Below are 56,011 nucleotides of genomic sequence, written 5' to 3'. Positions count from 1 at the left end.
TGCTCACAGCCGACATGGGTACCGGTCAGCCGTAGTTCGTGGCGGAGCACGTCCACCAGTGTGCGGCGCGGTTCGGTGATCACCTCGTGCCGCTCACCGTTCACGTCCAGCACCATCAGCTGGAGTTCCCGCTCCGCCAGCGGTGCGGCGTCCGGGGGAGCGGCGGCGTCCGGGGAGGCGGCGGGTGGCTGGGGGCGGGTCGTCATCGGGCGCTCTCCTCGTAGTGCCGGCGGTGCAGCGCACGGTGCACCGTCTCGGGGGTGATCGGGGTGTCGTCCAGTTCCACGCCGGTGGGCCGCAGGGCGTCATTGACGGCGTTGAGCACGGCCGCGGGGGCGCCGATCGTGCCGCCCTCGCCGGTGCCCTTGGCGCCGGTCTCGGTGAAGGCGCACGGCGTCTGAAGATGGTGGATCGCCACCTCGGGGATCTCGTGCGCGGTGGGCACCTTGTAGTCCATGAAGCTGGTCACCGACGGCTCGCCCTGGGCGTCGTAGGTGACCTGCTCGAACAGCGCTCCGGCGATGCCCTGGGCGATCCCGCCCCGGCACTGGCCCGCCACCACCTGCGGATTGATGGCAACGCCGCAGTCCTCGACGCAGACGTAGCGCAGGATCTCCACCCGGCCGGTGTCCTCGTGGAGTTCGACGACGGTGCCGTGGGTGGCGTTGGAGAACGTCCCGTCGTTGAAGACGTCGAAGGTGGCGGTCGCGGTGAGCCCCGGTTCGATGTCCTTGGGCAGCAGATCCACGCGCAGGTAGGCGAGTTCCGCCAGCTCGGGGTAGCCGATCGCGGTGCCGGGGGCGCCGCGGCGCAGCACCTCACCGTGACCGAGGACGGTCTCCGCCACGGGGACGTCCCAGCGGGCCGCCGCGATGGCGCGCAGCTTTTCGCCGAGCCGCCCGGCGGCCAGCCGGACGGCGCTGCCGCCGACCACCATGGACCGGCTGGCGAAGGTGCCCCAGCCGTAGGCGATCCGGTCGGTGTCGCCCTGGTGGATCCGCACCTTGTCCAGGTCCAGGCCGAGGCGTTCGGCGACGATCTGCGCCATGGTCGTCTCGTGGCTCTGCCCGTGGCTCATCGTCCCGGTGGTGACGGTCACCGCCCCGCTGGGATCCATCCGCACCTCGGAGAGGTCGAAGCCGGGGACGACCGCCATCTTCCGTTGGGCGAACGCGGCCGAGCCGTAGCCGGTGCGCTCGCTGAAGCAGGAGTAGCCGATGCCCAGGTGCCGGCCCTCCGCCCGGGCCGTGCGCTGCCGCTCGTACCAGCCCTCGGCGCGCAGCGTCCGCTCGCACAGGTCCAGCGACTCCCGGTAGGAACCGGGGTCGTAGGTGATGCCGTTGACACCGGTGTAGGGGAATGCGGTGATCAGGTTGCGGCGGCGGATCTCCACCGGGTCGAGGCCCAACTCCCGGGCTGCCCGCTCGAACAGCCGCTCCATGACCATCACGTACTGCGGCCGGCTGACCCCGCGGTACGGCGCGGTCGGTGCCTTGTTGGTGGCGACGGCCCGGCCGCGCACCCGGTAGGCGGGCACTTTGTAGACCCCCGGCATCTCCGCCGCGGCCATCAGCGGTTCGATGCCGGCGGTGAACGGATAGCAGGAGTACGCGCCCGTGTCGCACACCACGTCCGCGTCCAGCGCCAGGATCCGGCCGGTCGCGTCGAAGGCGGCCCGTACGTCGTAGTGCTGCTCGCGGGCCAGGAAGGACGCCGAGAGCGCGTCCTTGCGGTCCTCGATCCACTTCACCGGGCGGCGCAGCCGGAGCGCGGCCGCCGCCGTGGCGATCTCCTCCCGCCCCACCACGCACTTCAACCCGAAGCCACCGCCCATGTCGGGCACCACCACCCGCACCGCCCGCTCGTCCAGCCGCAGGCACCGCGACGCCACCGTCCGCACCTGGTGCGGGACTTGACTGCAGGTGTGGAGGACCAACTGCTCCTCCCGGTCGTCCCAGTGCGCCACCGCGCCCCGGGTCTCCAGTGGCAGGGCGTTCTGCCGGCCGGTGCGGGCCTCGACCCGGACGACGCGGTCGGCGGCGGCGAAGACCTCGTCGATGCCGTCGGTGGCGAACAGTTCCACGTCGATCAGCGTGTTCCGGGTGGCCGCGGCGTGCAGTGGCGGCGCGTCGTCGGCCAGCGCCGCCGCCGCACCGGTCACCGGCGGCCGGACGGCGTAGCGGACCCGGGCCGCCTCGATCCCGTCCTCGGCGGCGTAGGCGTCCCGGGCGACCACGATCGCCACCGGCTCGCCGACGTAACGCACCCGGTCCCGGGCCAGCACCGGCATCGCCGTGGGTACGAACTCCTCGGGCGGGCGGGCCAGTTGGGCGGTGATTTCGCCCATCGCGAGGTCGTCAGCGGTGTACGCGGCGACCACGCCCGGCACCGCGCGCACCCCGCTCAGGTCGATCGCGGTGAGCTCGCCGTGGGCGACCGTGCTGCGGACGAACTGTGCGTGCAGCATGCCCGGCAGGGCGATGTCGTCGACGAACCGGCCGCGCCCGGTCAGCAGCCGGGGATCCTCCCGACGCGGCACGGACCGTCCGATCAGCTTCCCCTCGTCCCCCTGTGCACCGTCCTCGACGTGCCTCATCGCCACCCCGCCTCCCTCGGCTCCGTCGTTCGGCTCGCTTCCGCGCACGCCCGCTCGACCAGGGCTCGGATGAGTTGCCGGCGGTAGGCCGCACTGCCGTCCGCATCGTCCGGGGGGTCGGCGGCCGCGGCGGCCGCGGCCGCACAGTCGGCGAACGAGCCGCCGTCGGCCAGCACCGCCTCGGCCTCCGGCACCCGCACCGGCACCGGCGCCACCCCGCCGAGCCCCACCCGGCCACCGCGCACCCGGAACCCCTCGACGTCGAGGTCCACCACCGCCGACACCAGCGCGAAGTCCCCTTTGCGTACGGCGAATTCGGTGAGCGCGGCGTGCGGCGCCGGCCGCGGGAAGACGACCTCGGTCAGCAACTCGTCGGGTGCCAGGACGCTGGTGTACGGGCCGAGGAAGAACTCCCCGGCCGGGACGCGCCGTGAACCGCCGGGTCCGGTGGCGACGACCCGGGCGCCGAGGGTGACCGCGAGCAGACACCATTCGGCGGTCGCGTCGGCGTGCGCGAGGCTGCCGCCGACCGTGCCGCGGGTCCGGATCGGCAGGTGACCGATCCACCCCATGGCCCGGCGCAGCACCGCGAACCCCGCGCCCAGTACCTCGTCGGGTGCGGTCTCAACGGTGTGATGGGTGGTCAGCGCCCCGATGTGCAGGGCGCCGTCGGGGGCGACGCCGAGGTGGTCGAGTTCGCGCAGGGCGCCGATGTCGACGAGGTGGTCGGGCCGGGCCAGCCGGAAGTTCATCATCGCCACCAGGCTCTGGCCGCCGGCGATGACCTTGGCGTCCTCGCCCAGTTCGGCCAGCAGCTCGGTGGTGCCGTGGACGTCGCGGGCCCGGTGGTAGCGGAAGGGGGCGGGTTTCATCCCGCCTCCTTCGTGGAAACCCCCACGTTCGCGTGGGGGAGGAAACGAAGCTCCTGCGGAGCAGGGTAGGGAAAGCCGGATCGCCTCCGGGGCGATCCGGCGTCCACCTCGCGACGGGGGGGAGCCGGCCCACAACGATCAAGAACTCTCAATTGTCAGTCCTCCCAGATAGGTTGGCGGATATGACGGCAGTGGCGCAGACGGCGGGGGGTTCCAGGCATGCCCGGTACACCTTCCGTGTGCGCGTGTCGTCCGGTGCGCGGTCTGCACTGGAAGCCGAGTGGGCACGGTGCAGGTGGGTGTGGAATGAATGCGTGGCCAAATCCAAAGCCGTCCACCTGCACAACAAGGACAACCCCGAGGACAAGCGCACGTGCGGGCCGGTCCAGCTTGCGAAGATGCTGACCGAGGCACGGAGACGAGGACGGAGCAGCTTCCCGCGACCGGGGCCGTGATCGGGATCGACTGGGGTGTGAAGGAGACCGCGACCACCACGTCCGATGCCCACGACCTTGCCCACGCCCAGCATGGCAAGACAGCGGCGCAGAAGCTTGCCCGCTACCAGCGGATGATGGCCCGCAGGAAGCCGAAGAAGGGGCAGGCCGCCTCGAACGGCTACCGGGAAGCGAAGCGGCAGGCCGCGCAGGTTCACAAGAAGGTGGCCCGGCAGCGTCAGGACACCGGCCGCAAGTGGGCCAAGCGCGTTGTCCGCGACCATGACCAGCTCGCGGTGGAGGACTTCAAGCCGAAGTTCCTTGCGAAGTCGACCATGGCCCGCAAGGCGGCCGACGCCGCGATCGGCGCGACGAAGCGGGCCTTGGTCGAGATGGCCCGCAAGCACGGGCGCATCGTGCACCTGGTCCACCCCGCGCACACCACGATGGACTGTGCGCAGTGCGGAGCGAGAACCAAGCACGCACTCCCCCTCTCAGAAAGGACGTATGCCTGCACCGCGTGCGGAGCTGTATCCCCCAGGGACAAGAACTCCGCTCGCGTGATGCTGGTCCGGGCTGGTCTTCAACCCGGCTGGTGCTGATCGTGTAACACCTGCGCGCCCGCCGGGCCGCAGGCAACGTGAGCTAGGAATCCCCCTCCTTCGGGAGCGGGAGGAGTCAAACGCATCGAAGAGGTAGCCGAGGCCACCGATGAGGAAGATCCTGCGCACACCGGGGCGGGGACCCGGGGACACCGGGGTGGGGGCCCGGCGGGCGTGCGAAGGCCCGGCGGGCGCGCGGGGGGCTCAGCGGGCGAACGGGTAGGAGAAGGCGACCTGGTCGGGGTCGTTGAGCGGGGTGCCGCGCCACAGCCAGTCGTAGGACAGGTCCGACTCCCCGTCGAAGCGGCGCAGCTGCGCGTCCCGGGCCCGCTGCTCCGGACCGTCGGGGAAGTGGTAGAAGGTCTTGTTCTGCAAGGACGCCTCCTGCACCATCCCGGCGTGCTTGGCGCGCCGGTCGACGTACCGGCGCAGCGCGTCCGGCACCCCCGGGACGGTGACCGCCCCCAATTCCTCCGCCAGCACCGCGGCGTCCTCCATCGCCTGCGAGGCCCCCTGCGCCTGGTAGGGGAGCATGGCGTGGCAGGCGTCGCCGAGCAGCGCCACGTGCCCGTCCGTCCAGACCGGATCCCGCCGCCGGTGGTACAGCGCGAAGCAACTGACGTTCTCCTTGGCCTTGGAGAGCATCGCGGGTACCCGGTCGTCCCAGTCGGGGAAGGCGTCGACCAGGTCCTGCGGGGAGGCGGCCACCGCCCACTTCTCGGCGACCTCGTCGGTGCACGGCACGCAGGCCACCACGTTCAGGTACTCGCCACCGCGGATCAGGTAGTGGACGAGGTGCCGCTCCGGCCCGTACCAGATGGTGCTCTGGAAGCGGTCCACCAGCCAGCGGGTGGCCGGGTCGGCGGCGATCAGTTCGCCCGGGATCAGCGCCCGGTAGGCCATCTCGCCGGAGAACAGCAGGGTGTCGGGCGCGCCCATCAGCTCCCGCACCCGCGAGCGGACGCCGTCGGCCCCGATCAGCACGTCGCCGGCGAACCGCCGCCCGTCGTCGGTTCTCACCACCGGCCGCTCGGGCCGGGTGCGGTCCAGTTCGACGACCCGACTCGCGGTGTGGATCGCCACCACCGGGCCGGGACCGGCCGGATCGAGACACGCGTCCATGATCACCCGGTGCAGATCGGCCCGGTGGTAGTGCCAGTACGGGGCGTTGAACCGGTCCTTGCAGGACTGGCCGAGCGGGGTGAGCGCCACCACGCTGCCGTCCTGCCAACGGCGCCGCACCTGGTCGAGCGGTTCGGTGTGGATGGCTTCGAGCTGCCGGCGCAGGCCCAGCCCGAGCAGGATCCGGCTGGCGTTGGGCGCGGTCTGGATGCCGGCGCCGACCTCGCCGAGCTGCGGTGCCTGTTCCAGGACGGTGACCCGCAGACCGCGCTGGCGCAGGGCCAGCGCCGCGGTCAGGCCGCCGAGGCCGCCGCCGGCGATGGTGACTTCGTAGGACTGGCTGGGCGTCACTCTTCCTCCAGGACGTTCCTCGCGCACACGACGGGACGGCGGACGCGGCGGCCGGTCAGCCGCCGGCGGCCCGGACGTCGTCGGCCAGCCGGCCGTCGACCACCACCTCCGTCCCGTCGACCGCCACCGAGCAGCCGCGCATCGCGATGTCGAGGTGCGCGTACGACTCGCGCCCCAGCACCGGGTGCGGGCCCGTCGACCACAGGAAGTTGCCGGCGAACGCCCGGGCGTCCATGCCCATCAGCTGGTCCTTGCCGTACATCGCGGTGGCGAACCAGTCGGCGGTCCGCATCAGCCCCCAGCCCATGTGCGACAGGCTGCGCGCCCAGGTGTCCCCGGAGTCCTCGAAGAACGTGCCGAGCAGGTCGGCCTCGGCGCCGCCGCTGACCTTCTCGATGTGCCCGCCGGCGATCTGGAGCGTCACCGGCTCGCGGACGTACTCCTTGAACGGCAGCAGGATGTCGCCCGGCGCCAGCACGATCTGCCCGTCGGAGAGCTCCGGCCAGCACAGCACCATGGTGCTCGGCCAGTGGTCCCAGCGGCCCGGATCGTCGGCGAAGCCGCACTGGAACTCCGGCTTGGATCCGCTGAGTTGGACCGTCAGATCGGTGCCGGCGGTGGACCGCACCCGCATCTCCGACGACCGCTTGAGCAGTTCGACACCGCGCAGCACCTCGGCCTTGTCCTGCTCCTTGGGGAGGTTGCGGATCAGCACCTCGGGCGCGTCGCAGACGAAGAGGATCCGGGTGCCGGTCCGCAGGATCTCCTGCTGGACCGGGGCGTGGATGAAGCCCTCGCGGGTCAGGTCGACCACCAGGTCCGCGGACTTGAGCAGGTCCTGGGCGGTGGTGTCGTTGAGGACCGAGGTCAGGCCGGGGCCGGCGCCGGTGTGCGTACTGGGCATCGGCGCGGGGGTGCCGCCGGGTACGGTCGCCGCGATGACGTGCGCACCGCACGCCTTCGCCGCGCCGAACGCGGCCGCGACGTAGTCACCGCGGCTGTCCGGCTCGGCCAGCACCACGACGTGTTCGTCGCTGCGCAGTTTGGACAGCCGCAGCTGCCGGGTGAAGGCGTCGAGGAGATCGACGGACGAGAGGTCGAACACGAGGACCCTCCAGAAAACGAGTTCGGGGGCTGGGTGGTCGTTGACGCGTGCGGGAACCGGTCGGGGGAGAGGCGCCTCCTCGCGTCCGGTGGCGTGCTGCCGGCCCGTCGCCAGGGCCTGCGGACATGCTCTGATCTGCGGTGATGCGATGGTGCTCGGCATCCCGGCAGAGATAATCCGAACACGTACTATCTCGGCTTGGCAAGGGGTGCGCGCCGAGTTCGCCCACCCGGATCCTGATCGACCGTCAGGATCACCGCCCCCCGCCTTCGGCCCGCACCCGCGCACGCGAAGCGGGGCGCGGCCCCGGCCGCGCCCCGTCAACTACCCCTGGATCCCTACGGTCGGGGCCCGATCACCTGCCCGGACGCGTCCCGCACCGTGATGGCCATCGCCGGACACACCTCGGCCGCGTCCAGCGCCCGCTCGTCCTCCGCGATCTCCTCCTGCGCCGCCCGGGCGTGCGGGCCGTCCAGGACGAAGAGGTCCGGCGCGATCGCCGGGCAGGAGCCCGAGGCGATGCACAGCCCCGGATCGATCTCCACCTTCCACGCCACCGCGGTCACCACCCCACCGGCAGGACCCGAGGGCCGCGTACCAGCATCTGGGTCTTCCACTCCACGTCGCCGGCCACATGCAGCCCGGGGAACCGGGCGATCAGGGCCGAGATCGCCTCCTGGAGCTCCAGCCGGGCCAGTGGCGCACCCAGGCAGTGGTGGACGCCGTGCCCGAAGCCGAGGTGCTGGATGCCGGTCCGCCGGACGTCCAGCTTCCCCGGCCCGTCGAACCGCAGCGCATCGCGGTTGGCCGCGCCCATCGCGACCAGTACGGGCTCGCCGGCCCGCACCAGCGTGCCCCCGACATGGATGTCTTCGGTGGCGTATCGCGGCTGGCCCGCACCGCTCCCCAGGGGGACGAAGCGCAGTAATTCCTCCACGGCGCCCCCGATCAGCTCGGGCTGCTCCCGCAGGGCGGCCAGCTGGTCGGGGTGGTCGAGCAGGGCCAGTACGAAGTTGGGGATCTGGGTGGCGGTGGTCTCGTGCCCGGCGACCAGGATCCCCACGCACAGGTCGACCAGTTCGAGCTCCGAGAGTCGGTCGTTCACATCGCGGGCGTCGATCAGCGCGGTCATCAGGTCGTCCTGCGGATCCTGCCGGTGCTGATCGATCAACTTGCCCATGTAGGCGCGGAGTTCCTCGCGATTGGTGTCGAACTCCTCGGCGGTCAGGGAACTCGTCGACAGGGCGGCGTCGCTCCAGGCCCGGAACTGCGGCCGGTCCTCGGTCGGCACCCCGAGCAGCCGGCAGATGACCGCCACCGGGATGGGCAGGGCGTACCGGTCAACGAGGTCCGCCGGCGGCCCGGCCGCCTCCAACTCGTCGAGCAGCTCCCGGGTCAGCTCCCTGACCTGCGGCCGGAGCTTCTCTACCTGACGGACCGTGAATGCCTTGGCCACCAGGGTGCGCAACCGGGTGTGGTCCGGCGGATCCATGCTCAGGATGCCGCTGTTGCGGCTCCCCTCGGACTGTCGGGGCTCGTCGTGCCGGGCGCCCTCGGCCCGGCTGAACCGCTGGTCGCCGAGGACGAACCGGGCCTCCGCGTACCGCGTGACGAGCCAGGCCGGCTCGCCGTACGCCAGCTGGACCTTGAGCAGACCGTGGCGGTTGCGCACCCGTTCGTACTCCGCCGAAAGATCAAGGCTCTCAGCGATGTTGAAGGGGTAGGAGAGGGGTGCTGTGTCGGCTGTGGTCACGGTGACCTCCCTTGTGTAAGCACCTGCTTACATAACCGTAGGACGCGCGCTCGAGGCGGTCAACGATGTATTGCGGCCGTCGTCGTGACCGGCCGCGGCGGCGCACGACGACTATCGGACGGACCGACGGAAAAGGAGTGGCGATGGCGGAGGCAATGGGGCGCGCAGTGGGGGAGACCTCGCGGAGCGGCACCACCGGCGAACACCGCCGGGACGCACAGGGCACCCGGCGGCTGCTGCTCGACGCAGCCTCGGAACTCTTCGCCGAACGCGGCTACGAGCGCGCGACGGTACGCGACATCGCGGCTCGGGCCGGTGTCAACCAGGCCCTGCTGTTCCGCTACTTCGGCTCGAAGAAGGCCCTGTTCGGGGAGGTGATGGCGCGCGGCGGCCACGAGCAACTGCGCACCACCCCCGCGGAGCGGCTGTTCGAGGTCGCCCTGCGCGGCATGCTCGCCGAGGGCCGCGGCCCCGGCGCCGACCGGTCGCTGGAGGTCTGCCTCCGCTCCATCGGCGGCAGCGACGAAATCGCCGAGGCGCTACGGGGACTTGGCGACGAGTACGCCGAGGTGCTGGCCACCCTCTCCCGGGCCGACGACGGTGCGCTGCGCGGCGATCTGGCGCTGTCCTGGCTGCTGGGGATTGGCTTGATGCGGGTGGTGGTCGGCAAGGAGCCGTTGGTCAGCGCCGATCCGGACACCGTCTGTCAACTGGTGGGGGAGGCCCTGGGCACCTTGCTGGAGAGCCTGCCGAAGACGGAGTGACGCCGTCCGGGCCGGCGCGGTGCGGTCCGGACCGTGCTGCGTTCCGGTGACCCTCCGGCGGGTCGCCGCACGGGGCCGGATGGCCGACTTATTGTCGCGCTTGCAGGAGAATGTTCCTTTTCTGCCCAGCTGAGTAAAGGTGGAACAATGCTTCGTTCGATTCCCCGCGGGCTCGCGGTGGCCGGCCTCGCCGCGGCCGCCCTGGTGGTCCCCACGGCGGGCGCCGCGATCGCGGCCCCCGGCAACGCCCCGGCCGCGCTGTGCTCCGGACACAGCCAGTGCCACCACAAGGGTCGCCACGCCCACGGTGGCAGCCACGGGGGCCGACAGGTCCACCGCGTCACTCACGAGGGCCGGCACGGGCACGGCCGCTACGACGACGACTACGGGCGCGGCAGCGACAACCGCCGCTACGACGACGATGACTCCGGCCGGGGCGACGAGGGGTACGGCCGCCGCGACGACGACGACCGTCGCAAGGACGACGACCGTCGCAAGGACGACTCGCGCGGTGGCAACGAGGAGGAGCGCCGTGCCGACGGCCTGGGCCGGACCGGCCTGCTCGGCCTCGACTTCCTCGGCATCCTCTAGGCGCTCCGTAGCGTCGCCACCTCGGTGGGCCCGGGTCCGGTACCCGGGCCCACCGGCATGCGGGCCGACGCCCCGGGGCCTTACGGGTGGGCCATCGGTCTCAACCCGCCGTGCACCGGCGCCAGTTCCGTCGCGTACGGAGCGGCCGGAGCCGGAATCGTCCGGCGCGCCGGCAGCACGTCAGGGGCCCGGTGCGGCCGCAGTGCGGTGAGCGCGAGTTCGGTCTCCTCCATCAGTGCGCGGTAGGACACCAGCCGCTGCCACTCCGGATCGGCGACCCCGGGCACCGTCGCGGCCCGTTCCGTCCAGATCTTCACCAGCCCCGCGTACACGGGCGTCTGTCGGATGACTTCGGCGTTGATCCGCGGCGGCGCGGGGACGGCCTCCGCGCCGGGGCGGGCGGGCTGGTCCACCGGCGGGCGGGGGACGAAAGCGGTCCGGCCATGGCCGGCAACGGTGACGGATGACGGAGCACTCATGGCCGTAGAAACGATGCGTCTTGTCGATCGGTCACTGCGCACGCCCCCGGTCGGCCCCTCGCGGTCCCTCTCATAACATCCCAAAGTACTGCGCACGATGCAGGGAATATCACCTCTTACAGTGATCTCTCGTTGAGAACCGGACCAACACCGGCCAAAAACCGTTGTCGCTGACATGGAACCGAGGGAGTTGTGGGAGCGCCACGCGGTACTCGCACAGGCGTTTTGCATCAGCGATGACGAGGTCCGCCGGACGCAAGGACTCCTCGACGAGGCCGAGGCCCGCCGCTCGCGGACCCTGGCCGCCTTCGCGGTGACTGTGGGCAGCGACGAAGTGGTCGCCGATCTGCTCGGCCTCGACGCCCGCGAGGTGCGCCTGGCCCGCCGTACCGTCGGCAAGGACGACGCCCGGGCGGTGGCCAAGAGCCTGCTCGACGAGTCGGCCCGGGAGCGCCGCGCCGCGCGCCGGCCCGACGCACCGCAGAAGCCGGAGAAGCCCGCATCGGCCCGCCCCACCCCGCCGGCCGTCGCTGCCGCGGCAGCCGCCGCGGCCGCGGCCGCGATCGGCAACGGTTGGCCCCGGGCCACCACCGCGGGCAGCGCGACCTCCGTTCCGGCCGCCCCGGCCGCCCCGCCCGACACCGTCCCCCGTGTTCCACCCCGCCCGGCTCCGCCCGCCCCCACCCCCACCCCTGCGCCCGCGCCCGCGCCCGTCACCGAGCCGGCCTGGTCACCAGCGCTGGACGCGGTCCTGGTGCACAGTCACCACAGCGGCGCCGACCTCAGCGCACTCGCCGCCGAACTGGGCCTGGACGTGACGATCCTGGCCGCCCGCGCGCACCAACTCGCCGTCGAGTCCCACACCGCCCGGCCCCCCGCCCCGGACCGGATCGGCCGCCACCGCCGGATGAACGACGTCCAACCCGCGCCCCCCTCGGACACCGGCCACCTCTCCCGCACCGAGGCGCCACCACCCCCGCCCCCGTACGAGCCGCACACCTCCTGGGGGGCACCCGGCCACCCCACCCCCTGGACGGCGGCCCAGGACCCCTACGCCTCCTGGGCGCCACAGGAGACCCACAACCCCTGGGCGTCCCCACCACCACCGGTGGCCCAGGCGCCTGCCTGGGACCCCAGTGCCGTCACCGTCGCCCAGCACGACTGGGACGGCATCCTCAGCCAGTGGGAGGCCGCCACGTCGCCGTACACCAGCCCCGGCTACCAATCCCCCTGACCTCCGGGGCCCGCACCGCCGCGCACGAACGCCCGTTCCCGTCCCCGCGCGGCCATCGCCTAAAGTGGTGCGCGAGCCGTGACTGGCGCTTGGGTGGGGTACCACCGGGGAGCGGCTCGACCTGTTTGGTCAATGCCGTGCGCCTGGGCGATCCCGTACGACGTACGACGCTCAGGAGGCGCCATGTCACAGACCACGTCCCCCACCGCCCGCCTGATGGACGGCAGCGCGCTCGCCCGCCACATGGTCCAAGAGGCCGCCGAACGCGCCGCGGCGCTCACCGCGCGCACCGGACAGGCCCCCTGCCTGGCCACCGTCCTCGTGGGCGAGGACCCCGCCTCGGTGACCTACGTCCGGATGAAGCGCAACCGCTGCGCCAAGGCCGGCATCCAGTCGCGGCACCTCGCGCTCCCGGCCAACACCACCACCGCACAACTCGTCGACACGATCGGTGAGCTGTCGGCCGACCCGGGTGTGCACGGCATCCTGCTCCAGCACCCGGTCGGCCCGCACATCGACGAGCGGGCCGCCTTCGAGGCCATCGCGCCCGAGAAGGACGTCGACGGGGTCACCGCGCACTCCTTCGCCGCGATGAGCCTGGGCATGACGGGCTTCGCCTCCTGCACCCCCGGCGGCATCATGAGCCTCCTGGACCACTACGACGTCGACCTGGCCGGAAAGCATGCCGTGGTCGTCGGGCGCAGTGCGATCCTCGGCAAGCCCGTGGGAATGCTGCTGCTGGGCCGCAACGCCACGGTCACCTACTGCCACTCCCGCACCGCCGACCTCACTGCCCACACCCGGGAGGCGGATGTGCTGATCGCCGCGGTGGGCCGTGCCCGGTTCCTGCACGGCGACCGGCTCAAGCCCGGCGCCGTCGTCATCGACGCCGGCTACAACCCCGGCAACGTCGGTGACGTGGACTTCGCGTCGGCGGCCGCGGTCGCGAGCCTGATCACCCCCGTGCCCGGCGGGGTCGGCCCGATGACCATCGCCACCCTCCTCACCCAGACCGTCGAGGCGGCGACCCGGCAGCTGGGGGCGGCGGGCTGACGCCTGGTCACGCCACCGTGACCGTGACCTTCCAGACCACGACCACGTGCGGGCAGAGTGAGCCGGGCGCGGCGTGACAGGTCCGCCGCGCGGTGAGCGCGGCGGTGCCCCGCCCGGCCGCGGTGAAGCGCCCCGTGGCGCTCCCGGTCGGCGTCGTACCGGCGGCCGACCGGCTGAGCACCGCGGGGTCGCCGGAGGCCGGAACGCTCCAGGCGAAGGCGGTACCGCGGTCGCGCGTACCGGTGAGCCGGACCTCGACCACGTCCCCGCGGTGCACGGTGAGCGCCCGGCCGTCGTCCCGGTTGGTGAGCGCGACGCGGTGGGCCGTCGGGGCCGGGTGCTCCTCGTGGGCGGCCGGCGCCGCGGCGCAGACCGTTCCCGCGCCCAGTACCGCACCGGCGACACACACCGCGGCCAGATACCTCATCGCCTTCATGACTCTCCAAAATCCAGGAAAAGACTGCGGGTTGGGTGCCGGTCCCCCTCGCGGCCCGGTCGACCGCGGCGCGGCGCGGTCATGCTCTCAGCCGGGGCGAGGCCGCGGTATCAGCAGAAAGGGTGAAGAGGGCGGGGCGGCGGGTGGTTCCGTCCCGGCCGTTGGCCAACCGGCGCCCAGGCCCGCGGACTTGAAGGGGCGGGTGACTTGGGTCGGGGCGGTGCCCCGGGTCGGTACGGATGGTGTGGGCCGGGCGACGGGGCGGGTGGTGGCGTCGGCCCTGGTCGGGGCGTCGCGAAGCGCTGGGTGACGTTTGGCCAGAGGGGTGTGTGCGCAGGTCACGGGGCCGATGGGTAGCATTCCCTGCCGCCGCTGCCGTCGGCTCATGTTCATGTCACACGGGGGTTTGCTCTTACATGTTCGGAATCGTCAGGCCCTGTTCCCATCGCCTGTCCCAAGGGCTCAAGACGGAGTGGATGGCCCACTTGTGCGGCCTCTGCCTCGCGTTGCGCGCCGACCACGGGCAGTTCGCCCGCATCGTCACCAACTACGACGGACTGATCGTTTCCGTGCTGACGGACGCCCAGTCCGGCCGGGCCGAGCTCCGGCGCCGCACCGCCGGCCCCTGCCCGCTGCGCGGGATGCGGACCGCCTCGGTCGCCCGGGGCGAGGGGGCACGACTGGCCGCTTCGGTCTCCCTGGTCCTCGCCTCGGCGAAGATCCGCGACCACGTCGCCGACGGGAACGGGATGCTGCGCCGCCGCCCGATGGCCGTCGCGGCACGCCGGGTCGCCGCGGGCTGGGACCGAGCCGGTGCGCGTACCGGCGCCAGGCTCGGCTTCGACACCGCCGTCCTCGTCGATGCGGTCGACCGGCAGGTCGGCATCGAGCAACTGGCCGGTCCCGGTACGCCGTTGACGGTGATCACCGAACCGACCGAGACGGCGACCGCCGCCGCCTTCGCGCACACCGCGGTACTGGCCGGCCGGCCCGGCAACGCCGCGCCGCTGGCCGAGGCCGGCCGGCTCTTCGGCCGGCTCGCCCACCTCCTCGACGCCGTGGAGGACCGGACGGCGGACGCCGCCGAGGGCGCCTGGAACCCGATCACCGCCACCGGCGCCGGCCTGGCCGAGGCCCGCCGGCTGTGTGACGACGCACTGCACGGCATCCGGCTCGCGCTGCGCGACGTGGAGTTCACCGACTCCGCCCTGGTCCACGTGCTGCTGGTGCACGAGTTGCGGCGCTCGGTGGACCGCGCGTTCGGGACGTCCTCCTGCTCCCACCAGGGCCCCGGGGCGGCACCCGGTCCCTACGACCCCCAGGGCGGGAACCCCTACGGGAACCCGTACGGGGGCGGGCCCAACGGGGCGCCCCCGTACGGCCAGCCGCCGGCCGGTGGCCCGTACGCCGGCGGCCAGCAGTACCTGAACGCCCCGCAGGCCCCGTTCGGCGGCGGACCGGTCCCGCCCGGTGGATCCGGCGGCGGTGGTTACGGTGGCGGATCGGGCGGTGGCGACGGTCAGCCGCCGCACTTCTCGCAGGAGCCGAGGAAGCCGCGCGGTTTCTGGGCGGGCTGCGCGCTCGCCATCGGGCTGTGCTGCACCTGCAAGGTCTGCTGCGCATCGGAGTTCGAGGGGCCGTGGTCGGGCAAGAAGCGGGAGGGGTGCTGCCACAGCTGCGATTGCTGTGACTGCTGCGACGTGGGCAACAGTTGCGGCAGTTGCTGTGACGGCTGCGATTGTTGTGATGGCTGCTGCTGCGACTGCTGAGGGGTGTCCCGGACGGAAAAACGGTGGTGGGGCCCGCGGCGCGCGTGTTAGCTTCGGCCCGCCATGCCGCCCCAGGGGCGTACGCCGAGGACCGAAGGGGAGATGAGTTGATGACTGTCACGGAGACCACCGCCACGAGCGGTGCCCGGACCATCCTCGTCCCCGGCCCCCGGGTCTGACCTGAGCGTTCCGCCAGCCGGCGGCCGCCCGACCGCGTTCGCGTCGGGCGGCCCTGCTCAGGCGTACATCGAGGCCCACTGGCCGCTCCTCGATCGTGACGGGTGGGGCGAGCACGACACCCCGCTCGCCGAGCGGCCGGCCACCGCCGACCGGACGCAGCCAGGCATGGACCGGGCCCTCGCCGCACTCGACGAAGCGCCGACCCTCCGCCGCGAACACGGTACGGAAGACTTCTGCGCCGGCTACGTGCTGCGCCCGTACCCGACGCGACGCCCACCCACGGAGCTGCACCCCGCTCCGCACCCGAGAACGGAACCACCATGACCACCATCTGGAGCACCCGCTCCGAGACGTCCGACGACACCGCCGCGATCCGCGCGATCAACCTCGCCGCGTTCCCTACTGCCGACGAGGCCGACCTGGTCGACGCCCTGCGCGCGGACCCCGATGCCTGGATCGACGGCCTCTCCCTGGTCTCCCAGGCACCGGACGGCACCCTCGCCGGGCACGCCCTGCTCACCCGCTGCCACCTCGACGGTCGGCCCGCACTGGCCCTGGCCCCCTGTGCGGTGATGCCGGCGTACCAGCGCCAGGGCGCCGGGACGGCCGCCGTCCGGGCCGCGCTCGACGCCGCCCGGGCGCACGGGGAAAGCCTGGTGGTGGTCCTCGGCCACCCCGACTACTACCCGCGGTTCGGCTTCGTCCCGGCTTCCCGCTTCGGTATCCGGGCTCCGTTCGACGTCCCCGACGAGGCACTGATGGCCCTCACCCTGGACGCGTCCCGACCCGTGCCGAGCGGAGTGATCCGGTACGCGGCGGCGTTCGGCGTCTGACGAGCGTCCGGCGGGGCTACGGGGGGACGGGCCCGCGGGCTTCCGCGCGCTTTCCGCCGGGATTCCGGACGGCGTCGCCCGGCTTCCGGTCGGTCCCGGCTGAGGACCAATGTGCCCGCCCGCTGGCTGCGGGCGGGCGGGCACATCCGGAGACCGGGCGGGGCCGGAGCCCCGCTACGCGTCCCAGGTGACGGGGAGCCGCTGCACCCCGTGCATGGTCAGATCGGTGCGCAGCGGCACCTCCTCCGGAGGTACGGCCAGGCGCAGCGTCGGGAAGCGGGTCAGGAGCGCTGGGAAGGCCACCTGCATTTCGATGCGGGCCAGTTGCTGGCCCAGGCACTGGTGGATGCCGTGGCCGAAGGCCAGATGACCGGTGGCCTTGCGCTGAAGGTCCAGGCTGTCGGGGTCCGGGAAGCGCTCCGGGTCGCGGTTGGCGGCCTGGAGCGAGACGGTGACCGACTCGCCGGCCTTGATCAACTGTCCGTCCAGCTCCACGTCCTCCAGTGCCGTCCGTACCCCTGTGTGGGCGATGGTGAGGTAGCGCATCAGCTCCTCCACCGCCTGGGCGGCGAGGCCCTGATCCGCGCGCAGGGCGTCGGCCTGCCGCGGGTTGGTCAGCAGGGCGAAGGTGCCGAGCCCGAGCATGTTCGAGGTGGTGTCCAGCCCCGCGCTCAGGAGGAAGCTGCCGATGCCCGCCAGTTCCTCATCGGTGAGATCGGTGCTGGTCAGGTCGCTGAGCAGATCGTCGGTGGGGCGGGTGCGCTTGGCGAGCACCAGTTCCCCGACGAACTCCTGGAGCGCGGTCATGGCGGCGTACTGGTCCTCCACCGTCCCGTCCGTGCTGGCCATCGTCGCGACGTGGTGCTGGAAGCGCTCGCGATCGGCGTAGGGCACCCCGAGCAGTTCGCAGATCATCAGCGCGGGGATGGGGTGTGCGTACGCCGTGACCAGGTCTACCGGCGGGCCCTGGCGCTCCATGGCGTCCAGGTGCTCGGCGGTGATCTGCTCGACGCGCGAGGTCAGCTCGCGCATCCGGCGGACCGTGAACTTCCCCATGAGCAGCCGGCGGTAGCGGGTGTGGTGGGGCGGGTCGATGCCGGTGAGGTCGCCGACCGGCGCCGGCGGGATCGTCACGTCCGCCATGCCCGGGAACGGTATGTGCATCAGCTCGTAGCGCGAACTGAAGCGGGGGTCGGCGGCCACCGCGCGGACTACGGCGTGCCCGGTGGCCAGCCAGCCGAGGTGGCCGTCGGGGTACCGCATCCGGCGCAGTGGCTGCTCCGCCCGGAGTCCGGCCAGTTCGGCGGGCGGACTGAAGGGGCATCCCTCGGGGCGGGTGACCGGCAGTCCGGTGAGCGGCTCCGGCTGCTGCCGTCCGGTCGCCGCGGCCGAGGGGGTCGAGGGGGCTGAGGGCTGCGGAGCCGAGGGCTGGGCAGGGGGCGTGGGTGCCGAGGATTCGTGCGACATGGTGCAAGTCCTCCATCGAGTCGGGTAGTTGGGCGCTTGCGCAGAGTGGTCACGGTGTGGCGTGAGGGGCCGCGCGATTCCGGGGCGAAGGGCCGGGAGGCGGGGCGCTGACCTGTCGGCCGTGGCGTACCGGCTCGGGTGCCGGTCGGAAGTGGCGGTCGTGGGCTGCTGGTTGTGCGGTGGAGCGAGCGGGCGGAGCCGCCCGGGTCAGCGCTGGACGTTGCGGCGGAAGGCGGCGCGCGCCCACAGGTAGCCGGCCAGGGCGAGGCCGATGCACCAGGCGACGGCGATCATCGCGCTGTTGCCGATCGGTGTGCCCATCAGCAGGCCCCGCAGGGTCTCGTTGATCGGCGTGAAGGGCTGGTACTCGGCGAACCAGCGGATTCCGGCCGGCATGGACTCCGGCGGGACGAAGGCGCTGCCCAGGAAGGGCAGGAACGTCAGCGGCATCGGAGCGTTGCTCGCCGATTCGACGGTCTTGGCCACCAGGCCCATCGCGGCCGCCACCCAGGTGAGGCTGAAGGCGAGCAGGGCCAGCAGGCCGATCGCGGCGATCCAGTCGAGCGCAGTGGCGTGCGGCCGGAAGCCCACCGCCAGTGCGACCCCGATGACCAGGACGAGGCTGAGCATGGTCTGGATGACACTGCCGACCACGTGCCCCGTGAGCACCGAACCGCGGGAGATCGCCATGGTGCGGAAGCGGTTGATGATCCCTTCGGTCATATCGGTGCACACGGACACCGCGGTGGCGATCGCTCCCGATGTCGCCGCCATCAGGATGATTCCCGGTGCGACGTAATTGACGTACCCACCATGGACGTTGGCCGCGCCCGGGGAATTGATGCCGCTGCCGAGCGCGCCGCCGAAGACGTAGACGAACAGCAACAGCATCAGGATCGGCATGGCGACGACCGAGATCGTCATGGACGGATAGCGCTGTGCGTGCTTGAGGTTGCGCCGCAGCATCGTCATCGAGTCGCGCAGCGCGTACGAGGGGGTGCTCATCGGTCCTGCTCCGTCCGGGCGGTGGGCGAGTGGAGGGACTCCGGGGACCGCTGCCCTTGCTGCGGCCGGCCGGTGAGAGTGAGGAAGACGTCGTCGAGGTCGGGGGTGTGCACGGTGAGGGACTCGGCCTCGACCGACGCGGTGTCCAGGGTGTCGAGGACGGCGCGCACGGCGTGGATCCGGCCGTCGCCGGGGATCTGCAGGGTGAGCGCGTCACGGTCGGCGGTGGCGGCGCCGAAGAGGGCGGCCGCGGATTCCAGGCCGTGCGGGTCGGCGAACTGGAGGCGGATGTGGCCGCCGGGCATCCGACGCTTGAGTTGGTCCGCGGTGCCCTCGGCGACCAGCTTGCCGTGGTCCAGGAGGGCGATGCGGTCGGCGAGTTGGTCGGCCTCCTCCAGATACTGGGTGGTCAGGAAGATGGTGACGCCGTCGTCGACGACCAGGCTGCGGATGATCTCCTGCATCGTCCGCCGACTGCGCGGATCGAGTCCGGTGGTCGGCTCGTCGAGGAAGATGATGCGCGGATTGCCGACCAGGGTCATGGCGAGGTCGAGCTTGCGGCGCATACCGCCCGAGAAGGTGGCGACCGGCTTGCTCGCCGCGTCGGTGAGGTCGAAGCGGTGCAGCAGTTCGGTGATCCGCCGGCGGCCTTCGCGGCGGTCGAGATGGTACAGATCCGCCATCAGGAGGAGGTTCTCCCGGGCGTTGAGGAGGCTGTCCAGCGCCGCGAACTGGCCGGTCACGCCGATCGCGGTGCGTACCGCGTCGGGATCGCGGGAGACGTCGTGGCCGGCTACCCGCACCTGGCCGGCGGAGGCCGGGATGAGGGTGGAGAGGATCTGAACGGTGGTGGTCTTGCCGGCGCCGTTCGGCCCCAGCAGGGCGAAGATCGTGCCCTCGGGGATGGTCAGGTCGATCCCGTCGAGCACCACCTTGTCGCCGTAGGACTTGGTCAGCCCGACGGCCGAGATCGCCGCGGGGCGGGCGGGGGTGGGTGCGGTGGAGTTCGTGGCGGCTGGTGCCGCGGTCATACGTGCCATAACGGCAGGTCCGTTCTTCGGATGGGGATGCGGCTGCGGAGGGACGTGTTGCTGCGGGTGCGCATGCTTCTTCTGCGCCGGCTGACGGAATCGCCCGTTGGCTGTCCGTTGGCTGGCTGACTCGCTGGCTGGGGTGGTGTCACCGAGAACTCGGCGCGCGGGCTTCGTCGATGCCCGTGTCCGCGGCGGCCGCGAGGGCATGCCGGAGGCTGTCGACGTATGGCGTGAGGTCCATGACGCCATGATGGCACACATGTGGCGCCATGGCGAGCGAAGGTGCGCCATAAGTGTGCCGAAGTGGCGTCAATCGGCGCGTCATTCGGTGCGTCGAGCGGCGTGCCAGGTGCGCGTGGGGTGGCGTTCGGTGGGCGGCAGATGTGCTGCGGCGCCTGGGTTGTGTGCTGCAGGGATCTCGATGGCGCCGGTGGCGTCAGTGGTGGTGCCGCGTGGTGCCATGCGTGGGGCCCTGCTTAGCAGGGGGCACACGAACGCCGCCGCCCGAGCGATGGCTCGGACGGCGGCTTGGGTGATTTCCGGGAGGGCGGGTGCGGGGATGGGTGGCGGTGCGGACGGCGCTCGCGGAGTCCTGGGCGAGGCCGGAGGAGGGGCTCAGGACGCGAGCGCGTCCAGCGTGCGGTGCTGCCCGTGGGTGCCGGCCGGTGCCGGGGAGTCGTCGCCCAGTGCGGGGTAGTCGGTGTACCCGGTCTCCCCGCCCACGTACATCAGGTACCTGTCGCGCACCGGATTGAGGGGTGCGCCCAGGCGCAGTCGTTCGACCAGGTCGGGGTTGGCGAGGAAGGGGCGCCCGAGCGCCACCAGGTCGGCGCCCGCCGCCAGCAGTCGTTCGCCCTCGTGTCGGCCGCCGTCGGCGGGGATCTGGTCCCTCGGCAGGACCGGATTGGCGATCAGGGTGCCGGCCCAACTCCGCCGGATCCGCTGGAAGAGAGGCTGGTCCGGGTCGGCGAAGACGAGGTGCAGGTAGGCCAGGCCGGCCTCCGCCAGTGCGTCGAGCAGTGCCGGGTAGAGCTCCTCGGTGTCGCCCTCCTCGATGCCGTTCACGGTGAGTCCGGGCGAGATGCGCAGCCCGGTCCGCTCCGCGCCGACCGCCTCGACGACGGCCCGCACGACCTCGACCACGAAGCGGATGCGGCCGGCCACCGAGCCGCCGTAGGCGTCCGTACGGCGATTGGTGCCCCCCGCCAGGAACTGGTGGAGGAGGTAGCCGTTCGCCGCGTGCACCTCGACTCCGGCGAAGCCCGCGGCGAGGGCGTTGCGGGCGGCGTCGGCGAAGTCGGCGACCGTGGCGCGGATCTCATCGGTGTCAGATTCAAGTCCGGGCGCCAACTGCCGCGCCGCGGCCCCGGGCTGACGCAGTCCAGGGCGTGGACGGGGAGAGGCATGCGGATCGGTGAACTGGCGCGGCGTACCGGTGTGAGTGAGCGCTCGCTGCGCTACTACGAGAAGCAGGGGTTGCTGGCCGCGGAGCGTACCCCCGGCGGCCACCGGGACTACCCGGCGGCCGCGGTGGATCGGGTGATCCGCATTCAGGAGCTCTTCGCCGCCGGACTGTGCAGCGCCAAGATCGCACAACTGCTGCCCTGTATGCGGGACACGGACGGCGGCCCCTCCGAGATCGCCACCCCGTGGCTGGTCGCCGACCTCACCAAGGAGCGCGACCGCATCGACCGTCTGATCAAGGATCTGATGCGCTCCCGGGACGTCCTGGACGATGTGATCGACACCGCGGCGGGGCGGGCGGCGGCCGTCGGACAGTGACGGGCGCCGCCCGTCCCGCAGGGCGCCGCTCCGTAGACCGCTCCGGCTCTCGGGCGCCACTCCCGTCGCTCTCCCTCGGGTAGCTACCCCTCCGGATAGAACACGAACAGCGTGCACCCCGTCCTCGTCTGCGGGATGTGCCAGGACCCGGCGGGTGCGTGGATGAACGAGCCGGCCGGGTAGTCCCGTTCGCCGTCGTTGAAGACGCCCGAGACCACGAACACCTCCTCGGGGCCCGGCTCGTGCACGTCGATGCCGTCCCAGCAGGTGTCCGGGTCCAGCTCCACGACCTGGGCCGTGGCGCCGTTCTCCCCGCTCCACAGCGGACGCAGCCGGATCCCGGGAAACAGCTCGCGCACCGGTGCCTCCGCCACGGAGGCCCATACGTAGCCGGTCATTTCGTTGCCTGTGTTCTCTTTCGTTGCCATGGGGACAGCCTCGCGGAACGGCGCTGACCAGCCGAGTGTCAGAAAAGACATCCTGCGGTACTTTCCTGCCATGTCTGTCGTGCCTGTCGTCCATCGGGTGGTCGCACTCGTCCACCCGCCGCAATCGACCTTCGAACTCGGCTGTGCGGCCGAGGTGTTCGGCATCGAGCGGCGCGGGGTCCCGGTCCGGTACGCCTTCGGGGTGTGCACCGAACGGCCGGGTCCGGTGACCACCCTCGCGGGGTACGACATGCTCGTGCCGGACGGGCTGGCCGCGCTGGACCGCGCGGACACCATCGTCATCCCCGGATGGCTGCCTCCCGGGGAGCCGCCCGCACCCGCCGTCATCCGCGCCCTGCGCCGGGCGCACGACCGCGGAACGCGGCTGGTCAGCATCTGCTCCGGCGCCTTCACGCTGGCGCACGCCGGACTGTTGGACGGACGCCGGGCGACCACCCACTGGGCCGGCGCCGGCCAACTGGCCGAGCAGTTCCCCGCCGTCCAGGTGGACCCGGACGTGCTGTACGTGGACCACGGCGACGTCGCCACCAGCGCGGGCTCCGGGGCCGGTATCGACCTCTGCCTCCACCTGGTCCGCGCCGACCACGGGGCCGGCTACGCCGCCCAGGTCGCCCGGAGCATGGTCATGCCACCGCACCGGGAAGGCGGCCAGCTCCAGTACACAGCGCCACCGCACCCCGTCCAGATGGACGGTTCGTTGGCGCCCCTCCTGGAGTGGATGACCGCACGGCTCGACGAACCGCTCCCGATCGAGGAACTGGCCGCGCACGAGGGCGTATCGGCGCGTACGCTCGCCCGCCGGTTCGCCGACCAGCTCGGTGCGAGTCCCGGGCAGTGGTTGCTCGCCCAGCGCATCGCCGCGTCCCGGGAACTACTGGAGTCCACCGACCTCCCCTTGGATGCCGTCGCCCGCCGGGTCGGCCTCTCCTCCGCCACCAACCTGCGGAGACGCTTCCTGAGTGCACTGGGGACGACACCGGGGGCCTATCGCCGGGCGTTTCGCACCGGGGCGTGACGGCACTGACTGGCCGGCTCCCGGGAGGGGTCCGCCGGGGGACCAGCCCCGAACCCGCGCGGGGGGACCGTCGGAGGGCCGCCCCGGCAGCCAAGCGAGGCCCGTGCCCGAACGGCGGGGCCCGTCCGGCTACGGATCGGGTGCGGACACCCGGCGTCAGTGTGCGCGTCCGGCTTCCGTGTGGGTGAGCACCATCCGGAACCGGGCCGTCCCGGCGAGCATCTTCGCGTACGCCTCATTGGCGTCGTCCAGCGGCATCGTCTCGATCATCGGGCGGATCCCCTGGAGCACGCAGAACTCCATGGTGTCCTGGACGTCCTGCGCGGTGCCGGACGGGTGGCCGCGGACGACCCGGGCGCGCATCAGGAGCTGGGTCGGGTTGATCGCCAGCGGTTCGATGTCCGCGCCGATGACCACCAACTCGCCGCGGTGCGTCAGCCCGTCCACGGTCGCGGAGATGGCGGCGGAGTTGGCGGCGGTGGCCAGGACCACCCGGGCGCCGCCGAGGGACTGGAGCGCGTCCGCGACGGACGTTCCGGCGGTGCTGTCGATGTAGTGGTGCGCACCGAGCTGCTTGGCGAAGTCCGCCTTGTCGGCGCCGCGGGCGATCGCGACCGTCTCGAAACCCATCGCGGTGGCGAACCGCACGCCCAGGTGCCCCAGGCCGCCGAGGCCCAGTACGGCGACCAGATCGCCCGGCCGGGCCGAGCTGCGCCGCAGCCCGTTGTAGGTGGTGACCCCGGCGCAGGCCATCGGCCCCGCGTCGGCCGCAGCCAGGCCGTCGGGGATCCGCGCCAGCGCATCGGCCGGGGCGATCACCGCTTCGCCGAACCCGCCGTCGTACGCCCAGCCCGGCACCTTCAGCTGCTCGCAGACGATGAAGTCGCCCTGCCGGCAGGGGGTGCAGTGGTGGCAGCTGCCACCGAACCAGCCCACCGCGACCCGCTCGCCGACCTTCCAGCCGCTGTCCGTGTGCTCGCCGACCTCGGCGATGCGCCCGGCGACCTCATGGCCGGTGACCAGGGGGAACCGGACGCCGGGCAGCGCGCCGTTGACGAACATGGCGTCGCTGTGACAGATCCCGCAGGCGTCCACGGCGATCCGGACGTGCCCCGGGCCGGGCCGCGGCACCTCACGCTCGACGATCTCGAAGGGTGCGCCGACGGCGCCGACCTGCGCGACTCGGTAGCTGCTCATCTGGATCTCTCCCACCTGCGAGAGCCGGTGCGGCAGCGGTACGAGCCGGCTCCCGCACGCCCTGGACCTTGCCGCTGCCAGCGAGCCCGCGCCCGCGTACCGGCCGTTCCTCGCGTCGGGTTCCCGCCCCGGCTTCCCTACGTGCTTCCCGTGTACGTGTCTGCCGTGTGCGTGCTCCCGCATGCGTGCGGCTCGGCCACCTGCCGGCGCCGTCAGGTGCTGGTGCAACGGCCTCCTCCCACCAGCACACCAGCTCCGGGCCGATCACGCGCGCCGAGCGGGCGACGGCGGTCCGTGGCCCACCCCGCACACCGGGTGCGGGCCGGCCGGACCGCCCGGGACCGGGGAACTCAGGACAGCAGCAACGGCAGGTCCCAGCCGGTGGGAGCGCCGCCCGTCGCATAGGCGTCCAAGGCCAGGGCGACGCCCGCCGCGCCGTCCAGATAGCCGGAGACATCGGAGGCGAACGGCACCCGCGTCATGGTGAAGCGGTAGCCGAACGGCACGTCGGGCCGGAAGGCGTCGAGGAGACGGGACGCCACCTCGTCGCGCCGGATCGCGAGCCGGTCGGTGAGCGCGCGATCCGCGTGCTGGTCGGCGAGCCGGGCCGCGGGCGCCTCGTGGCCGGCCGTGAAGTCCTCGGCAAGTCGGCCCAGTTGGTGCAGTGCGCCGGCCCAGCCGTGGCAGAGCGCGTGGTCGGTGATGCCCCACTGCTCCAGAGGGAGCGTCAGCAGCCGTTCTACCGAAGCCGCGGCCAGTGCGGTCCAGTCCGGTCTGCCCAGCGCGCGTCCCGCCAGTTGGAGGGCGCGGGAGACGCCCGGTGCGCCGTAGCACCAGGAGGGCCAGCCGGCCGGTTCGTCGTACGCCTCGGGGCCGGCCAGCCACTGGGCGAGGCTGAGATGGCCCGGCCAGTACACCCCGTGCGCGTCCCGTACGGCCCACTGCGTCAGCAGGTCGGCCGCGGATTCGATGGCGTCCCGCTGGCCCGGTAGGCGGACGCCCTGCTGCCAGGCAAGGGAGAGCAGCGCCAGCGGCCCGGCCACACCGTGCGACAGACCGAGGTTGAGGTGCCCACCGGGGAGCGCGGCCTCGGCGCCGATCCGCGGGGCGTCGAGGGCCCACCAGCGCGGCACCCGGTGGCCCTCGGGGTGTACGACGTCGCCGAGCGCCAGTCGCGTCAAGTAGCCAAGGACGGCGCCCAGTTCGTCGGTGCAGGTGTCGGCGCGGGCGAGGAGGTAGCGGCCGACGCCGGTCATCCCGCGGACCACCTCGTAGTGCCCGATGGTGGCCAGCGGGCCGTCGGGGACGTCGGGCAGTGCGGTGCGGACCAGGTCGCGTTGGTACGCGTCGAGCTGTCGCAGTGCGGAGACGTAGCCGCCGGTGGCGCGGTGGGCGACGAGGACCGCGCAGGCCAGCGCCCCGGGGCCCTTGAAGATCCCGCTCGGAACGGTGTCGCCGTCGGCCGCTGCCCGGGTCGCGACGGCGAGATAGCGGTGCGCGCGGGCGGTGCGGTCGGTCGCCGGACCGGTGCCGCCGCTGAACGCGAGGGAGAGGCCGGGGCTGCCGCTGCCGAGGGTCAGTTCCGCCCAGATGCCCTCGGGCCGGCCGTCGTCGGCCGTCTCGGCCGGTATCCGGGTCGCGGCCATGGTGGCGGCCGGGTCGGCGAGCCGGTCGAGGAGCTCCGCCGAGACGACGCCGGCGCGGTCCCGCAGGGCGGTGCGTGCGCGGGGCGCGGTCGGGTCGGTCGTGGTCATCGGGCCGCCCCCGCTCCGACGGCGTCACCGTCCGGAGCCGGGTCCCGGCCGGCGGTGCCGTCCGGTCGCCCGCCACCGGGTCCGACCCCGTGCGCCCGGCGGCCGAGCAGCGTCCGGACCGCACCCCGGAGCACCGCGTAGCCGCGGGCCTCCGCCGCCCGGTCGATGCCGAACAGTCGGTTGTGCCGCATGTGCAGCAGGGACAGGACGGCCTCGTCGCGGTCCGCTTCCGGGGCGGCGCGCAGCAGCTCCCCGTAGGCGCGCGGCTCCGGCGACTCGGTCCACAATTCCGCCAGTGCGGGTATGCCGAGCGCCCGGGCGGCGTGCCGGACGGTGTCCCCGGCGGTCTCCCCGGGCCGGATCAGCCGATCGGCCAGCGCACGGTGCCGCTGGTAGACCTCGTGGTCGGGCCCCTTGGTGAACATGCGGTCCACCCAGGCGCACCAGTCCCAGTCACCGAGCGAGTCCAGCAGGACCGCATGGCCGGCCGCGGCCAGCACCTCGTCGGGTACCGCTGCCGCCCCGGCCCGCCGCGCCCGCAGTTGGAGCAGGGCGGACCGACTGTCCGTGCGGAAGAGCCGCTCGGCCGTCTCCTGGGCCGCCGGGCCGCCGTACCGGTCGGTCTCGGGCCGGTACACGTCCAGTGTCATGGTGCGCACCGCCCCGGACCCGATCAGCTCCCGCACGTGCCGGGCGACGGCGGGCAGCACCCGGCCGGTCAGCTCCGTGGGCGTGCCGTGGAAGCGCAGCCGCAGATGCGGTTCCGGGTCCCGGTAGCGCAGGAAGAACCAGCGGTCGGTATCGGCTTCGACCTCGGCCAGGAGCGCGGGCAGCCGGTCCGCCAGGAGCGCGTCATGGGTCGCCGGGTCGGCGTAGACCTTGACGAACAGCCAGTCCTCGCCGGGGAGATGGACGCGGGTGGGGGCGGGGCGGAGCGGCGCGGCGACCGGTGGCGCACCCGCGTCCGTCGCGCCGCGCACCGCGGGGGACGCTTCCGCTCCGGCGGCGGGGCGGGGTGCGGCGGGCGGTCCGCTCCTTCTCGTCCGGCCCGCGCTCGCCAGCGGCACCACGATCTCGGTGCTGTGACCGGAGTTCCAGCCGAGTCCGCGGCCGTCGGCGGTGAGGTCCTCGTACAGGACAAACCGCGGTTCCACGGCGGTCAGTTCGGCCCGGAGCAGTGCCCGGTCCCACGGTTCGCGCAGGTCGATGGGGAACATCTGGTCGTTGCGGGCGATGTGGAGCCGGTCCGGCACCCGGTTCCCGCGGCGCCAGGCGCGCAGGCCGTCGTCCCAGGCGGCGGCGCCCGGCGTACGGGCCGCGTCCCGCAGCCGGCGTCCGGCGAGCCAGCGGCGGGGGGCGGTCAGCACCCGGCCGTAGCGGACCCGCGGCAGGTACGGCAGCACGTCCAGGCCCGCCCAGTCCCACCCCGACCAGACCCGCGGACGGGCCGCTGCCAGGTCCGCCAGGAAGCGGGCCACCGGGGGCGCCTGGGCATCGAGCGCGAGCATGTGCGGGATCACCGGCGCGATCTGACGTCCCGTCGGACCGTGCAGCAGGCGCAGGCCGTCCTCCCCGGCCGCGACCAGCAGGGTGCGCCAGTCCAGGCAGTGCGGGTCGCCGCGGTCGTCGGCGACCCCGAGGGGGATGCGGTACGGGAGCAGCGGCGGTACCTGCACGATGTTCAGCGACCGCGGATCCCGCGGCGCCAGATCCACCTGTGCGCGCAGGACGCCGTCGGGCTCTTCGTCCCGCCCGCCGACCAGTTGGGACAGTGCGTCGGTGAGACCCGCGCCGGCGGCGAAGCGGCCCGCCGTCGCGCCGGCCGTCCACGACCCGATGTGCGGGCTGCCCAGGAGCAGGAAGTCGCCGCGGTCGAGGGCGGCCGGGCTGTCGGCCAGCACCTGGAAGCACAGTTCGAGGGTGCGGGGCGGCCGGCCGCCCGGTGTGTGCCCGACGGCGGCCGCCAACCGCGCCACGTCGTCGTCGGTCAACTCGATGTCGCCGCCGTCCAGGACCGCCTGGTGGACGAGTTCGGCGACGGCGGTCCGGCGCGCCCGGTCGCCAGCGCCGCCACCGGGCCCGTCGGGTACGGGCGCCGCCGCACCGCGCTCGTGGTACTCCGGCGGCAGCCCCAGCCCGCGGTGCGGATCGACCAGGTCGGCGAGGGGGACCGCGCAGGCGGTTCCGTACCGCTCGATGAAGCGGTCGCGATAGTCCCGCATATACGCCAGCGTCCCCCACTCCGGGGTCATCGCCCAGATCGCCGCGGCGTACCGGCGGACCTCCTCGCCGATCGCTTCCGGCAGCACGAAGTCGCCGGTCAGCCGCAGGTCGACCTGGACCGGCGGCCGTCCCGTGCCGTCCACGGCCGCGGTACCGGGAGCGCGCCGTCCGGGGCGACGGGCCTCGGCGTCCCGGGCCCCGGCCGCCGTGCCCCCGCTCTCGTTCCCGCTTTCGTTCCCGTTCCCGCTTTCGTTCCCGCTCCAGCTCTCGTTCCCGCCAGTGTCGAGGCGGCGGACGCCCGCCAGCAGCGCCTGCCACGCCCGACCGCCCTCGCCCGGTGGTTCCGCCGCGTAGGCGGCCGCTGCCGCGCGGACCGCCCGCAGCCCCTCCGAGCCACCGGGCACGACCCCCGCCAGCGCGGACTCGATCCGGTCGAGCAGCGCGTCGTCGATCCGGTACGGGGTCAGGGAGGTGAGGAGGAAGCCGTGTTGCACCAGTCCGGCGAGCAGGGCGTCGATCCGCTCCGGGGCGATGGCGGGGAACCGCACGGCCAACCGGTCGAGCAGTGCGGCGTAGGCCACCGGTCGGGTCGCCTCCTCCCGGACCATGCCCACCAGCGCGTTGTCCCGCACCGACGTCTCCCGTTCGCCGGCGTGCAGGAGCAGCCGCCCGTCCCGGCGGACGCACAGGTCGTTGAGCACGACGTCGACCCGGCGCCGGACCTCGGGGACCGTCAGCCAGTCCAGGACGCGGCGGTGCAGCCAGCCGCCGTCGAGCCGGGCCGCCACCTCGCCCGGACCGGTGAGTTCCGCCTTGGCCGCGGCGCCGAAGTGGGCGCGGCCGACGCCGGCGAACAGGCCGAAGGGAGTGGGCCGGCCGCCCGCCCGCCGCGCGTACCGGGTGAGTGTCCGTGCCGCGCTGAGCGTCCGCTTCCGGCCGAGGGCCGCCGCGCCGTCCGCGGTGTCCAGCCGGTCCAGGCTGTGCGCGAGGCTGCCGCTGGCCACCTCGACGGCCTGGCGCAGCAGGGGATCGCCGGCCAACTGCCGTACCCCGGTGGCCGGATCGTCGGGGTCGATGCGGTCACCGGGGTACGGCCCCCGCGGCGTACTGGCCATCCGCACCAGCACCGGCTCTCGGATCTCGAACACATCCAGATCTGGTCGCACCTGGTTCGTCCCCCACGTCGCCGGCGGCACAGGATTCACTGCGGTGGTACGGGAGAGCGGGGCGGACAGGGTCCGCCCCGCTCCGGAGCTCACCCCGAGGTCAGCAGCAGGTCGGACAACGGGTGCCGATCGCATAGCTGCTCGGCGAGGTGTAGGTGCCCTGGCCGAACTCCTGGGCCTGGTCCGAGACATCGGAGATACGCAGATCCAGGTCGAGGTCGGCCTCGTCGAACTCATGAAGAACGATCTCGGTACGCATGTTCCCTCCAAAAGGTTTGTCGAGCCACACAACCGGACGAATGCACCCGAGCACCTCACGGGGCTCGGTAGACCCACCTTTCACCCTGGTAACAGGGAGCCGGGAGGCGAAAACCGGACGAACACGTATGCCGGATCGGCCGGTTCCGGGCCCGGTGGCACCGCCTCGCCTCCCCTGGCCCGGCGCCCGTTCCTCCTGGCGGACGCGGCCCACGAGCGGACATCCGTCCTGTCTGGAACTGTCCGAAAGTCGCGGCAACTACTTGGACGTCCTAGGATTTTGGACGCCTGATCGCGCACACGTCATCCGGTTCGTCGGGTGGTCATCACCTGCTTGGCGTTGTTCAGCCGGAAGCCACGGCCGGGGCTTCCCGGTGTGGTCGGTCAAGGCAGGATCTCGACGTACCCGTCGGTTCCGTGCACACGGATCCGCTGCCCGTCCCGGATCAGCCGGGTGGCCTGCTCCACGCCCACCACGGCCGGCAAGCCGTACTCCCGGGCGATCACTGCGCCATGGGTCATCAGGCCGCCCACCTCCGTCACCAGGCCCGCGATTCCGACGAACAGCGGCGACCAACTGGGGTCCGTGAAGGTCGTGACCAGGATGTCGCCCGCTTCGAGCTCGGCCTCCGCCATGTCGAGGATGACGCGGGCCCTTCCTTCGACGGTCCCGGCGGAAACCGGTAGGCCGATCAGGGCGCCGGCCGGCACGTCGTCGCGCCGGTACGCCCCGGTGACGGCCTCACCGTCCGAGGTGAGCACCCGGGGCGGTGTGAGCGCGTGGTACGACCGGAACGCGTCCTTGCGCCGCTGGATGAGCTGGTCATCCACCTGGTGCGCGCGCACGACGTCGTGGAACTCCTGGAACGTGAGGTAGAAGACGTCCTCCTTCTCAGGAAGCACGTTGGCCTGCACGAGGCGCTCGGCCTCCGCCAGCAGGGCCTGCTTGTAGACGAAGTAGCGGCTGACGATGCCGTACTTCGGATACTCCCGGTACCCGATGAAGGTGCGGACCCGGTCGATCATCCGCTTGGTCTCGTCTGCCTTCCGGTCCCCGTCCGGCAGGGCGCGCAAGCGTGACAGCACGTCCTGTTCCTTCTTCTGCGCCTTCTGCCGCCCTTGCTCGAAGCGCCGCTCGGCGGCGCCCGGCTCGAAGTTCCTGACGTTGTCGAGGATCACGGGCACGAGCGTGGTGGGGCGCTCGCGCCACCGCGGCCGGGTGATGTCGATCTCGCCGACGCAGCGCATGCCGTACCGGTCGAGGTAGGCCACCATGGCGTCGCGCGCTTCGGTCCCGCCCGCGAGCTTGGCCAGCTCGTCCAGGAAGGCGTCGTCCTCGACGTACTCGACGCCCTGTAGGAACGCCACCACCTCCGACTGCGGGCGGATCACGTCCGCGACGTCGAGCAGCGCCAGGCCCATCTCCGACGTGACGTTGTCGGGGGCGGACAGCGTGAGCGTGTCAGCCGCGTTCTTCTCGCCCAGCCACTCCCGCAGCTTGTCGTTGAGCCACCACGTGGCCTCCATGCCCGCCATGATCGCCTGAATGCTCAGCGGATCACTGAGCACTCGCTTGTGCTCCTCGAAGGCATCCAGCAGGAAGTCGAAGAGTGCCGGTCCGGTCTTCGTCCGGATGTCGCGCTCCAGGGCGGCGATGGACGCCTGGCTGCGCTCGATCAGCCCGGTGACGATGGCCGGATCGGTGTCGATCGGGGCGGACGCACCGCCGGCCGGCGGCCCGCCGGACTGCGGCCTGCCGGGAGGGGCGTCCGGGAGCGACGGGACGAAACCGTCGCGGTCGAGGACGGTCTCCAGAGCGTGCCTGATCAGCGGATCGCCCTTCCCCATAGCAGCCAGGAGGCCGGCGCGGCTCGCGGGCGAGGCCAGGCGCCGGGTGACGTCGACGAACAGCCGCCCGCCGGCCGCGTGCATCGGCACCATGGCCGTCAGCTGCCACATGGACAGCCCCAGGGGCTTCATGGGGTCGGTCATCATCTGCCCGTGGCCAACGGAGACGTAGACGTGATTGTCCTGGTCGTCGGTCTCGGGGATGGGGAACAGGGTCGTGATCGGCCGGCTCTGAACGATCTGGAAGCCGTCATCGACCAGGCACCATTCGATGTCCTGCGGGCGGCCGAAGTGCGCTTCGATCCGCCGCCCTAGCTGCACGAGCCGCACGACCTGCGCATCCGTCAGCGCCGGCTGCTCCTGCCGCTGCGAGTCGATCGCCACTTCCTGCGTACCGCCGGCCGGCAGGGCGTGAACGGCACGCTGTTTGACGGCGATCGCCCTGGCGACGACTTCGCCGTGTCGCACCTTGAAGACGTCCGGGTTCACCAGGCCGGAGACCAGGGCCTCGCCGAGGCCGAAGCCGGCGTCCACGGTGGCGACCTTCCGGTTGCCCGTGACGGGGTCGGCCGTGAACAGGATGCCGGCCGCATCCGGGAGGACCATCCGCTGCACGACCACGGCCATGTGGACCGTACGGTGGTCGATGCCGTTCCGCTGGCGGTAGGTCACGGCCCGCTCGGTGAACAGCGAGGCCCAGCACCGGCTGATGTGCTGGAGGATCGCCGTCGGCCCCACGACGTTCAGGTACGTGTCCTGCTGGCCGGCGAACGAGGCCGTCGGCAGGTCCTCTGCCGTCGCGCTGGATCGGACGGCGTAGGCAGCTTGCTCGCCGAGTTGGGAGAGCGCGCGGGTGATCGCCGCCGCGAGATCGCCCGGGATGGCGATCCCTTCGATGGTCCGACGCAGCTGCGCGCTGAGCGTGCGGATCGCCTCCCGGTCGTCCGGGGTCAGGCGAGAGAGCTGATCGAGCCGATCGTCGATCGACGGCGCCTCCGCCATGATCCGCCGGAAGGCGTCCGTCGTCACGCAGAAGCCCCCCGGCACGCGGATGCCCTCGATCCGCGACAGCCCGCCCAGGTGCGCGCCCTTGCCGCCGACGACCACGACCTGCCCCTCGCCGACCTCTTGAAGATCCAACACGTACTGCTCCGTCATTGCGATACCTCCGAGGGAGCCGTGCTCCGTTGCACTGCGGTGGCCGACCGCATCACCGGCGCCGCCACCTCTGTCGAACTTCTTGTCGAGCACGTCCTCATCCCTGGTCGCCTTCCCTCTGCTGAGCCGGGCGGCCGGTCGGGCGGCGCGCACCCCCGCACCTCTGTGCCGAGCCCCCGCAACTGCACTGCCGGTCCCACCACCGGTCCGACGTCACCGCGCCCCCCATACGTCGACAACAACACACGCCCGTCGTGCCCTCATTTCCGCAGGTTGTGGCATCGGTCGACGATTCTGCGCCGTGACCCGGGGCTTGCGGCAAGCCCCCCAGCGCGCTATACGTTGAGAGTGGCAAGGAGAGCGCTCTCCTTGCCTTTGCTTTTGCTTTTGCCTTTGTCTTGTGCCGTCCCATGGAACCGACAGACTTCTCGCGAAGTGGTGGCGCGGCGCGTACGTCCCCCGTCCCCCTGCACGACACCGCCCAGAACCAGCTTTCGGCCAGTTCGACTTCGGGTGCATTGCATCGGGGAGCCGGTGCCAGGCCGCCCAGGCGATCATGCGGTGCAGCCCGTCGAGGTGGGTGATGCCCTCCTTGACCCGCAGGCCGTCGTAGTCCACGGCGCTGACGGCCCGTGCGCCGGGTCGCGCCGCAGTGGCGCAACCCACCGCCCCCGCACAGTCGCACCCGTTAACCTGGCCGCCGCGTGTGGACCGGCCCGGCCGGGCGGGAGGGCCGACCGGACCGTCCGCCGCACGGTCCGGCACGTACCCGAGAAGGACACGTTCACCATGCCACTCAAGCGCCCGCACCAGCACCGCGACGCCAGCCGCAACCTCGCCGTCAACCCGGTCTTCAGCCGGGAACCGGTCCACGTCCCCCGGTACGAACTGCCGGCCGACGGCATGGACCCCGACACCGCCTACCAGATCGTCCACGACGAACTCATGTTGGACGGCAACGCCCGGCTCAACCTCGCCACCTTCGTCAGCACTTGGGCCGAACCGCAGGCCCAGCGCCTGATGGCCGAGTGCGCCGAGAAGAACATGATCGACAAGGACGAGTACCCGCAGACCGCCGAGATCGAGGCGCGCTGCGTGCACATGCTCGCCGACCTGTGGCACGCCCCCGACTCCCATGCCGCGGTGGGCTGTTCGACCACCGGGTCCAGTGAGGCCGCGATGCTCGCCGGACTGGCGCTCAAGCGCCGCTGGCAGCACCGCCGGCGCGCCGAGGGCAAGTCCACCGAGCGTCCCAACATGGTGATGGGCATCAACGTCCAGATCTGCTGGGAGAAGTTCGCCAACTACTTCGAGGTCGAGCCGCGCTACGTCCCCATGGAGGGCGACCGCTTCATCCTCTCCCCGGAGCAGGCCGTCGAACTCTGCGACGAGAACACCATCGGCGTCGTCGCCGTCCTCGGCTCGACCTTCGACGGCGCCTACGAGCCGGTCGCCGAGATCTCCGCGGCCCTCGACGACCTCCAGGAGCGCACCGGCATCGACGTCCCGCTGCACGTCGACGGCGCCTCCGGCGCGATGATCGCCCCCTTCCTCGACCCCGAACTCGCCTGGGACTTCCGGCTCCCGCGGGTCGCCTCCATCAACACCTCCGGCCACAAGTACGGCCTGGTGATGCCCGGCGTCGGCTGGGCCCTGTGGCGGGACGCCGACGCGCTCCCCGAGGACCTGGTCTTCCACGTCAACTACCTGGGCGGCGACATGCCGACCTTCGCGCTGAACTTCTCCCGGCCCGGCGCCCAAGTCATCGCGCAGTACTACAACTTCCTGCGCCTGGGCTTCGACGGCTACCGCGCCGTCCAGCAGACCAGCCGGGACGTCGCCACCCGGGTCGCCGCCGAGATCGCCGAGATGGGCCCCTTCACCCTGCTCACCGACGGCAGCCAACTCCCCGTCTTCGCCTTCCGGATCAGCGACGACGTCACCAACTTCACCGTCTTCGACGTCTCCGCCGCCCTCCGCGAACGCGGCTGGCAGGTCCCCGCCTACACCTTCCCCGCCAACCGCACCGACCTGGCCGCCCTCCGCGTCGTGATCCGCAACGGCTTCGGTCACGACCTCGGCGACCTGTTCCTCGAAGACCTCCGCCGCGTCCTGCCGCGCCTCCAGGCCCAGCAGCGCCCGCACCGCGATGCCGGCGACGCCGGCGGTTTCGCCCACGGCGCCGAGACCAAGCAGGCCGGCCGCCCGGCCATCCCGGAGCAGATGGTCCGCGACTGACCGCAGCCGCTCCCACCCCCGGCCCGGCGCCACGGGCCGGGCCGGCGGGCCGGCGCCAACAGGGGGAACGCCGTCCGGGAGAGCGTCGGCGCGGGGCGCTGCCAAACCGGCCCGACTCGGTCACGCTGGAGGTGAGGGGGCACGCTCCGGCCGGATCCGGCCACTAGGGCGGAAGGAGCTGACGGCCATGTCGTCGATCGCCGCGGACTACCAGCCGGTACGGGTGGAGGCGGAACTGGACGAACCGCTGTCCCGCTGGCTCTGGGCAGTGAAGTGGCTGCTCCTCGTCCCGCACCACATCATGTTGACCGCGCTGGGCATCGGCTTCCTGCTGGCCACCGCGCTGGCATTCCCGGTGATCTTCTTCACCGGGCGCTACCCCCGGCTGCTGTTCGGCTTCACCAGCGGCGTGCTGCGCTGGGCCTGGCGGGTGGCCTACTACTCCTACGGGGCGCTGGCCACCGACCGCTATCCGCCCTTCACCCTCCGCGCCGTGCCCGACTACCCCGCCCGCCTGTACATCGACCGTCCGGAGCACCTGCCCCGCGGCCCGGGCCTGCTCCTGTCGAGGCTGCGCGCCTTCCCGGAGCTCTTGATCCTGGTGCTCGTCGGCCTGGCGTTCCGGCTGGTGTGGTGGATCGGCGGGCTGTCGGCCATCCTGACGCTGGTCGCCCTGATGATCCTGATCTTCAGCTCGCCCGCCGCCACGCTGCTCTGGACCGGCCACTACCCCCGGCGCCAGTTCCGCAGCCTGCTCGCCTTCGACCGCTGGGTGATCCAGGTCCTGGCCTACCTCTTCTTCCTGACCGACGCGCTCCCGCCGCTCAGGCCGGAGCGCACCGGCCGCCGCACCGGCCGTCTGTGGAACCGCTTCCACCGCCGGCCACCCCGCCGGCACACCCCGGTGGTCAGCGCGCGCTGAACCGCCCGGCCACGCACGGATCCTCGTTGCGGTAGCCGAGGCGGGTGTAGAGCCGCTCGGCGGGGGCGTTGTCGGCGAGCTGCCACAGGGTGCAGAACCCGTACCGGCGGACGGCGTACCGGGTCAGCCACGAGGTCAACGCCGCCCCCAGCCCCTGGCCGCGCTGGGCCGCGTCGGTGGCGACCGACGCCATCAGCGGGGCGCCGTTGTCCCGCAGCGTGCTCAGCGCACCGCACGCCACCAGCTGCCCGTCCGCGCCGCGGATCCCGGCCCACAGGCTGACGTCAGCGGAGTCGGGCCCGGTCGAGTGCGCCGGGCTGTGCTCGGTGAGGAAGGCGAGGAGCTCGTCGTGGTGCGTCTCGCCCAGCGTGACCACCCGCTCCTCCGCCGGATGGGCCGGTGGCTCGGCGAGCGTCCACCGGAACACCCAGGCGATCCGGTCGGCCACCGCCAGATGGCGGCCGAGCAGCGTATCGGTACCCCGCGGACCGGTGAACTCCTGCACTGTGTCCGGGAGTTGATGTGCGGCACGGAGGACGAGGCCGGCCGCCGCGGTCGGCTCGCCGACGCTCCAGACATGGCCGCGCGGCTCGTCGAGCCAGGCCACTGCGCCGTCGCCGGACCAACTGATCCGGCCGACCGGCCGCGGCCGTGCGGCGCCGAAACGCAGCAGCGCGGAGCCGGCCTGCCGCTCCAGGCCCTGGGTGAACAGATCCGCGGTCCGGGGGAGAAGAGTCGTCGCCTGCATCGCTCTCGGGGGAAGAATTCGCTCTGGGGAGGGGAGGACGAACGGGCGGGATCCGTGCAGGGCACGGCCGTAACCGTCGTTCAGGGATGGGGTTTGTCGGGAATTCCGGCGGCCACCGCAGTACAGGACGAAACGCCCGGCCGGCCGGAAAACCCACTGTCGCACACCGCCCCCGGCCCGGGGCAAATCTGCCCCCGCGAGCAGCTACCGGCCGCACCTACCCCTGCGGCAACCAGGCCGTTTGCACCAGTCGTGCCTCCCGCTTACGGCTGATGAACCGCGCCCGACCCGGCGGCAGCTGCGCCGGGCGGTGCGGGCCGACCAGGACGCCCTCCGCCGGGTCGCCGGAGAACAGCAGGGCCTGCGCCCCCAGCTCCAGGACGCGCTGCATCACCGGCTCGTAGATCGCCCGGCCGGCGCCCGCGATGCGGCGCGCCAGGATCAGGCGCAGGCCCAGGTCACGGGCGAACGGCAGGTACTCCAGCAGTGGTTGGAGCGGATTGCCGCTGCTGGTCGCCACCAGGTCGTAGTCGTCGACGAGCACGAACGCGTCCGGTGCGTCGTACCAGCTGCGGTTGCGCAACTGCTCCGGTGTGACGTCCGGCCCCGGCATCCGGCGTCCCAGCGACTCGGCGATCGTGGTGACCACCTCCTTCAGCCGTGAGGCCGAGGTGCAGTAGTCGGCGACATGGCTGTCGGGCAGGTCGCCCAGCAGCCCCCGGCGGTAGTCGCTGACCACCATCAGGGCCTGCTTGTCCGGGTAGCGCGCGGCGATCTGCCGGACCAGGAGCCGCAGCAGCGACGACTTGCCCGACTCGCCGTCGCCGTAGACCACCAGCAGCGGATCGGCCTCGAAATCGACGCGGACCGGCGCGAGGGCCGTCTCGTCGATGCCGAACGCGATGCCGGGCGAGCCCGCCGCCGGCGGCGGCAGCTCGGCGGCCGGGAACACCGCCGGCAGCACCCGCACCGGCGGCGCCACCGGCCCCGACCAGTGCGTACGCACCGCCGACGCCAGCTCGCCCAGTGCGATGCCCAGGTTGTCGCCCTCGGCGACGCCGTCCATCCGCGGCAGCGCGGCGAGGAAGTGCAGCCGGTCCGGCGACAGCCCCCGGCCGGGCCGGCCGGCCGGCACGTTGTTCGCGAGCCGGCGGTCGACCTCCGACTCCATGGGGTCGCCCAGCCGCAGTTCGACCCGGTTGAGCAGCAGGTCGCGCAGCGCCGGCCGGACCTCGCTGTACCGGGCGACACTGACCATGAGATGGACGCCGAAGCCCAGACCGCGCCCGGCGAGGTCGAGGAGGGCGCCGTCCAGCTGCTCGAAGTCCGACCGGAAGGAGGAAAATCCGTCGATCACCAGGAAGACGTCGCCCCACGCCTCCGCCGGGAACTCCCCGGCGGCCCGGCGGCGCCGGTAAGTGGCCATGGAGTCGATGCCGTGGGCGCGGAAGAACTCCTCCCGACGCTCCAGGATCCCGCCGACCTCCGCGACCGTACGGCGCACCCGGTCCGGCTCCATCCGGGTGGCGACCCCGCCGACGTGTGGCAGCCCCGCCAGGTCGAGCATCCCGCCACCGCCGAAGTCCACACAGTAGAACTGCACTTCGCGAGGGGTGTGGGTGAGCGCGAACGCGGCGATCACCGAGCGCAGCGCGGTCGACTTGCCGGTCTGCGGACCACCCACGAACAGCCCGTGCCCGGCCGTCCCGGAGAAGTCCAGGTACAGCACCTCACGGCGCTGCTCGAACGGCTTGTCCACCACCGCGGCGGGCACCACCAGACGGCCCAGCGCGCCGTACGAGGCCGGGTGCAGACCGCGCTCGGCGGTGGCTACCAGCGGCGGCAGCAGCTGGTCGACGGTGGGTGGCGCGTCCAGCGGCGGCAGCCAGACCTGGTGCGCCGCCGGGCCCTGGCCCTGCATCCGCTGGACCAGGACGTCCAGCACGCTCTCGGCGAGCGCCGCCACGCGGTCACCGGCCCCCGGGGGCGCCCCGGGCGCCTGGTAGGCGGCCGACACGTACGCGCCCATGAACCGGATCATGGATTCGCTGCCGTGCTGGAGGATGCCGGCGCCCGGGGTGCTCGGCAGGTGGTAGGCGTCCGGCACCCCGATCGCCGCCCGCGACTCCGCCGCGGAGAAGGTCCGCAGCCCGATCCGGTACGAGAGGTGGGTGTCCAGGCCGCGCAGCCGGCCCTCCTCCAGGCGTTGCGAGGCGAGCAGCATGTGCACGCCGAGGGAGCGGCCGATCCGGCCGATCTGGACAAACATCTCGATGAAGTCCGGCTTGGACGTGAGCAGTTCGCTGAACTCGTCGACCACGATGACCAGCGACGGCAGCGGCGCCAGGGCCGCCCCCGCGGCCCTGGCCCGCTCGTAGCCGGTGATGTTCGGGTGGTTCCCCGTGGAGCGCAGCAGCTCCTGGCGGCGCTGTAGTTCGCCGGTGAGCGCGTCCCGCATCCGGTCGATCAGCGCGATGTCGTCGGCGAGGTTGGTGATCACCGCCGCGACGTGCGGCAGCTCCGCCAGGCCGGCGAACGTCGCCCCGCCTTTGAAGTCCGCGAGGATGAAGTTGAGGTGCTCCGAGGAGTGGGTGACGGCCAGTGCCAGCACCAGGGTGCGCAACAGCTCGGACTTGCCGGAGCCGGTGGCGCCCACACACAGCCCGTGCGGGCCCATCCCGCCTTGGGAGGCTTCCTTGAGGTCCAGGAAGGCCGGCTGACCGTCCTGTCCGATCCCGATCGGTACCCGCAGCCGGTGCTCCGGCGCGCGCCGCCGCCGCCACGGACCGGACGCCTCGAAGCCGCCCGGATCCCCGATCTGTAGCAGCTCCGCGAACGACAGCTCGTCCTGCCCGGAGCGGACGGCGGACGGCGGCTCGACCGACGCGAACCGCGCCCAGCCGCCACGGGCCCGGGTGCCCAGCTCCGCCGCGGCCGCCGCCAGGTCGTGCACCGCGGCCACCCCGTCCGTACGCGGCAGCGCGATGTGCACGTACCGCTTCTCGGCCCGGTCGTTGCAGAGCGCCACACCAGGCGTGGCGGGCGTCAGCCGGGCGGCCAGCTCGGGGTGGATCAGGGACTCGTCGGGGGAGCTGAGCGCCAGCTCGAAGCGGGTCAGCATCACCTCCAGCAGCGGCCGGGGGACGGCCGCCCAACGGGACGTGCTCACCATCAGGTGCACCCCGTGGCGCAGGCCGGTGGTCCCGATGCCGCGCAGCGCCACCGCCAGGTCCTGGAAGTTCTCGGCGAACTCCGCCCATCCGTCGACGACCAGGAAGAGGTCACCGACCGGCTGGTCGGCGAGCAGACCGCCGGCCCGCGCACCCCGGTACGCCTCGATGGAGTCGATCGCCGGCAGGCGCTCGAAGTCGTTCTCCCGGCGGGTGTTGAGCGCCACCGCCTGCGCGACCATCCGGTGCACCCCGTCCGGGTCCTGGCGCTGGGCGAAGCCGCGGACGTGCGGCAGGTGCTTGAGCCGGCGCAGCCCGCCGCCGCCGAAGTCGATGCAGTGGAACTCGACCTCATACGGGGTGTGCGTCAGGGCGAGTGAGGTCACCAGCGTCTGGAGCAGCAGGGTCTTGCCGCTGCGCGGCCCCCCGGCCACGGCCACGTGCCCGGCGCCGCCGGAGAGGTCCACGTAGTGGGTCTGGACCCGGCGGCCCTCGGCCCGGTGCGACCGGCCGATCGGCGTGATCAACTGCCCGCTGTCGCGCCAGTTCTCGGCCGCGAGGCCGCGGTCGTGGGTCACCACCAACGGCGGCAGCAACTGGTCCACGGTGGCGAGCGGCGACGGGCCGTCGGTCTCGGTGAGACCGGGGAACGGCCGGTGCGCGTGCGGGGACGCCTTCGACAGCCGTAGCCGGCTGCCACCCTGGATGTCGCTGCCGAAGAAGGTGGGCTTCTGCTCGTGGGTGCGGGCCACCGTGTCGGACACGTACTGGTACAGCTCCTGCGCCGTGACCCAGCCGTCCTCGTCGAGGTCGGCGCGACCGGTGTTCAGGCCGTCGATCACGGCACGGGTGAAGACCGAGCTCCACTCGGCCGGTCCACCGCCCGGGGTCGCGTCCTCGATGGCCTCCTGGACGGAGTTGGCCGCGGTGATCACATAGCTGCCGCGGTGGTCCACGAACTGCCGGGGGATGTCGTCGAGGCCCAGGTCACCCTTCGACGTGCCGAACGCGCCGGAGAAACAGCAGTCCAACAGCGCTATCTTCTGCTGAGCCCGGCTGAACTCCATCGACTCCTTGATGAACTCCGCCGAGACCGAACTGGCCCGGATCATCTCGCGGTTGGTCCGCACGGTCGCGAAGTGCAGCCGCCCCCGACGGTCCTTCAGGCCGTGGCAGGACAGGTAGACCAGCGCGAGGTCCACCTCACGGTCCATGAAGAGTCGCTCGACGGCCTCCTCGATGACCGCCTTGGACTCGTCGACCAGGACCTGCACGGAGTCGAACTGGCCGATGTCCGGGTCTTCGAGCAGTGCCGCCAGCTTGCGGGCGTCGTGGACCGGCGACCGCAGCTGGGGCAGTGAGTCGTCGAGGTAGCGCTCGGTGGCGATCAGCAGGGCGCGGCGGTCACCCACGGGAGCCTCCCGCGGTCCGCGCCGCCGTGCGCGCCCCGATGCCGTTCGGCCGCGCCATCAGGCGTCCCCCGTGGTGCCCTCCAGCGCCGACGGCCCCGCCGCTCCGCCCGACGCGGCGTCGGGGCCGGCGGCCACCGCCCGGATCCAGGCTTCCACCGCCGCGTCGGTGGTCTTCTTCGACGCCCCTTGGATCTCCAGCCGGTTCTTCCCGCTGACCAGGACGGCCTTGCGGGCTCCGCTGCGTTGGATCACGTCCCGCACGACGCGGGTGACCGATCGCAGGACGGCGACCGAGAAGCCGCCGCTGAGCACCAGCGTGCCGAGCGACGCCAGCAGTCCGCTCTTGCCGCCGGCCGCACCGGCGATCTGCCCGCGCTCGACGTCGGGCAGGTCGAGGCACAGCAGTTCCTCGTGCAACTGTCGGGTCAGTTCGTCGAGTTCTTGGTCATCGACGTTCTCGTCGTGCACGACGACGGTGACGTCCCCCGTGATCGTCATGAGCCACCTTTCGCGTTACCGCAGGATTCTAGAGGCAGCCGGGCCTGGAGTGAGGCGTGGAATGTCTCAACGCTGCTGCAATGCGGCCGGGTTGAGACCCCGGTGCGCCCGGTTGCGTCGTAGGTGTCCCGTCAACTCCGCAGGAGTTCCGGCAGCTCCCGGCCCGTAGCGCGGCGACCCCGAGACGCGGTCGTGCTTACCCGTACGGGTTGCCCCTCACCGCCCCCTGAGGCACGGCGCCGGCGGAGTCGTCCGCCGGGTCGATGAACGGCGGCCGCGGCGGTCGGATGCTGGAGGTGATCGCAGGGAGGGGCGCGCCGCTCCTCCGGAAGCAGAAGGGACCCCTGTCATGAACGCCCGGAGCCCGCGTCCCGCCGCGGTTCCCGCCGAAGCGCTGCGGCACCCCCGCAGCCTCAAGGCATTCCGAGGTATGAAGCTGCTGGTCGGCGGCTATGTCGCGCTCAGCGTGCTCACCCTCGTGGCCATCTACCTGCTCCGCGGCGACGCCGCCGTCGTGAACGACGCCGTCTGGGTGCGCGCCGGTATCGTCGCCGTCAGCGCCCTGCTGACGTACACCTTCACCGTCCGTGCGGCCCGCGGCTCCCGGGGGGCCTACCGCAGACTGCGGATCGTCGCCACCCTGATGGCGGCGGCCATCGCCCTCGTCATCGCGGTCCCGGGCCCGTTCCCGGTGTGGTTGAAGGTGGAGCAGGGCGTGTGCGGGCTGGCCCTGCTGGGCGTCATAGCCGTCGCCAACGGCAGCCATCTGCGCGCCCTGTTCGCCGCCCGGTAGGTCGCCGGTGCGAGTCGGTCCCGGCGGGGGTTCCGCACCCCGCCGGGTCGTGGCGTACCGGCCCGGACGGTCAGGCCGACATCACCCGCTGGGTCTTTATCGACTGGAGCAGCCCGATGGCGACCCACCCGGCGAACATCGACGACCCGCCGTAGCTGACGAACGGCAGCGGCAGGCCGGTGACCGGCATGATGCCGAGGTTCATCCCGATGTTCTCGAACGCCTGGAACGCCAGCCAGCCGACGATCCCGGCCGCGGCGACCGTGCCGTACAGGTCCGGGCACTGTCGCGCGATGCGGCAGGCCCGCCACAGCACCACCCCGATCAGCGCGATGATCAGGCCCGCTCCGAGGAAGCCCAGTTCCTCCCCGGCGACCGAGAAGACGAAGTCGGTCTGCTGCTCGGGCACGAACTGGCCGTTGGTCTGGGCCCCGTGGAAGAGCCCGGAGCCGGTCAGGCCGCCGGCGCCGATGGCGATCCGTGCCTGGCTGGTGTTGTAGCCGACGCCGGACGGATCGAGCGCGGGATCGGCGAACGCCGCGAACCGGTTGAGCTGGTACTGGTCCAGCAAGTGGAACTGCCAGACCGCCAGGCAGCCGACCACACCGACGCCCAGCAGGCCCAGGATCCACCGTTTGGGTGCGCCCGCCGCGATCAGCATGCACAGCACGATCGCCGCGATGCCCAGCACCTGCCCGAGGTCGGGGGTGAGCAGGATCAGCACCGCGGGGAAGCCGCCCAGGGCGAGCGCCCGGACGATGCCCCGCCGGTCCGGTTGGGTCAGGTCGCCGGCGTCCACGCGGGCGGTGAGCGCCACCGCCATCGCGATGATGATCGCGACCTTGACGAATTCGGCGGGTTGGATGGACATGCCGCCGCCGATCACGATCCACCGCCGGGAGCCGTTGATGGTGGCGCCGACCGGTGTCAGCACCAGCGCCACCAGGAGCACGGTCACGGCGTAGAGGATGGCCGCGGTGTCGCGCAGTCGCCGGTGGCCGTACCAGAGGGTGAGCGCCCCCAGGGCGAGCCCGATCCCGGTGTTGATGAGGTGCCGTACGACGAAGAAGTACGGGTCGCCCTGGTTGAGTTGCATCCGGCCGCGGGTCGCGGAGAAGACCAGCAGCGCCCCGATCGCGGAGAGCGCGAAGGCCGCTGCGAACAACATCCAGTCGAGCCGGCGGACCAGGGACCCCCGCCCGAGGATCCGGCCCCAGGCCGATTTGGCGCGAGTGGTCCCGCGCACGGGAAAGCTGACGACGCTCACCAGGGCCTCCTGTCCGGACGGAGCCACGACAGGCAGGAGGGTACTCCGCAAAGTTGCGCAACTATGAAAACGTGCGGTGTGTCGGTGCGTTCGGCCTGCCGGAGGGCGAGCTGCGTCGGAACAGCGCCGTCCACAGGAAAGCCTCCCCGAACGAGGAGGACTCCGGCGGTTCGTCCCGCATCCGGCGCAGTTCGACCTCCGTCAGCCCGGCGAAGAGCGTGCGCAGCGCCGTGGGGGTGTAGGCGAGGCCGCCGTGCAGCCCGGCCCCGCGGTAGAGGTCGGCGTCCGGCAGCTCGGAACCCATCGCCCCGGCCGCGAAACAGGTGAGGCCGAAGTGGCCGCCGGGGGCCAACGCCCGGTCGAGGAGGGCGAGATAGCTGATCCGGCGGTGCGGCGGCAGATGGTGGAAGCAGCCGGAATCGTAGATCAGGTCGTACGGGCCGCCCGGCCCGCCGCTCGCGGTGCCGCCCGGGTCGGCGAGGGCGGCGAAGGCGTCACCGCAGTGGAAGCGGATCGCGGCCCCTGCCTCGCGGGCGCGGTCCTCGGCCCAGGAGAGGGCGGTCGGGGAGAGGTCGACGGCATCCACCTCGAAGCCCAGCGCGGCGAGGTGCAGCGCGTTGCGCCCCGGACCGCAGCCCAGATCCAGTGCGCGGCCGACGGTGATCAGCCCGCGGTCCAGGTACTCGACGAGATTCTCGTCCGGCTTCGCCACGAAGAACGGCACCGGACGGTCGCGGTCGGTGTAGAAGCCGTCCCACCAGGCCGCCGCATCCGCCGTCCAGCGGTCGGCCGCCGGCGCGAACAGCCCGTCCAACAGCCGGAGTACGTCCTCCACCGTCCGGATGTTCCGCTCCACCCGCCCGTCGCCGCCGGCCCGCTCCGGCTCCCCGAACCCACCTGCCGCACCCATCCGCCCACCGAGTCCCTTCCGCCCGCCGGGTCCGGTTCCCCGGCGCCGCCCTGCCGGCCGAGGGTACGAGTCACCGCGCCGAACGACCAGGTCGGACCCGTCGGCCGAAGCGCTCCACGGCCCCTCCGACGCGCCCCGCCGAGCCCCGCCGCCCCACTCCGCCAACCACCACCGGAAGCACCGCCCAGCACCCCGCCCCACCCCACCACGGGGCCAATTCCCGCCGCGCCAGGCCCAGTTTCCGAACGGATTTCCGTGCCGCCGCCACGCCAGGAGGGCTCATTCCCCGGTGACCACCTCCACCGACCCGATGTACTCCTGCGTCGCCTCGTCCGGCAGCCGCACCGCCTGCGCCCAGAAGTAGATGGCGAGGCTGAACGCGGCGATGAGCGCGATGTCCCACCACAGCGGAAGGGCGTTGGTCGCACCGCAGGACACCTTCGACGCCGGCCCGGTGCTACAGAAGCCGCCCTGCCAGGAGATCACCCCCATGCCCAGCAGGTACACCGGCAGCCACTGCGCGTGCCGCCAGTCCAGGTGCGGGGCCTTGGGGTTGAGTTTCAGCAGCGCCGAGCCGCCCAGGACCAGATAGCCCAGGACGATCGCCACGCCGAGGCGCCACAGCGTGTCCCAACCGGCCCAGTAGATGATCAAGTTGGCGACGACAAAGGCCACCGGCGCCCAGAAGAGCCCACCGGGCAGGCGGTACGGCCGCGGCCGATCCGGATCCTGCTTCCGCAGACACCCGAAGGCGAGCGGGGCACCGGCGTACATCAGCACGCTCGCCGACGTCACGAAGCCGACCAGTTTCTGCCAGGTGGGGAACGGCAGGAAGACCACGAGCCCGATGACGAAGGCGACCAGCAGACCGAACCACGGCACACCGCGCTTGGTGGTGCGCTCGAACACCATCGGCACGTAGCCGTTGCGGGACAGCCCGTACGAGACCCGGGAGGTGGCCGTCACGTAGATCAGGCCGGTCCCGGACGGCGAGATGACCGCGTCGATGTAGAGGAGCGTCGCCAGCCACCCGAGTCCGATCGAGGTGGCGAGGCCGGCGAACGGCCCCGCCTTGCCGGCGAACGACAGATCGGCCCAGCCGCCGTGCGCGAACGCGCTGTGCGGGAGCGCCCCGATGAACACCGCCTGGAGCGCCACGTACACCAGCACGCCGATGAGGATCGAGCCGATGACCGCCCGCGGGATGTCGTGCGCCGGGTTGCGGCTCTCGCCCGCCAACTGGTCGGCCTGCTCGAAGCCGAGGAGCGCGAAGATGATGCCGCTGGTGCTGATCGCCGAGAGCATGCCCTTGGCGCCGAAGGGCGCGAAGCCCTGGTACCCGAAGTTGCCGGGGTGGAAGGCGGCGGCCCCCATCACGATGATGGTGACGACGGGGACGGCCACCTTCCACCAGGTCGCCACGCTGTTGGTGTGGGCCAGCCATCTGATGCCGAAGAAGTTGACGATCACGAAGAACGCCATGAAGGCGACGGCGAGCCCGTACCCGGCCGGGGTGAGGTGGTTCTTGCCGGTCTGCACCCAGGGGGCGTGCACGCTGAGGTAGTTCAGGGACGCCATCACCTCGATCGGCGCCACGGTGACCGCCTGGAGCCAGGAGAACCAGCCGAAGGACGCACCGGCCGCGCTGCCGAACGCGTAGTGCGGGAAGCGCGCGGTCCCGCCCGCGACCGGGTACATCGCCCCCAGCTCGGCGTGGACGAACGCCAGGATGATGATGGCGACGGCCCCGATGCCCCAGGAGACCAACGCCGCGGTGCCCGCCGCCTGCGCCGCGAACAGCGCCCCGAACAGCCATCCGGATCCGATGATGGACCCCTCCGAGGTCCAGATCAGCCCGATCAGCCCGATGTCTCGTTTCAGACCGGGATTCCGGGGCGCGGTGGGTGCGGGCGGCTTGTGCATCTCCATGGGGCGTGCCCTCGTTCTGCTGCGTCGGGTGCGTCGGGTGACGATCCGCCCACTGGCCTGTGTGGGCGTACGTACCTTTTGCCCCAATACTTCAGGACGGTCGAGAGGAGAACAGGAACGCCGCGCCGGGCGTGCCGCGGCCGGGCGCCGGCGGGGCGTCCCCTGCTCCGCCGGCGCTACGGACGGGCCGGCGAGGTGCGAGGGGGCGACGGTGCCGGAGCGGGGGTGGCGGCGGGGCGGAGCGTGTCGATGCCGGGTGGGGCGACCTCCACGCCGGTCTCGTCGAGGCCGACCGCCCAGGCGATACCGGCGACGCTGGCGGCCAGCGCGAGCGCCAGCCCGAGGGCCCCCAACGGGGCGCACCGGCGTCCGTCCCGTGCGCTGCCGCTCTCCCGCATACCCACCACCCCGCCCTCCGTACGTCCCTCCATGTTCCTTTGCAGGGCGGGGAGTTGACCATCACCCATACGGGGCAGGAGCGCGCCCGCGAGGTCGGGTCACGGTTTGACGGCGTGCAGGACCCGCAGCCCCCGCGGCCCGGTCTCGTCGTGCCGGACCTCCAGACCGGCGGCCCGGCACTGCCCGGCCAGCCACTGCGCCGGTATCCGCAGCTTTGGGTAGCTGCTGGCCTGCAACTCCCAACCCGTCGCCGAGCGGGTGTGCAGCAGATCGTGGACCAGCACGGTGTCCGCATCGACGTATTCGAGGAAGCAGGTGAGCAGCCGGTCGTCCGTGCTGCGGACCGGCACGAAGCGGTCGTCGCCGTGCAGCTCCGCCGTCAGGTCGCGGTAGGTGGCGACGAAGTGGCCGCCGCGGCGCAGCGCGTGCGCGATGTCGCGGAGGAGCCGGGCGACGTCGTCCTTGGTGGGCAGGTGCGGCAGCGTGTCGCCCATGCACACCACGGCCGCCACCGATTCCACGGGCGCCGCCTCGGGAAGGGCGTCGCGGATGTCCCGGTGGAGGGGACGGAGCGCCTCCGGGGCACCCCCGGTCCGCGCGTGTGCCTGGGCGAGTTCGGCGAGCAGGCGCTCGCTGGTGTCCACGGCGATGACGGGCGAGAAGCCGAGGCGGACCAGTGCCAGGGCCTGCGTCCCGGGGCCGCAGCCGAGATCGACGGCGGTGCTGCCGCCGTCCGCACCGCCCGGACCCTCCGGCCCGCCGAACTCCGCATGGACGCCCAGCTTCCGCAACAGTGCGAGCTGGCCCGAGGCGGCGGCGTGCACATCGCCGCCCAGCATCCAGGTGTAGTGCTCGGCGAGTTTTCCGGCCTCTCTTTGAGCTGTACGTGATGTCTGCGGTGCCTGTGACTCATGACGTCCCGGTCTCGTTTTCCTACCGCGATCGGGATGTTCGCCACGTCACATCGAGTCGGTATGGAGGACAAGTGGCACGCAGGCTGCTCATGGGCCAGCTGAGAGTGCAGAAGGTACGACACCGGGACGGACGGTGCTCGTACACGATTCTTGAGCCGGGCGGGGGCGTCCATCCGGCAGCGGACCGGTACCTGGACCAGTACGCGGGGGCGGGCACGGACAAGACGTACGCGTACGTGCTCGTCGATCATCTGCGGTGGATGAAGCAGGAGGGACTGGAGCCGGAGACCGTCGGGTTCCGGGACTTGCAGCGGTACATGGGGGCGGTCGGGGCCCGTGTCCCGATGCCGCTGGGCACGCCGTGGCGCGTCGGCAAGAAGTCGTACGGCAACAGCGCGCTGAAGACGACCGCTTCGTGTCTGAAGGGCTTCTACCTCCACCACGCCGCGCTGGGGGTCAATGCCGCGCTGGCCGAGCAGTTGAATCTGCGCCGGATGCCGACCAAGGCTGACCGGCACCGTTCGCTGCTGGGGCACCTCAAGCGCGACATGCCCGCCAACCCGCTGGCGCCCAAGAGCATCCGGCGTCGGCATCCCAAGATGCTGCCGGAGGGGGCCCGCGAGGTTCTGCTGGACGAGGCCAACTCTGCTCGCGACCGGCTGGTGGTGGAGTGGCTGAGCGACGGAGGCTTTCGCATCGGCGAACTCTGCGGCCTGCACCTGGCGGACCTTCACCTGCGGGACGGGGCGGCCTGCGGAGAGTGCCGCACCCCGCACGCGCACGTCTGCCACCGCGACGGGCTTGCCAACGGTGCCAGGGCGAAGACGAAGTACCCCTGGGAGCTGGAGGACGGCGTCATCCGCGGCGGCCTGATCAAGCGCGTCAGCCCGGCGATGATCCACGCCTACTTCGAGTACATGATGAGTGAGTACCCGCGGGGCGCCGGGCACGGTCAGCTGCTGGTCCAGCAGCACGGCGCGGATCGCGGGATGCCCTGGGCGCCAGAGGGGGCCCGCAAGATGATCGGCCGGGCCGCCGCCCGTGCTGGGCTGGGCAGAGTCCGCCCCCACGCATTTCGCCACACGTTTGCCTCCTCGGTTCTCGATGCGGCGAACGGAAACCTGGTGGTGGCCCGGGACGCCGGCGGCTGGGCCTCGACGGAGGTCGTGGACGAGATCTACGCGCACGTCGACATCCACGATCCGGTCTTCGACGCCGCCTTGCGCACGGTCTGGGGTGAGCACGTATGACCGCCGAGACGCCGCGGCTGCTGCTGCCCGTGGTCGACCAGCACGCCGAGCGCCGCCAGTTCCGGGACCGTCTGGAACTGCTTGAAGCCCTCATCCAGGCGCCGGCGGTCGAAGCGTTCTACCGCGACGAGGTGATCCGTGTCCCGCCCCGCCACGAGGTCTTCGCCTGGCAGTGCGCGGTGGAGGTCTGCTGCACGCCCCGCACGACGACCAAGGATCTGTGCAGCGGTCATCAGATTGACTGGATTCGCGTCCGTCGGGAACAACCCGACCTGAGCCGCTTCGCCTACGCGCGGACTGCTGGCCCGCTGCACTCCACAGAGTCCACGTCGGAGCCGCGCAACTGCCGGATCTGTCCGGATCGGCCGGTGACCAACATGCTGCGGCAGCTGTGTCAACGCCACGTCGGCCGGTGGAAGTTCGCCCGGACCACCGCCCCGGAGCTGGACTTCGACGCCTGGCTCCTCGGGGAGGTGCCCTACGCCGCCTACGGCCAGTGCCTCGCGGCGGTCTGCCTGTCCTGGGCCCGGGGCCCGTTGGGGCTGTGCTTGACCCACGAGCAGCAGTACGCGGCTGACGGCCGGCCCGGCCAGGCGATACTGCCGCACCAGTGGTTCAGCCACGAGCAGGTCGGAAGCCCGGTCCCGGTGTTCTACGGCGACGAGGCAGCCTTCCGTTCCTGGGGCTCGCGGGTGAAGGCGGCCACCCGGGCGGGTCAGATCAACCTGCGCGGCCTTCCGCCGCTGGTCCAGGCCGAGGTCCGCTGGGGGATGATCGCGCACGCTCAGCGTTCGCAGCACACCGAGTGGCCGCTGAAATGGCTGCAGCGCATCGTGGATGCCGCCCGCGCCGAACGCGTCACATCGCTGTTCGACGAGAGCCTGGCCATCTCCCACCCGGCCCAGCGCGGCCAGCTGGTGCTGCAGGAGATGCGGCGTCACCTTCAGCTCGTCTACTTCACCCGCGCTGACAGCAGGGAACTGGGCTACATCGACACCGAGCATTTCGGGGTCCGCTTCCGGCACCGCCTGAGTCACTTCGACCTGACCCAGGTCTCCCAGCGGTGGCTGCGTGACCTGCTCTGGGACCACCTTGCCGCCCGGCTGGACGACCCGGCCGGCTCGCGCAGCAACACCCCCTTCGACGCCTGCCGCCGGGCCTGCGTCGAGCTGAGCGCGTTCCTGGAGATCGCCGCGCCGGAGGGCGGACACGACCCCCGGCTGCTGGGCGAGGAACACATGAAGCGGTTCGTCGCCGATCATCGCAATCGCGCCCGGGAGGGGCTGCCGCACCTGGGCGTCTGCCATCCCACCAAGGGGAAGCCCGGCAAGGTCACCGATGTCTCGCTGCGGTTCGTGTTCAACTACGGGCGGCTTGTCCTTCGAGAGGCCCTGGACAACGGGGATGCCGAACGCGTCGGCCTGTCCCGGGGCTTCATCACCGCTTTGCCCCACGGCGGCGGGAATGGAGTGGCCGAGCGCCAGCGCAGCCCGTTCAGCGACGACGTCGCGCAGGCCCTGGCCGACGAGGCCAATCTGCAGCAGCTGGCCGACGACTACGACCCCCGTGATCGCGGAGTACGCGACATCTGGGAAACCCTGGTCTTCAGCGGGCGTCGCTGCGGGGAAGTGCTGGAGCTGCGGCTGGAGTGCGTCGGCCGCTACGGCAGCCTTCCCCTGCTCTGGCACGATCAGACGAAGGTCGGCAACTACGACGAGGCCATCCGGATCCCCGAACGCATCTACCAGCGGCTCCGCGAGCGCCAGCGGATCACGCTCGGCAGGTTCGAGGACCGCCACGGCCGCCCGCCCACCCCCGCTGAGCGCAAGCATCTCGCCCTGTTCCCCAGCCACGTCCGCAACCTCCGGGCAACGCGGGCGATCTCCTACACCTTCTTCCATTCCGGCTTCGCCCAGTGGATCGAACAGCTCGACCTCGGCTCATGCGTCCCGCACCAGGCTCGCCACACGCTGGCGACCAACCTGCTGCGGCACGGCGCCGGGCTCCACCACATCCGCAAGTACCTCGGCCAGGTGTCGGTACGGATGGCCGAGCACTACGCGAAGGTCGCCAGCTCCGAGATCGAGGACGTCCTCCAGCACGTCTGGGTGGCCGGCCCCGGCGCCCCCGCACCCGGCAAGCTGCTCGCGTCGCCCAGCGACGGCATGAGCCGGACGGAGGCGGAAGCCCTGGCCGTGGACCTCTCGCGCCGTTCCACCCCGGCCGAGGGCGGGTTCTGCACCTTCCAGCCCGTCGTCGACGGCGGTGAGTGCCCGTGGAAGCTCAACTGCGAGGGCTGCGACAAGTTCGTCATGTCGGGCGCCGACCTCCTCTACTGGCGGCGCAAGCGCGAGCAGTGGAGATCCATCGCCGAGCGGGCCCCGGACGACGCGACCGCCGACTACCTGCACCAGGTCTTCGAGCCCACCGACCGGGCCATCGACGGCCTGGAGAAGGCCCTGGCCGGCCTCGGCCTGCTCGACCAGGCCCTCGCCCTGGACCTGCGACGGCCCCAGGACTACTTCGGCCGCGTCTGGAGCACCGCGTTCAGGGCCACGGACCTGGCCGCCGCCGGCGGCGACGCGCTCGACGACGACTGGTCCGAGGAGGAGTCGTGACGACCACAGTGCCCGCGGCCCGCACCGCGAACGCCCTGGAGGCCCGGCGCCGCAAGACCCAGGCCGGGCTGAAGCGGATCCAGGCCGCCCTGGAACGGCTGGCCGGGACGAAGACACCCATCACGATGGCCGCCGTCGCCCGGCACGCGGATGTCTCGCGCACGTTCCTCTATGAGCACGCCGAGGCCCGAACTCTCGTCGCGGAAGCGATCAGCCGGGCCGCCGGCCGCCGCGTTCAGGACCGCCAGGCCGAACACGAGGCGATCGAGGTGGCCTGGCGCGAACGCGCGCTGAACACGGAGGAAGCCCTCAAGGCCGCCCACGACGAGATCCGCGCGCAACGCGAGCAGATCGGTGACCTCCTCGGCCAGGTCAAGGACCTGCAAACGCAGTGGAGCGAGGAGGACATCGTCCGCCTCACCACCGACAACGCCAACCTCACCCGCCGCACCCGCCGGCTGACGGCGGAGAACAAGTCGCTGACCGACAAGCTGGCCGCCGCTCGCGACAACGTCCGCTTCGCCGACAAACGCATCGCCGACCTCGAAGCCCAACTCATCGAACTGGAGCAGTCGTGACCTCTCCCACCCGCCGCCAGCTGGCCGAAAGCCTGATCCGCAACGGGTCCACTCTGGATACAACCCGCCGCGAGTTGGGCCACGTTCCCACCAAGGTGACCTCCCAGTACGCCGACCACCGGCCGGCCGAGGCCGCGTCCGATGACGCCGGCACCTCTGCCCCCAGCCAGGAGACGGCCGAGCAGGGCAGCCAGGACGAGGAGACGCAGTGACATCCGGGCCCCGATCAGACCGCGGCATCCGTCGCAGCAAATCCTCCGCAGACGCTGGAGCAGGAAGGACGACCTCGAAGGCCGTCGCCTGCGCGGTCTTTCTGGACCGCGAGCAAGTCGCCTCTCTCGGCCGACTTCTGCGGGAGATCGAGCAGTTCTTCGACGCCTGCGACGACACCGTCGGCGACGCCGCGGACGCACACTTCGGCATCGCACCCAGTGCCGAGTCGATCAGCGCTGCGCTGTCACTCCACGTCGACGCCCTCGACGCCGCACTCGGCACCCACGAAACGGCGGCCCTTTCATGACCAGCTCCTGCCGGGGCACCACGACCGCCCCGCCGCCGACGCCCGGCCACCGTCGACTTCGTCACTCGATCGAGCGGCGCACCGCCCGCGGCACTCCACATCCCGGACATGTTCGCTATGTTATTTCCCAGGTCACAGGCCCCTCCGCAGCTCCGTCAGCCGGAAAACTGGCGCAGACGCGCGTAGTGCTCCACGGCAGCGGTCATTGCGGATTCCCTTCGGATAGCGGGTGCGTGCTTCCCACCGCCGACTCGCCGGTGCGCACCCAGGCCGCGAGATCGGCGAGGTAGACGTTGGCCATCGAGGCTTCCAGGGCCCCGCCGAGCGCCGTCCGGTACGTGGGAGTCGCCTCCGCGTACCGCTGCCGGCCTGCCTCGGTGACGCTGGCGGCCACCGCGCGTCCGTCACCGGGGGTGGCGGCCCGCCGGGCGAGGCCCTGGGACTCCAGGCGGCCGATCAGGCGGGTGACCGTGCTGTCCTTCAGCCCGATCCGGTCGGCCAGTTCGCCCATGCGCAGCGCTGGCCCGCTGTCCGGCCGGCTGAGCGCGCACAGTGCCCGGTAGTCCGACAGGGGCAGGCCGTGCCGGCGTTGGAGGGTGGCGTCGAGCTGCTTCTCTACCCGGCCCAGCAACCGCACCGCCATGCACCAGCGTTCGTCCTCCGCGTCGCCGGCGGGCGCGGCGTAGGCGCCGTCTGACATCGACTCGAACCCGTTCACGGCGCCAACCTAACTGCTTGCTCAAGCAATTACCAGAATGGGCGGGCGAACGCCGGGCCTACTCCGGCTGCCCCAGAACGACCCCACGCCCGGCGTACACCCGGTCCAGCGCCTGCCAGTCGACGTGCGCGAACTCCTGGGAACGGCCGGGGAGTCCGGAGGGATTGTGGATCACCACGTGGTCCGGGGTGACGCCGACAGCCAGGACCAGGTGCCCGCCCCGCTGCGGCGGCTCGGGGTCGGCGTCCCGGACGGCGGGGTGGACGGAGAGCAGTACGAGCCGACCGGCGCCGATCAGCGCGGGGAGCTCCGTCCGGGGAAGCGCAGGCCGGGACTCGGCGATCAGGCCCCAACGACGTTCCACATAGGCGGCGAACGGTGCGTAGATCAGGCCGTCCAGGCCGTCCGTACGGCGCACGTAGGCACCCGCGTCCAGGCACTCGGTGGCCAGGTGCATGGCGGGGGGAGCGGACTGCCGCCAGAATTCCAGCGCCATCCGCAGACAGGCCATCCCGCACAGGCGCCAGGACCACCAGGCGTATTCCTCCGGGCTCTCGGCCCCGTATTCCGGCCAGCGGGGATCGGCTGCGGCCGACATGGTGCCGGCCAGGATCGCGGGGACGAGATCGGGCGAGGCCCACTGGGAGTGGTACGGGACGGGGTGGATGACAGTGGTGTCGATGGTCATGGTGCAGAGTACCGACGAGGAATCGCGTCGAATTCAGGAGGGGACGACGTGTCCCGCAGCATGCCGAAGCCCACGAACCCGACCGACCGGGCCGAGCCCCCGCACGCGTCCCGGCCCGCGCCCCAGACACGACCGGCGGACCTGGCGGGACTCATCGACGAACTCACCCGGTCCGGCGCCCGGCTCGACGCGACCCTGTCCGAACTGGGCGACGCGGAGGTGCGCGCACCGTCCCGGCTCCCCGGCTGGAACCGCGGCCAGGTCCTCGCCCACGTGGCGTGCAGCGCCGAGGCGTACACATGGCTGCTGGCCGTCGCCCGTAACGGAGTTGGGCCCGGTCCCCGGCTCGGGCGCGAGGCGTTGGCGCGGGCGGTGGCGGAGGCGGCGGTGCGCCCGGCGGACGCACTGGCCGCCGAGCTCCGGTCCGCCCTCGCGCGGCTGGTCGCGGACGCCCGCGCGATGCCCGCCGAGGCGTGGGACACGCGGGTCACCGCCCTGGCGGGCTGGGCCCATCCCGCCTGGTACACGCTCTACCGGTGCTGGCGCGAACTGGAGACCCACCACGTCGACCTCGACGCCGGATACCGCACGGCCCACTGGCCCGCCGCCTACGTCACATGGGCACTGGACGGCACCCTGGCCGCGCTGGCCGCACGGGACTTCCCGGTTGCCCGGGTCGAGGCCGTTGACCTGGGGCGGACCTGGCACGTGGCGCGGTCGGCCGGCCCGGCGGTCGCCGCCCCCGGCCACGTCCTGTTGGGATGGCTCAGCGGCCGGGCCACGGACACCACGGTCGTGGTGACCGGTGCTGGGCCGGGCGGTCCGTCGGCGGGGGAGCCCACCGCGGAGGGCGCCGCCGCGGGGGTGGCGATGCCCGTCGGGCGGTTGCCGGTCCCGCCGGTGTGGCCGCTGCCGCCGGCGCCGGGCTGGGACGACGCCGGGGATCCGGTCGCCTGAACGGGGCGGGCGGCCACGGCTCTTCCCCCGCGGCACCCGTCCCCTTAGCAGCCCCGCGGCACCCGTCCCCTTAGTAGCCGTCCGGTGGCACCCGTCCCCGTTGCCCCCGTCATCCGGCGCGCGGCGGTTCCCAGACCGAGCAGTCGTGGGCGAAGTACACCCGGCGCGGATCGAACGCGGCGAGCCGGTCCAGCCAGGGGCGGTAGCCGGGGAGCGGCGACGCGATGCCGTCCAGGGTGGCTCGGCGGGCCAGGTGGTCGGAGGCGTAGTGGGACGCGAAGTCATGAGCCTGACCGGCCAACACCACCGTGCCGCCGGGGCGGTGGAGGACCAGCGACTGGTGCCCGTCGGTGTGGCCCGGTGTCGGCACGATCCAGACGCCCGGCCAGACCTCGGCCTCGCCGGCGAGCTCCTCGTAGCGCGCCCCGGGGAAGTCGATCAGCTCGTCGATGGTGTAGCCACCCCGCCGCGCGGTGGCCAGCTCCACGTCCTGCACCAGGACCGGCTTCCCGGCCAGTAGGGGGTTGCCGCCGCAGTGGTCGAAGTGCAGATGGCAGTTGACGACGAGTGAGATGTCGGCGAGGGACGCGCCGGCATCGGCCAGCGCGGCCTGGAGCGGGCGGCGTTCGGGGCGGTAGTGCGCCTCGGTCTCCGGGTCGGCGGCGCCGATGCCGGTGTCGAAGAGGAGCAGACCCCGGTCGTGCTCCACCAGGTAGGCCAGCGCGGGCTCCACCCGGGGCTCCGGGCCGCCGGTCTCCGACGCCGGCCGGATGAAGTAACCCAGGTCGAGCCGGTGCACCGCCGAATGCGCTGAGGTCGTCTGCATCCCCCCATGATTGCCGGACCGGCCGGCCGTCGGCAGCCATTTCCCGGCGGCCACCGCCGACCCCACGGCCAACGGTGGCCGCGCCCGCACCACCGGCGCACTGGCGCCCGCTCCACCGCATCCGGC

General features: G+C 72.2%; 48 protein-coding genes, 2 pseudogenes and 1 riboswitch (1 of these 51 cut by a window edge). Of the genes and pseudogenes, 19 read left to right on the top strand and 31 right to left on the bottom strand.

The genetic code is table 11. The features are described 5' to 3' along the window. The 3 genes in view from ACO0M4_RS33900 to ACO0M4_RS33890 are tightly spaced (each overlapping or abutting the next) and all read right to left on the bottom strand, a layout consistent with a single transcriptional unit that may run on beyond the window. Window positions 1–206 carry the start of a (2Fe-2S)-binding protein gene (locus ACO0M4_RS33900; RefSeq protein WP_430374903.1) on the bottom strand. The gene continues 415 nt to the left of window position 1, outside the view, so 206 of the gene's 621 nt are visible here — the first part of the coding sequence; it begins with the start codon at window positions 204–206; the stop codon falls past the left edge of the window. After that, window positions 203–2,596 (bottom strand): xanthine dehydrogenase family protein molybdopterin-binding subunit, encoded by a 2,394-nt coding sequence (locus ACO0M4_RS33895; RefSeq protein ID WP_430374902.1) that lies wholly within the window; start codon window positions 2,594–2,596, stop codon window positions 203–205. The genes ACO0M4_RS33900 and ACO0M4_RS33895 overlap by 4 nt, the downstream gene beginning before the upstream one ends. Continuing rightward, window positions 2,593–3,468 (bottom strand): FAD binding domain-containing protein, encoded by an 876-nt coding sequence (locus ACO0M4_RS33890; protein ID WP_430374901.1) that lies wholly within the window; start codon window positions 3,466–3,468, stop codon window positions 2,593–2,595. The genes ACO0M4_RS33895 and ACO0M4_RS33890 overlap by 4 nt, the downstream gene beginning before the upstream one ends. 182 nt (window positions 3,469–3,650) lie before the next feature. Between ACO0M4_RS33890 and ACO0M4_RS33885 the strand changes: the two are divergent. Next, a pseudogene (locus tag ACO0M4_RS33885) lies at window positions 3,651–4,601 on the top strand (RNA-guided endonuclease InsQ/TnpB family protein). 107 nt (window positions 4,602–4,708) lie between these two features. Here the strand turns inward: ACO0M4_RS33885 and ACO0M4_RS33880 are convergent. The 4 genes from ACO0M4_RS33880 to ACO0M4_RS33865 form a co-directional block, all read right to left on the bottom strand. After that, entirely contained in the window at window positions 4,709–5,977 is a 1,269-nt protein-coding gene (locus ACO0M4_RS33880) for an FAD-dependent monooxygenase (RefSeq protein WP_430374900.1), read from the bottom strand. Between the two features lie 55 nt (window positions 5,978–6,032). Then, window positions 6,033–7,082: a hypothetical protein gene (locus tag ACO0M4_RS33875; RefSeq protein WP_430374899.1), complete on the bottom strand. Its 1,050-nt coding sequence runs from the start codon at window positions 7,080–7,082 to the stop codon at window positions 6,033–6,035. A 338-nt stretch (window positions 7,083–7,420) separates the two neighbouring features. Further along, the gene (locus tag ACO0M4_RS33870) at window positions 7,421–7,639 is read right to left on the bottom strand and encodes a ferredoxin (protein ID WP_390014167.1); all 219 of its coding nucleotides are present in this window, start codon (window positions 7,637–7,639) and stop codon (window positions 7,421–7,423) included. Window positions 7,640–7,644: 5 nt separating this feature from the next. Then, on the bottom strand, window positions 7,645–8,835 hold the full coding sequence (locus ACO0M4_RS33865; protein WP_430374898.1) for a cytochrome P450: 1,191 nt from the start codon (window positions 8,833–8,835) through the stop codon (window positions 7,645–7,647). 143 nt (window positions 8,836–8,978) lie between these two features. Between ACO0M4_RS33865 and ACO0M4_RS33860 the strand changes: the two genes are divergently transcribed. Further along, entirely contained in the window at window positions 8,979–9,599 is a 621-nt protein-coding gene (locus tag ACO0M4_RS33860; protein ID WP_430374897.1) for a TetR/AcrR family transcriptional regulator, read from the top strand. Window positions 9,600–9,746: 147 nt separating this feature from the next. Beyond that, window positions 9,747–10,190, top strand: a complete 444-nt coding sequence (locus tag ACO0M4_RS33855) for a hypothetical protein (RefSeq protein ID WP_430374896.1) — start codon at window positions 9,747–9,749, stop codon at window positions 10,188–10,190. A gap of 80 nt (window positions 10,191–10,270) precedes the next feature. Here the strand turns inward: ACO0M4_RS33855 and ACO0M4_RS33850 are convergent, their stop codons facing one another. Next, entirely contained in the window at window positions 10,271–10,669 is a 399-nt protein-coding gene (locus ACO0M4_RS33850) for a hypothetical protein (RefSeq protein ID WP_430374895.1), read from the bottom strand. Between the two features lie 175 nt (window positions 10,670–10,844). On the opposite strand from ACO0M4_RS33850, the gene ACO0M4_RS33845 reads away from it, so the two are divergent. Together ACO0M4_RS33845 and ACO0M4_RS33840 are read left to right on the top strand one after the other, a co-directional pair. Then, window positions 10,845–11,903, top strand: a complete 1,059-nt coding sequence (locus ACO0M4_RS33845; RefSeq protein WP_430374894.1) for a hypothetical protein — start codon at window positions 10,845–10,847, stop codon at window positions 11,901–11,903. 68 nt (window positions 11,904–11,971) lie between these two features. Continuing rightward, a riboswitch (ZMP/ZTP riboswitch) is annotated at window positions 11,972–12,059 on the top strand. A gap of 27 nt (window positions 12,060–12,086) precedes the next feature. Then, window positions 12,087–12,956 carry a bifunctional 5,10-methylenetetrahydrofolate dehydrogenase/5,10-methenyltetrahydrofolate cyclohydrolase gene (locus tag ACO0M4_RS33840; protein WP_430374893.1) on the top strand — a complete coding sequence of 290 codons (870 nt, stop codon included), beginning with the start codon at window positions 12,087–12,089 and terminating at the stop codon, window positions 12,954–12,956. A gap of 7 nt (window positions 12,957–12,963) precedes the next feature. Here the strand turns inward: ACO0M4_RS33840 and ACO0M4_RS33835 are convergent, their stop codons facing one another. Then, window positions 12,964–13,392 (bottom strand): hypothetical protein, encoded by a 429-nt coding sequence (locus ACO0M4_RS33835; protein WP_430374892.1) that lies wholly within the window; start codon window positions 13,390–13,392, stop codon window positions 12,964–12,966. A 416-nt stretch (window positions 13,393–13,808) separates the two neighbouring features. Between ACO0M4_RS33835 and ACO0M4_RS33830 the strand changes: the two genes are divergently transcribed. The 3 genes from ACO0M4_RS33830 to ACO0M4_RS33820 all read left to right on the top strand — a co-directional run bounded on the left by ACO0M4_RS33830 (window position 13,809) and on the right by ACO0M4_RS33820 (window position 16,174). Continuing rightward, a complete protein-coding gene (locus tag ACO0M4_RS33830; RefSeq protein ID WP_430374891.1) occupies window positions 13,809–15,161 on the top strand; it encodes a DUF5685 family protein in 1,353 nt (450 codons plus the stop codon). A 141-nt stretch (window positions 15,162–15,302) separates the two neighbouring features. After that, a complete protein-coding gene (locus ACO0M4_RS33825) occupies window positions 15,303–15,665 on the top strand; it encodes a hypothetical protein (protein ID WP_430374890.1) in 363 nt (120 codons plus the stop codon). Next, window positions 15,662–16,174 (top strand): GNAT family N-acetyltransferase, encoded by a 513-nt coding sequence (locus tag ACO0M4_RS33820; RefSeq protein ID WP_430374889.1) that lies wholly within the window; start codon window positions 15,662–15,664, stop codon window positions 16,172–16,174. The genes ACO0M4_RS33825 and ACO0M4_RS33820 overlap by 4 nt, the downstream gene beginning before the upstream one ends. 174 nt (window positions 16,175–16,348) lie before the next feature. Here ACO0M4_RS33820 and ACO0M4_RS33815 read toward each other — a convergent pair whose 3' ends face one another. The 4 genes and pseudogenes from ACO0M4_RS33815 to ACO0M4_RS33800 form a co-directional block, all read right to left on the bottom strand. Then, a complete protein-coding gene (locus tag ACO0M4_RS33815; protein WP_430374888.1) occupies window positions 16,349–17,641 on the bottom strand; it encodes a cytochrome P450 in 1,293 nt (430 codons plus the stop codon). Between the two features lie 207 nt (window positions 17,642–17,848). After that, the gene (locus tag ACO0M4_RS33810; RefSeq protein WP_430374886.1) at window positions 17,849–18,646 is read right to left on the bottom strand and encodes an ABC transporter permease; all 798 of its coding nucleotides are present in this window, start codon (window positions 18,644–18,646) and stop codon (window positions 17,849–17,851) included. Continuing rightward, window positions 18,643–19,677: an ATP-binding cassette domain-containing protein gene (locus tag ACO0M4_RS33805; RefSeq protein WP_430374885.1), complete on the bottom strand. Its 1,035-nt coding sequence runs from the start codon at window positions 19,675–19,677 to the stop codon at window positions 18,643–18,645. The genes ACO0M4_RS33810 and ACO0M4_RS33805 overlap by 4 nt, the downstream gene beginning before the upstream one ends. 687 nt (window positions 19,678–20,364) lie before the next feature. Further along, window positions 20,365–20,997, bottom strand: a pseudogene (locus ACO0M4_RS33800) (alkene reductase); the annotation flags it as partial. An 87-nt stretch (window positions 20,998–21,084) separates the two neighbouring features. Here ACO0M4_RS33800 and ACO0M4_RS33795 point away from each other — a divergent pair. Further along, window positions 21,085–21,462: a MerR family transcriptional regulator gene (locus ACO0M4_RS33795; RefSeq protein ID WP_430374884.1), complete on the top strand. Its 378-nt coding sequence runs from the start codon at window positions 21,085–21,087 to the stop codon at window positions 21,460–21,462. An 83-nt stretch (window positions 21,463–21,545) separates the two neighbouring features. Here the strand turns inward: ACO0M4_RS33795 and ACO0M4_RS33790 are convergent, their stop codons facing one another. Continuing rightward, window positions 21,546–21,890, bottom strand: a complete 345-nt coding sequence (locus ACO0M4_RS33790) for a cupin domain-containing protein (protein ID WP_430374883.1) — start codon at window positions 21,888–21,890, stop codon at window positions 21,546–21,548. A 70-nt stretch (window positions 21,891–21,960) separates the two neighbouring features. Between ACO0M4_RS33790 and ACO0M4_RS33785 the strand changes: the two genes are divergently transcribed. Continuing rightward, a complete protein-coding gene (locus tag ACO0M4_RS33785; RefSeq protein ID WP_430374881.1) occupies window positions 21,961–22,926 on the top strand; it encodes a helix-turn-helix domain-containing protein in 966 nt (321 codons plus the stop codon). A gap of 156 nt (window positions 22,927–23,082) precedes the next feature. On the opposite strand, the gene ACO0M4_RS33780 is transcribed toward ACO0M4_RS33785, so the two are convergent. From ACO0M4_RS33780 to ACO0M4_RS33755, 6 genes are all read right to left on the bottom strand, one after another. Continuing rightward, window positions 23,083–24,123, bottom strand: coding sequence for an alcohol dehydrogenase (locus tag ACO0M4_RS33780; protein WP_430374880.1), 1,041 nt, complete (start codon window positions 24,121–24,123; stop codon window positions 23,083–23,085). A 350-nt stretch (window positions 24,124–24,473) separates the two neighbouring features. After that, window positions 24,474–25,877 carry a lanthionine synthetase C family protein gene (locus ACO0M4_RS33775; protein WP_430374879.1) on the bottom strand — a complete coding sequence of 468 codons (1,404 nt, stop codon included), beginning with the start codon at window positions 25,875–25,877 and terminating at the stop codon, window positions 24,474–24,476. Then, complete coding sequence (locus ACO0M4_RS33770; RefSeq protein ID WP_430375354.1) at window positions 25,874–29,215, bottom strand: lantibiotic dehydratase; 3,342 nt, start codon at window positions 29,213–29,215, stop codon at window positions 25,874–25,876. Before ACO0M4_RS33770 ends, ACO0M4_RS33775 begins: the two co-directional genes overlap by 4 nt. A gap of 151 nt (window positions 29,216–29,366) precedes the next feature. Beyond that, complete coding sequence (lanA, locus tag ACO0M4_RS33765; protein ID WP_430374878.1) at window positions 29,367–29,525, bottom strand: SCO0268 family class II lanthipeptide; 159 nt, start codon at window positions 29,523–29,525, stop codon at window positions 29,367–29,369. A gap of 383 nt (window positions 29,526–29,908) precedes the next feature. After that, window positions 29,909–32,530, bottom strand: a complete 2,622-nt coding sequence (gene rph, locus ACO0M4_RS33760) for a rifamycin-inactivating phosphotransferase (RefSeq protein ID WP_430374877.1) — start codon at window positions 32,528–32,530, stop codon at window positions 29,909–29,911. Window positions 32,531–32,743: 213 nt separating this feature from the next. Then, entirely contained in the window at window positions 32,744–33,196 is a 453-nt protein-coding gene (locus tag ACO0M4_RS33755) for a DUF6309 family protein (RefSeq protein ID WP_430374876.1), read from the bottom strand. Between the two features lie 123 nt (window positions 33,197–33,319). Between ACO0M4_RS33755 and ACO0M4_RS33750 the strand changes: the two genes are divergently transcribed. Beyond that, entirely contained in the window at window positions 33,320–34,768 is a 1,449-nt protein-coding gene (locus ACO0M4_RS33750) for a glutamate decarboxylase (RefSeq protein ID WP_430374875.1), read from the top strand. A 187-nt stretch (window positions 34,769–34,955) separates the two neighbouring features. Next, window positions 34,956–35,690: a DUF4389 domain-containing protein gene (locus ACO0M4_RS33745; protein ID WP_430374874.1), complete on the top strand. Its 735-nt coding sequence runs from the start codon at window positions 34,956–34,958 to the stop codon at window positions 35,688–35,690. Here the strand turns inward: ACO0M4_RS33745 and ACO0M4_RS33740 are convergent. The 3 genes from ACO0M4_RS33740 to ACO0M4_RS33730 all read right to left on the bottom strand — a co-directional run bounded on the left by ACO0M4_RS33740 (window position 35,677) and on the right by ACO0M4_RS33730 (window position 41,518). After that, window positions 35,677–36,438: a GNAT family N-acetyltransferase gene (locus tag ACO0M4_RS33740; protein WP_430374873.1), complete on the bottom strand. Its 762-nt coding sequence runs from the start codon at window positions 36,436–36,438 to the stop codon at window positions 35,677–35,679. The two genes, ACO0M4_RS33745 and ACO0M4_RS33740, sit on opposite strands and share 14 nt — an antisense overlap. Window positions 36,439–36,655: 217 nt before the next feature. Continuing rightward, entirely contained in the window at window positions 36,656–41,020 is a 4,365-nt protein-coding gene (gene eccCb, locus ACO0M4_RS33735) for a type VII secretion protein EccCb (protein WP_430374872.1), read from the bottom strand. A 57-nt stretch (window positions 41,021–41,077) separates the two neighbouring features. Beyond that, a complete protein-coding gene (locus tag ACO0M4_RS33730) occupies window positions 41,078–41,518 on the bottom strand; it encodes a hypothetical protein (RefSeq protein WP_430374871.1) in 441 nt (146 codons plus the stop codon). 349 nt (window positions 41,519–41,867) lie between these two features. Between ACO0M4_RS33730 and ACO0M4_RS33725 the strand changes: the two genes are divergently transcribed. Further along, window positions 41,868–42,311, top strand: a complete 444-nt coding sequence (locus ACO0M4_RS33725) for a hypothetical protein (RefSeq protein WP_430374870.1) — start codon at window positions 41,868–41,870, stop codon at window positions 42,309–42,311. A gap of 70 nt (window positions 42,312–42,381) precedes the next feature. Here the strand turns inward: ACO0M4_RS33725 and rodA are convergent, their stop codons facing one another. The 5 genes from rodA to ACO0M4_RS33700 form a co-directional block, all read right to left on the bottom strand. Beyond that, complete coding sequence (rodA, locus tag ACO0M4_RS33720; protein WP_430375353.1) at window positions 42,382–43,581, bottom strand: rod shape-determining protein RodA; 1,200 nt, start codon at window positions 43,579–43,581, stop codon at window positions 42,382–42,384. 58 nt (window positions 43,582–43,639) lie between these two features. Further along, window positions 43,640–44,434, bottom strand: coding sequence for a class I SAM-dependent methyltransferase (locus tag ACO0M4_RS33715; RefSeq protein WP_430375352.1), 795 nt, complete (start codon window positions 44,432–44,434; stop codon window positions 43,640–43,642). Between the two features lie 333 nt (window positions 44,435–44,767). Next, entirely contained in the window at window positions 44,768–46,417 is a 1,650-nt protein-coding gene (locus tag ACO0M4_RS33710; protein WP_430374869.1) for an APC family permease, read from the bottom strand. A 176-nt stretch (window positions 46,418–46,593) separates the two neighbouring features. After that, complete coding sequence (locus tag ACO0M4_RS33705) at window positions 46,594–46,848, bottom strand: hypothetical protein (protein WP_430374868.1); 255 nt, start codon at window positions 46,846–46,848, stop codon at window positions 46,594–46,596. Between the two features lie 66 nt (window positions 46,849–46,914). Continuing rightward, window positions 46,915–47,655 (bottom strand): class I SAM-dependent methyltransferase, encoded by a 741-nt coding sequence (locus ACO0M4_RS33700; protein ID WP_430374867.1) that lies wholly within the window; start codon window positions 47,653–47,655, stop codon window positions 46,915–46,917. Window positions 47,656–47,801: 146 nt separating this feature from the next. Here ACO0M4_RS33700 and ACO0M4_RS33695 point away from each other — a divergent pair, with 146 nt between their 5' ends. From ACO0M4_RS33695 to ACO0M4_RS33675, 5 genes are read left to right on the top strand one after another with little or no spacing between them, the layout of a single operon-like run. Beyond that, on the top strand, window positions 47,802–48,980 hold the full coding sequence (locus tag ACO0M4_RS33695) for a tyrosine-type recombinase/integrase (RefSeq protein ID WP_430368565.1): 1,179 nt from the start codon (window positions 47,802–47,804) through the stop codon (window positions 48,978–48,980). Continuing rightward, window positions 48,977–51,598 carry a tyrosine-type recombinase/integrase gene (locus ACO0M4_RS33690; protein WP_430368566.1) on the top strand — a complete coding sequence of 874 codons (2,622 nt, stop codon included), beginning with the start codon at window positions 48,977–48,979 and terminating at the stop codon, window positions 51,596–51,598. The genes ACO0M4_RS33695 and ACO0M4_RS33690 overlap by 4 nt, the downstream gene beginning before the upstream one ends. Further along, the gene (locus tag ACO0M4_RS33685; protein WP_430368567.1) at window positions 51,595–52,176 is read left to right on the top strand and encodes a DUF6262 family protein; all 582 of its coding nucleotides are present in this window, start codon (window positions 51,595–51,597) and stop codon (window positions 52,174–52,176) included. Before ACO0M4_RS33690 ends, ACO0M4_RS33685 begins: the two co-directional genes overlap by 4 nt. Then, a complete protein-coding gene (locus ACO0M4_RS33680) occupies window positions 52,173–52,388 on the top strand; it encodes a hypothetical protein (protein WP_430368568.1) in 216 nt (71 codons plus the stop codon). Before ACO0M4_RS33685 ends, ACO0M4_RS33680 begins: the two co-directional genes overlap by 4 nt. Continuing rightward, on the top strand, window positions 52,385–52,696 hold the full coding sequence (locus tag ACO0M4_RS33675; protein WP_430368569.1) for a hypothetical protein: 312 nt from the start codon (window positions 52,385–52,387) through the stop codon (window positions 52,694–52,696). The genes ACO0M4_RS33680 and ACO0M4_RS33675 overlap by 4 nt, the downstream gene beginning before the upstream one ends. A 202-nt stretch (window positions 52,697–52,898) precedes the next feature. Here the strand turns inward: ACO0M4_RS33675 and ACO0M4_RS33670 are convergent, their stop codons facing one another. Beyond that, on the bottom strand, window positions 52,899–53,414 hold the full coding sequence (locus tag ACO0M4_RS33670) for a MarR family winged helix-turn-helix transcriptional regulator (RefSeq protein ID WP_430374866.1): 516 nt from the start codon (window positions 53,412–53,414) through the stop codon (window positions 52,899–52,901). Between the two features lie 58 nt (window positions 53,415–53,472). After that, the gene (locus tag ACO0M4_RS33665) at window positions 53,473–54,102 is read right to left on the bottom strand and encodes a C39 family peptidase (protein ID WP_430374865.1); all 630 of its coding nucleotides are present in this window, start codon (window positions 54,100–54,102) and stop codon (window positions 53,473–53,475) included. A 48-nt stretch (window positions 54,103–54,150) separates the two neighbouring features. Here ACO0M4_RS33665 and ACO0M4_RS33660 point away from each other — a divergent pair, with 48 nt between their 5' ends. Beyond that, on the top strand, window positions 54,151–55,059 hold the full coding sequence (locus tag ACO0M4_RS33660; protein WP_430374864.1) for a maleylpyruvate isomerase family mycothiol-dependent enzyme: 909 nt from the start codon (window positions 54,151–54,153) through the stop codon (window positions 55,057–55,059). Between the two features lie 109 nt (window positions 55,060–55,168). Here ACO0M4_RS33660 and ACO0M4_RS33655 read toward each other — a convergent pair whose 3' ends face one another. Continuing rightward, on the bottom strand, window positions 55,169–55,885 hold the full coding sequence (locus ACO0M4_RS33655; protein ID WP_430374863.1) for an N-acyl homoserine lactonase family protein: 717 nt from the start codon (window positions 55,883–55,885) through the stop codon (window positions 55,169–55,171). Window positions 55,886–56,011: the final 126 nt, after the last annotated feature.

It is taken from the genome of Streptomyces sp. RGM 3693 (assembly GCF_050471125.1).
In the GTDB taxonomy this organism is placed as follows: domain Bacteria; phylum Actinomycetota; class Actinomycetes; order Streptomycetales; family Streptomycetaceae; genus Streptomyces.
The sequence above is the reverse complement of the archived record's forward strand: the minus strand, read 5'-3'. Positions and strand labels throughout refer to the sequence as shown.

Excerpts from the sequence above, each read along its gene's own strand:
- ACO0M4_RS33895 (WP_430374902.1), bottom strand. The coding sequence starts at position 2,596 with ATGAGGCACGTCGAGGACGGTGCACAGGGGGACGAGGGGAAGCTGATC.
- ACO0M4_RS33890 (WP_430374901.1), bottom strand. The coding sequence starts at position 3,468 with ATGAAACCCGCCCCCTTCCGCTACCACCGGGCCCGCGACGTCCACGGC.
- ACO0M4_RS33860 (WP_430374897.1), top strand. The coding sequence starts at position 8,979 with ATGGCGGAGGCAATGGGGCGCGCAGTGGGGGAGACCTCGCGGAGCGGC.
- ACO0M4_RS33855 (WP_430374896.1), top strand. The coding sequence starts at position 9,747 with ATGCTTCGTTCGATTCCCCGCGGGCTCGCGGTGGCCGGCCTCGCCGCG.
- ACO0M4_RS33850 (WP_430374895.1), bottom strand. The coding sequence starts at position 10,669 with ATGAGTGCTCCGTCATCCGTCACCGTTGCCGGCCATGGCCGGACCGCT.
- ACO0M4_RS33845 (WP_430374894.1), top strand. The coding sequence starts at position 10,845 with ATGGAACCGAGGGAGTTGTGGGAGCGCCACGCGGTACTCGCACAGGCG.
- ACO0M4_RS33840 (WP_430374893.1), top strand. The coding sequence starts at position 12,087 with ATGTCACAGACCACGTCCCCCACCGCCCGCCTGATGGACGGCAGCGCG.
- ACO0M4_RS33835 (WP_430374892.1), bottom strand. The coding sequence starts at position 13,392 with ATGAAGGCGATGAGGTATCTGGCCGCGGTGTGTGTCGCCGGTGCGGTA.
- ACO0M4_RS33830 (WP_430374891.1), top strand. The coding sequence starts at position 13,809 with ATGTTCGGAATCGTCAGGCCCTGTTCCCATCGCCTGTCCCAAGGGCTC.
- ACO0M4_RS33820 (WP_430374889.1), top strand. The coding sequence starts at position 15,662 with ATGACCACCATCTGGAGCACCCGCTCCGAGACGTCCGACGACACCGCC.
- ACO0M4_RS33815 (WP_430374888.1), bottom strand. The coding sequence starts at position 17,641 with ATGTCGCACGAATCCTCGGCACCCACGCCCCCTGCCCAGCCCTCGGCT.
- ACO0M4_RS33810 (WP_430374886.1), bottom strand. The coding sequence starts at position 18,646 with ATGAGCACCCCCTCGTACGCGCTGCGCGACTCGATGACGATGCTGCGG.
- ACO0M4_RS33805 (WP_430374885.1), bottom strand. The coding sequence starts at position 19,677 with ATGACCGCGGCACCAGCCGCCACGAACTCCACCGCACCCACCCCCGCC.
- ACO0M4_RS33795 (WP_430374884.1), top strand. The coding sequence starts at position 21,085 with ATGCGGATCGGTGAACTGGCGCGGCGTACCGGTGTGAGTGAGCGCTCG.
- ACO0M4_RS33790 (WP_430374883.1), bottom strand. The coding sequence starts at position 21,890 with ATGGCAACGAAAGAGAACACAGGCAACGAAATGACCGGCTACGTATGG.
- ACO0M4_RS33785 (WP_430374881.1), top strand. The coding sequence starts at position 21,961 with ATGTCTGTCGTGCCTGTCGTCCATCGGGTGGTCGCACTCGTCCACCCG.
- ACO0M4_RS33780 (WP_430374880.1), bottom strand. The coding sequence starts at position 24,123 with ATGAGCAGCTACCGAGTCGCGCAGGTCGGCGCCGTCGGCGCACCCTTC.
- ACO0M4_RS33775 (WP_430374879.1), bottom strand. The coding sequence starts at position 25,877 with ATGACCACGACCGACCCGACCGCGCCCCGCGCACGCACCGCCCTGCGG.
- ACO0M4_RS33770 (WP_430375354.1), bottom strand. The coding sequence starts at position 29,215 with ATGGCCAGTACGCCGCGGGGGCCGTACCCCGGTGACCGCATCGACCCC.
- lanA (WP_430374878.1), bottom strand. The coding sequence starts at position 29,525 with ATGCGTACCGAGATCGTTCTTCATGAGTTCGACGAGGCCGACCTCGAC.
- rph (WP_430374877.1), bottom strand. The coding sequence starts at position 32,530 with ATGACGGAGCAGTACGTGTTGGATCTTCAAGAGGTCGGCGAGGGGCAG.
- ACO0M4_RS33750 (WP_430374875.1), top strand. The coding sequence starts at position 33,320 with ATGCCACTCAAGCGCCCGCACCAGCACCGCGACGCCAGCCGCAACCTC.
- ACO0M4_RS33745 (WP_430374874.1), top strand. The coding sequence starts at position 34,956 with ATGTCGTCGATCGCCGCGGACTACCAGCCGGTACGGGTGGAGGCGGAA.
- ACO0M4_RS33740 (WP_430374873.1), bottom strand. The coding sequence starts at position 36,438 with ATGCAGGCGACGACTCTTCTCCCCCGGACCGCGGATCTGTTCACCCAG.
- ACO0M4_RS33730 (WP_430374871.1), bottom strand. The coding sequence starts at position 41,518 with ATGACGATCACGGGGGACGTCACCGTCGTCGTGCACGACGAGAACGTC.
- ACO0M4_RS33725 (WP_430374870.1), top strand. The coding sequence starts at position 41,868 with ATGAACGCCCGGAGCCCGCGTCCCGCCGCGGTTCCCGCCGAAGCGCTG.
- ACO0M4_RS33710 (WP_430374869.1), bottom strand. The coding sequence starts at position 46,417 with ATGGAGATGCACAAGCCGCCCGCACCCACCGCGCCCCGGAATCCCGGT.
- ACO0M4_RS33705 (WP_430374868.1), bottom strand. The coding sequence starts at position 46,848 with ATGGAGGGACGTACGGAGGGCGGGGTGGTGGGTATGCGGGAGAGCGGC.
- ACO0M4_RS33700 (WP_430374867.1), bottom strand. The coding sequence starts at position 47,655 with ATGCTGGGCGGCGATGTGCACGCCGCCGCCTCGGGCCAGCTCGCACTG.
- ACO0M4_RS33690 (WP_430368566.1), top strand. The coding sequence starts at position 48,977 with ATGACCGCCGAGACGCCGCGGCTGCTGCTGCCCGTGGTCGACCAGCAC.
- ACO0M4_RS33665 (WP_430374865.1), bottom strand. The coding sequence starts at position 54,102 with ATGACCATCGACACCACTGTCATCCACCCCGTCCCGTACCACTCCCAG.
- ACO0M4_RS33655 (WP_430374863.1), bottom strand. The coding sequence starts at position 55,885 with ATGCAGACGACCTCAGCGCATTCGGCGGTGCACCGGCTCGACCTGGGT.